Raw genomic sequence first — 56978 nt, 5'->3', positions numbered from 1 at the left:
CTGGTCGACGCCTCACGCGAGCGTGCGCGTCAACTAGGGCAGAAATCGGACATTTCTAATGAGCCAGAACCGGACATTTCAAAAAAGCCGTAACAGCCATAAGTTCGATAATGTTAATTATGTTAAATAACGACCGAATCAAGAGCCAACCATCAAGCCCCACGCCGCCCATCTTTCGTGATAACGCTTCTCATTTACTTTTATCTCAATGACGTGTACCCTGCGAAGCTTGCTGTAAGAAAGCCATTCTTGTCCGAACCAGACTCGCGTATGTCGCGTATGACAGCCCTCCCGTCCGCCATCCACCTCGAAGTCGAAGCGCTTTATCGGGCGCACCACGGGTGGCTGCACGGCTGGTTGCGTCGCAAGCTCGGTTGTGCGCATTACGCGAGTGATCTTGCACACGATACGTTTGCGCGGTTGCTCGATCGCGAAGAACCGATCGAGGCGCGCGAGCCGCGAGCGTTCCTCACGACGGTCGCGCAGCGCGTGCTCTACAACCACTGGCGTCGCGAAGAGGTCGAGCGCGCGTATCTCGAAGCGCTGGCTCAGGTGCCCGAAGCGCTCGCGCCGTCGCCGGAAGAACAGACGGTGCTGCTCGAAACGCTCTGCGAAATCGACAAGCGGCTCGACGGTCTGCCCGTCATCGTCAAACGCGCGTTTCTGCTCGCGCAACTCGATGGCGCCACGCATGCCGAAATTGCGGCGACGCTCGATATTTCACTGGCCACCACGAAACGCTATCTGGTGAAAGCCGCGGCGCAGTGCTTTTTCGCGCTCTGAGCGGGGGCGCCGTGAATTTCGTTCCGCCCAACGTGGCACCCGAAGTCGCCCATCGCGCCGTGGAATGGTGGTTCGATCTGAGTAGCGGCAGCGTGACGCCCACGCAGCGCGCAGCCTTCGAGGCGTGGCGCGCCGCGCACGCCGATCACGAGCGCGCCTGGCAGCATATCCAGGACGTCTCGGGCCGCTTTCAGTCGATTGGCGATAGCGCCTCCGCGAACGCCGCGCGCTCGGCCCTCACGCGGTCGGGACGCGGCGTGTCACGCAGTCGCCGCGCCGGCATCAAGGCGTTTGCGCTGCTGCTTTTCGCAGGCGGCGCGACATGGAGCACGCGCCATCGCTCGGCATGGCCGGGCTGGGTCTCGGATCTGCACACGGCAACGGGCGAAGTCCGAATGGTCACGCTCGCCGACGACACCACGCTGACACTCGATACCGCCACTGCCGTCGACGTGCGCTTCACGCAGGAAGAGCGCCGCATCGTGCTTCGCCGCGGCGCGATCATGGTCGCCACGGGGCATCGCGACGGCCTCGCGCCGCGGCCCTTCGTGGTGCAAACCGCGCAAGGCACGGCGACCCCCATCGGCACGCGTTTTTCGGTGCGTCAGGCGCAAGACGACACGCACATCGCCGTGTTCGAAGGCGCCGTGCGCGTCGTGCCGGGCGCCGCGCCCTCCGCCACGCAGACGCTGCACGCGGGCGAACGCGCGCAATTCACGGAGAACGCGGTACTCGAAAAAGCGCCAGTCTCGAACGACGCCTCCGCGTGGACCAAAGGCATGCTGGTTGCAAACAATATGCGTCTCGCCGATCTGCTCGACGAACTCTCGCGCTATCGCGAAGGTCTGCTGCGGTGCGATCCGCGCGTGGCCTCGCTGCGAGTTTCCGGCACCTATCTGCTCGCCGATACCGATCTCGTGCTCGAAACGCTCACGCGCGCCCTGCCACTACGTGTGGACTATCTCACGCGATTCTGGGTCACTGTCGGGCCCGCTCGCACGTGATGGCGTGAGCGTTGAGACCTGCGTTTAACCGCCGCCTGGTAGCCCCGCCCGGTAGCCCCTTTACGGCTCGATAAAAAAATTCAGAAAAAAGTGAGCTGTTTTCGATTCTCGCGGGACAAGCCAGATGAGAGCAGCACTTCATCCGACTTTTTCCTGCCTTTTCGAACATGCATTCACCTGCCCACGGCGAGGCGTCGCGCGCGTCGCACCCTGCCGCTCCCTCTTTGCGCCAACGCCACTGGATCAGCATCGTGGCGCTCGCCCTCTTCGCCATCAGTGCGACGACGCCCGCCTTCGCCGGCCCGGATGCGGGCGCGACGCGGGAATTGGCATCGGCGCGCCAGCAATACGACATCGCCGCCGGGCCGCTCGAATCCGCGTTGAACCAGTTCGGCCAGCAGGCCGGCGTCATGATTTCATTTCCGGGCGAACTCGCAGCGAGGCGCACGAGCGCGGGATTGCACGGCGAATATGGCGTAACGGACGGCCTCGCGCACATTCTGCGCAACACAGGACTCGCGGCGAATGCGCAGGCGAACGGCAGCTACACGCTGATCGAAGACCCGGCCAACGTCGAACCCGATAATCGCGCCGTATTGCCCGCCGTGAAAGTCGGTGCATCGTCGATCAAGGCGGGCAGCTATCGCGCCCCCGCCGAAGCGAACGTCACGCGCTCCGACACGCCCGTGCTCGACACGCCGCAGGCCGTCAACGTGGTGCCCGCCCAGGTGCTGCGCGATCAGCGGCCCCGCAATCTCGACGACGCGCTCGCGAACGTGAGCGGCATCGTGCAAGGCAATACGCTCGCGGGCACGCAGGACACGCTGCTCAAGCGCGGCTTCGGCGGCAACCGCGACGGCTCCATCATGGAAAACGGCATGCCGCTCGTGCAGGGTCGCGCGCTCAACGACGCCGTCGATAGCGTGGAAGTGCTCAAGGGCCCCACGTCGCTGCTCTACGGCATCATGGACCCCGGCGGCGTGGTCAACGTGGTCAGCAAGCAGCCCATGCTTACGCCCTATCACGCGATTTCGGTGCTCGGCTCCACCTATGGCCACGGCCGCAACGGGGGCGGCGTAGCGCTCGACACCACGGGCCCGATCGGCGACACGGGGCTCGCTTACCGGCTCGTGCTCGATCAGGTGAACGAGCAGTATTGGCGCAATTATGGCGAACATCGCGAGACCCTGGTCGCGCCTTCCGTCGCATGGTACGGGAGCGACACGCAGGTCGTGCTCTCGTATCAGTACCGCAAATTTCTCTATCCGTTTGATCGCGGTACGGCACTCGATCCCAAGACGAACGAGCCGCTGGCCATTCCCGCGCGCGAACGTCTCGATGAGCCGTTCAACAACATGACTGGCGAGTCGCATCTCGTGCAGTTGCTCGTCGATCATCAGATCAACGCGAACTGGAAGGCGCATTTCGGCTATAGCTATAACCGCGAGACCTACGATGCGAACCAGTTGCGCGTGCAAGGCGTCAATAGCACGACGGGCGTGCTCTCGCGCAGCAACGACGCGACGCACGGCGCGGTGAGCACGGACAGCTACGCAATTGCCTATGTCGATGGCCACTTCGATATCGCGGGCCTGCGCAACGATCTCCAGATCGGCGTGGACGATGAATACCGTCGCATCTATCGCGCCGACCTCCTGCGCCAGGCCACGCAATATACGTTCAATTATTTCAATCCGGTGTATGGGCGAGAAAGTCCGTCGAGTACGGTGTCGGCGAGCGACAGCGATCAGACCGACACGCTGCACGACACGTCCGTGTTTCTCCAGGACAGCCTGCATCTGACCGACAAATGGATTCTCGTGGGCGGTGCGCGCTTCATTTCATATAACCAGATTGCTGGAAAAGGCCGGCCTTTTGTGGCAAACACCGACCTGAGCGGCAATAAATGGCTGCCGCGTGCGGGTGTGGTTTACAAATGGAACGATCGCGTCTCGCTCTACGGCAGCTACACCCAGTCGCTCAAGCCCACTTCGTCAATCGCGCCACTCAGCACGGGCGTCGTGATCGACTCTTCGGTTCGACCGGAAGAAGCCACGTCGTGGGAGCTCGGTGCGAAGATCGCGATGCCGGCGGGTCTCACGGGCACGCTCGCGCTTTTCAACATCGACAAGTCAAATGTGCTCGTTTCTCAGTACAACGACACGACCAAGGAAACCGACTGGCGCACCTCGGGCAAGGCTCGATCGCGCGGCGTGGAGCTTGACGTTTCCGGCCAGATCGGCCAGCACGTGAGTGTCATTGCGAGCTACGCGTATATCGACGCCAAAACGACCGAGGACCCGGAATATGCGGGCAACCGGCTCTGGAACGTCGCGCAGAATACGGCGTCGCTTGCGGCCGTGTACGACTTCGGCACCGTATTCGGCGGTGACCAGTTGCGCGTGGGTGCGGGTGCGCATTACGTGGGCTCGCGTCCGGGCGACTCGGCCAACAGTTTCACGCTGCCTGCCTACACCGTCGCCGACGCGTTCGCGACCTACGAAACGAAATGGGGCGAGCGCCGCGTCTCGTTCCAGTTGAACGTCAAGAACCTCTTCAACAAGACCTATTACCCGTCGAGCGCGAACCGCTACTTCGTCGCGGTAGGCGACGCGCGCCAGGTCTCGCTGCTCTCCACTTTCGAATTCTGATGCGCACACGCACTCTCATGAAACAGCGTCCCTCGTCTTCGGCTCCCAGCACCCTTTCGCGCCGCAATGCGCTATTCGCGCTCGGCGCCATTGCCGCGTCCTTCGCCGCACGCGGCGCGCGCGCACAGGGGCCTGACACATCGGGCACCGTCCTGATGGTGGTCCAGCTCAATGGACCGAATTTCGCCGTCGACCAGAAGATTGCGGCGCATCTGCAAGCGCGCGGCTACACCGTGCGGCTCGTCAATCAGGATGTCGACCCCGCGCTCGCGCACGATGCGCGGCTCGTTGTCATTTCATCGACCGTCTCCGCGAAGGACGTGCCCGCCGGCTGGCGCAACGCGCCGGTGCCGCTGCTCACGTGGGAGAACGACCTGCTCGACGACCTCGCCATGAGCGGCAAGCGGCACGATACCGACTTCGGCGAAGTGGAAAAGGAGCGCTATCTGTGGCTCACGAACGCGCCGCATGCCGCGTCGGGGGGATTGCCGGCGGGCGTGTCCAACGTATTTCGCAAGCAGGCGCCCATGAGTTGGGGCAAGCCCGGACTCGGCGCGTCGATCATCGCCACGATCTACGGCCAGCCGGAGAAGGCCGCGATTTTCACCTACGAAAAAGGCGCGACGATGGACTACGAGGCGCTCGCGCCGGCGCGTCGCACCATGTTCTTCATGGACAACGATTCGTTTCCCAATCTCTCGGAGGCGGGAATCCGGCTGTTTGACGCGGCGGTGGATTGGACCGCGGCGCGCGCGGCTGGCTAACCTGAGCACGGGCGGGTCTGGGTTCGCTCCCGCCACACCGCGTTCACTTCGCACGCCCCTGAAAAGCTGATGGCGGTCAGTTCGGGATCGCGGCCGCTTGAAAAGCCGATGCCGGGATCACCAATTCGAAGGTGGATCCGCCTTGACTGTTTTCCCGGTAGCTCGCTGTCCCGCCGTGCGCCAGTGCAATCGCCCGCACAACCGAAAGCCCGAGGCCGGAGCCGCCGAACTTGCGCGAGCGGGACGCGTCCGCGCGCGCGAACGGCTCGAACATCTGCGCCTCGAATCCAGGCGTAACCCCCGGCCCTTCGTCTTCCACAGACAGCCGCACGTTGTCGGCGTCACCGTCGGCACGAACCACGAGTGTGCCCGGCACGGCGTATCGTCGCGCGTTGTCGAGCAGCGCCAGCAAGGCCTGACGAATTCGCGTGCCGTCGCAATGCACCACGACCGGTGCCAGCGTGAGTTCGACCATGATCCCCGCCTCGGACAGTTCCTCGACGATCGAGTCGACGGCGCGGCGGATTTCCACGTCGATGCGCGTGGGCTCCATGCGCATTTCCAGCCGCCCGATGTCCTGAAGCGTCACGATATGCAGGTCGTCCACGAGACGCGTGAGGCCTTCCACCTGAAACAGCAGCCCGCGAATCTGCGCTTCGTCCGACTTGAATACGCCGTCCTTCATGCCCTGCAACCGGCCACGCAGGATCGTGAGCGGCGTGCGCAGTTCATGCGCGATAGCCGCATTCCAGGCGCTCATGTCGGCCGTCATGCGTTGCAGGCGAACAGCCATGGCGTTGAAGTCGTCCACCAGCAGAGCCGTCTCGCCGAGTGAGCGGTCGCCCGGCAGCGCACGCGCCGCGAGGTCGCCCGCCGCGATGCTGCGGGCGCTTTCCGCGAGCGAATTGAGCGGCGCGAGAATGCGCCGCGCGAGCCGCGACGCCATGATCACCGCGACCACGAGCCCGAACAGCAGGAGAATCGCGAAGATCAGATAGTCGCGCGGGTCGGGAATGAAAAGCTCTTTGCCAGTGGGTGGATACGGCGGCGGAGAGAACAGAAAGAGCAGCCCGTAGATGACGATCGACCCGACAAACGCAATGAGCATGGTGATGCAGGACACGAGCCCCATCGACAGGACGATCTGGCGGACGAGCCGCCCGCGATGCTCCACGGGCCCGTTCATTCGGCGTCACCCAGGCGGTAGCCCACGCCGCGCACGACCGCGATCACTTCGGATGCGCCCGCCTTGTCGAGCTTCTTGCGCAGATTGCTCACGTGACTGTCGACGGTGCGCTCGAGCGCGTCGCCGCCCGGAAGGCACGCGTCAACGAGTTCGCCACGCGTGAAAACGCGATTGGGTGACTTCGCCATGTGCGCGAGCATGCGGAATTCGGTGAGGGTCAGCGCAAGCTGCACGCCGCCCTTTTCCGCGCCGCCGACGCCGGGAGCCGAACGCACGCTCGCCATATAGCTTTGCGTGTCGATTTCGAGGCGTCCCACGCGCAACACCGGCTCCGTGCGTGCCCCCCCCGTGCGCCGTAACACGGCGCCGACGCGCGCCACCACCTCCACGGGATTGAACGGCTTCGCCACGTAGTCGTCCGCGCCGATGCGCAAGCCTTGCAAGCGGTCGATGTCCTGATCGAGCGCCGTCACGATCACCACGGGCGTATCGCCGCGCCGGCGTAATTCGGAGAGCACTTCCCAGCCGTCCTTGCCGGGCATCTTGATGTCGAGCAGCACGAGATCGGGTTTCAGGACCGGCTGCACATCGAGCGCCGACTGGCCGTTAGCGACCTGGTAGGTCCGATAGCCTTCCCGGGTGAGATAGGCGTCGAGTATTTCGGCAATTTCAGGTTCGTCTTCGGCGATCAGGATCAGCGCGTTCATGGTTCATCGCGTGCGTCTGGGCGGGCGTGTCGTCAAGCGGGAGCTCCATCGTGACCGCTTGCGCGTTGCGCCGCAATTTGCTCCATCGAGTCTCCATCATATCTCAACAATTCGCCACGTCCGCCGCGCATTCCATTGCGCATTTCCTCGCGATTCGCGCAGCCTGCGCGGCTCGCTCGACACAATCTCCACACGATCTCCATCCTCCCCGAACGGCCGCATGCCAGCATCCAGCCTCCGCCATCGCGCCGCACGCATGCACCGCACACCATGAATACCCACTCGATGAGAACAACCACGCGAACGGCCACGGCCGTGGTTGCCCTGCTGCTCGCGCTCGCAGCGTGCCGCGGCGAACACGACGCCGCCGCGTCGCAGAGCATGCCCAAACCGCAGGTCAGTGTGGTCACGCTCCACCCGCAGACCGTGCAGGTCAGCACGGAGCTACCGGGCCGCGTTGTCGCGTTTCTCGAAGCCGAAGTGCGCCCGCAGGTCGGCGGCATCATCCAGCAGCGTCTTTTCGTGGAAGGCGCGCAAGTGAAGGCCGGCCAGCCGCTTTACCAGATCGATCCGGCAAGCTACAAAGCTGCGCGCGACAGCGCCGAAGCCGCGCTGCAACGCGCGCTGGCAGCCGTCCCCGCCGCGCAGGCCAGGGCCGATCGCAACAAGGATCTCATCAAGCAGAATGCGATCAGCCGGCAGGACTATGAAGAATCGATGGACACGCTCGCGCAGGCGCGCGCCAACGTATCGGCCGCCAGGGCCGCACTGGAAGCCGCGCGTATCGATCTCGAGCGCACCACGATACGCGCGCCCATCTCGGGGCGTATCGACCGCTCGACGCTCACGCCCGGCGCGCTCGTGAGCGCGAGCCAGAGCGTGGCGCTCACGACGATCCATCAAATCGACCGTGTGAATGTCGATATCACGCAGTCGAGCGCGAGCCTGCTCGACCTGCACGAGGCCATCGACGCGGGCCGCGTGATCACTGCGGGCGGCGCGGTGCCAGTGAAGCTCAAGCTCGAGAACGGCTCGCTCTATCCGCTCGAAGGCAGGCTCGAATTCGGCGAATCGAGCGTCGCCACGGCAACGGGCACCTATACGCTGCGCGCGAGCGTGCCCAATCCGCGCCGCCTGCTGTTGCCCGGCATGTACGTGCGCGCGATCGTCGCGGAAGGCACGACGCCCGGCGCCTATCTGCTGCCGCAGCGCGCCGTGAGCCGCAACGCGCGTGGCGAGGCGACCGCACTGTTCGTGCGCGGCGGCAAGCTCGAGGAAGTCGTGCTCGGCCACGCGCGCGAGCACGGCAACGACTGGCTCGTCACCCACGGCGTGCGTGACGGCGACGCGCTCGTCGTGGAGGGCAGCCAGCAGGCGCGCGCGGGCGACGCCGTCGCAAGCACCGAGGTCACGATAGACGCCGCGACGGGCACCGTGCGCAAGTTGCCTGAGCGCGCCGCCGCGCCGTCCGCGAATTCGGCCCAGGCCGCCGCGCCCGGCAACCGCACCTGAGGAACGACATGTCGGCATTTTTCATCAGACGCCCCGTCTTCGCGTGGGTGCTCGCCATCGTCGTGATGCTCGCCGGGCTGCTCGCGCTCAAGCGCCTGCCGGTCGCGCAGTATCCCGAGATCGCGCCCACCACGATCTCGATCTCGGCGAACTACGCCGGCGCCGATGCGCAGACCATCGAGAACTCGGTCACGCGCGTGATCGAGCAAGGGCTCACGGGCCTCGACAATCTGCTCTACATGGCGGCCAGTTCGGACGCCTCGGGCGAGGTCGAGATCCGCCTCACCTTCAGCAACGCCGCCAATCCCGACGTCGCCCAGATGCAGGTGCAGAACAAGCTCCAGCTCGTCACCGCGCAGCTTCCCTCGGTCGTGCAGAGCACCGGGCTCACGGTGACGAAGTCGTCGGCGAGCTTTTTGATGGTGGTGGGCTTCGTCTCCACGGACGGCAAGCTCAGCTCCGTCGATCTCGACGATTACGTGGGCAGCACGTTGCAGGACCAGATTCGCCGCGTGCCGGGCGTCGGCAACACGCAGCTTTTCGGTTCGAGCTACGCGATGCGCGTTTGGCTCGATCCCAACCGGCTCGCCAAGTACGCGCTCATGCCCGGCGATGTGGAAGCCGCGCTGCGCGCGCAGAATGCGCAAGTGTCGGCGGGCCAGTTGGGCGCGCAGCCCGCGCGCGCCGGCCAGCAACTCAATGCGACCGTGACCGCGCAAAGCCGCCTGCAAACGGCTGCGCAATTCGCCGACGTCATCGTCAAGAGCGGCTCGGACGGTGCCATCGTGCGGTTGAAGGACGTGGCGCGCGTGGAAATCGGCGCGGAGAACTACACCTACGCGTCCACCTACAACGGCATGCCCGCTTCCTCGCTGGGCGTGAATCTCGCGACCGGCGCCAACGCGATAGACACCGCGAAGCGCATCAAGGGACTCATCGCTTCGCTCAAGGGCACACTGCCCGCGGGCGTGGAGGTGGTCTATCCGTACGACACCACGCCGTTCGTCACGCTCTCCATTCATGAGGTCGTGAAAACGCTGGTCGAAGCCATCGTGCTCGTGTTCATCGTGATGCTGGTGTTCTTGCAGAACATGCGCGCCACACTGATTCCCACGCTGGCGATTCCCGTCGTGCTGCTTGGCACGTTCGGCGTGCTCGCCGTGTTCGGCTATTCGATCAACACGCTGACCATGTTTGCGATGGTGCTCGCGATCGGCCTGCTGGTGGACGACGCCATCGTGGTGGTGGAGAACGTCGAGCGCGTGATGGCCGAGGAAGGACTCTCCCCGCGCGAAGCCACGCTCAAGTCGATGCGAGAGATTACCGGCGCGCTGATCGGCATTGCCACGGTGCTTTCGGCCGTTTTCGTGCCGATGGCGTTTTCATCGGGCTCCACAGGCACGATTTACCGGCAGTTTTCGGTGACGATCGTCACGGCGATGCTGCTCTCCGTGGCGGTGGCGTTGATCCTCACGCCCGCGCTGTGCGCGACGATCCTGCGCAAGCCTGCCGCGCACGGCGCGCAGCGTGGCTTCGCCGCGTGGTTCAACCGTGGCTTCGATCGCGGCTCACTCGCCTATCGTGCGGGCGTGGAAGGCATCCTCACGCGCGGCAAGCGCTTTCTCGCGATCTTTCTGGCGATCGTGGTGGCGATGGGCTGGATGTTCATGCGTCTGCCCAGTTCGTTTCTGCCCGTCGAGGATCAGGGCATTTTGCTGACCGCCGTGCAGTTGCCCGCCGGCGCCATGAATGCGCGCACGCGCGACGTGCTCAAGACCGTTACGGACTACTACCTGACCAAAGAGAAGGATGCCGTGGAAGGCGTCATGGCCATCGAGGGCTACGGCTTCGGCGGCTCGGGCCAGAACGCAGGCATGGTGTTCGTGCGCCTGAAGGACTTCGAGGCGCGCAAGTCCGCCAATCTCTCCGCGCAGGAAGTCGCGCAGCGCGCGAGCGCCGCGTTCGCCGCCATCGGCGACGCGCAGGTCTACGCGCTCCTGCCGCCGGCAATCGACGGCATGGGCACGTCCAACGGCTTCGACTTCTACCTGGAGGACACCAATGGCGCAGGACGTGAACAGCTCACGCAGGTCCGAGACGCGTTGCTCGGCTCGGCGGCGCGCAGCGCCCGGCTCGCCAATACGCGCCCCACGGGGCAAGAGCCGACGCCGCAGTTCGCCGTGGACATCGACCAGGCCAAGGCGAGCGCGCTAGGCCTGAATCTCGCCGACATCAACAACACGCTGTCGGTGGCCTGGGGCAGCAATTACGTGAACGACTTCGTGGACCGTGGCCGCGTGAAGCGCGTCTATGTGCAGTCCGACGCCGACTTCCGCATGCAGCCAAGCGACCTCGACGGCTGGCATGTGCGCAACGCAAGTGCGGAAATGGTGCCGTTCGCCTCGTTCGCGCATGGCCGCTGGACCTTCGGCCCGACACGGCTCGAACGCTATAACGGTGTCCCTGCACTCGAAATCCAGGGCGAGGCCGCGCCGGGCGTCAGCTCCGGGGCGGCGATGAGCGAGATCGACAAGCTGGTGGCCCGACTGCCGCCGGGATTCCGGCATGAATGGACCGGCCTCTCCTACGAGGAACGTCTCGCGGGTGACCAGGCGGCAGCGCTCTACGCGATCTCGGTGCTCGTGGTGTTTCTGTGCCTCGCCGCACTCTATGAAAGCTGGTCCGTTCCGCTCGCCGTCATGCTCACCGTGCCGCTGGGCATGGCGGGCGCGCTGCTGGCCGCGATGCTGTGCGCTCAGACCAACGACGTCTACTTCAAGGTGGGCTTGCTGACGACGATCGGTCTCGCGGCGAAAAACGCGATCCTCATCGTCGAGTTCGCGCTGGAGCGCGAGGCACGTGGCGCGACGCTGCTCGAAGCGACGCTCGACGCCGCGCGCCAGCGCCTGCGGCCGATTCTCATGACCTCGTTCGCCTTCATTCTCGGCGTCGCGCCGCTCGCGGTCGCGACCGGCGCGGGCTCGGGGGCACAGAACGCCATCGGTATCGGCGTGATGGGCGGCATGGTCGCGGCCACCGTGCTCGGCATTTTCTTCGCGCCGCTCCTCTACGTGGCGGTACGGCAAACCTTCGGCCGGGGCAAGCGCGAACGCACATGAACGCACTTCAACGCACCAACATGAAACGGCAGCTCAATCGCACATCGCTCTCGAATCGCAAGGCCGGCGTTGCGGCCGTGGTCGTGCCCCTGGTCGCGGCCCTGCTGCTCTCAGGCTGTGCCGTGGGGCCCGACTACCGTGCGCCGCACGCGGACGTGCCCGCTCAATGGAGCGGCGGAAAATCGGCGCCCGAGGCGAACGGCGCGCAGGCCGCCGAGCGTCCCGACCTGCGCCAGTGGTGGGTACACCTGAGCGATCCGCTCCTCGACACGCTGATCGAAGAGGCTGTCAGCGGCAACCTCGACGTGGCGACCGCCGCCGCTCGCGTGCGCGAGGCGCGCGCAGTGGTGCGTCAGGCCGGCGGCGCGCTTTATCCGTCGCTCAACGGCACGGCTGCGTTCACGCGCTCGGGTGCGGGCTCGCACGCCGTCACCACAACGTCTTCCAGCGCGGGCGCCAGCACGTCCGTACTCGGCGTGGGCAGCCCCGCCAACCTCTTCCAGGCGGGCTTCGACGCCAGTTGGGAGATCGACATCTTCGGCGGAAACCGGCGCTCGCTGGAAGCCGCGCAAGGCGGACTCGACGCTGCGCAGTGGGATCTGCGTTCAACACTGCTTACGCTGGTGGGCGACGTGGCCACGCACTATGTCGAAGCGCGCGGCTACCAGGCGCGCCTTGCGCTGGCGCGCGCGACGGCCGACTCACAGCAGGAAACCGCGCGTCTCACGCGCATACGCTTCGTGGCTGGCTCGAACTCGGGCCTCGACGCGGCGAACGCATCGGGCGAAGCGCAGTCGACGCTCGCCACCATCCCCGCGCTGGAGGCCGCTTATGCGCAAAGCGTGCACAGCCTGGCCGTGCTGCTGGGCCGGGCTCCGGGCGCGCTGCTCGCGAGTATGGAGCGCGCGCAGGATGTGCCTGTTCCGCCGCTGCCCGTCATGCTCGGCGTGCCCGCCGACGTGCTGCTCGCCCGCCCCGATGTTCGCGCTGCGGAGCGGCGCTACGCACAGAGCACGGCGCGCGTAGGCCAGGCCGAGGCCGCACGTTATCCGCGCGTCACGCTCACCGGCACGCTCAGCACGTCGGGCACGCAGTTCGGCGACCTTGCGCGGCATTCGTCCATCGGCTGGTCGATCGGACCCGCGGTCACGATTCCCCTTTTCGACGCAGGTCGCCTGAAGGCCGCGGTGGAGATTGCCGATGCGCAGCGCGACCAGTCTTTCATCGCGTATCGTTCGGCGGTGTTGACTGCACTGCAAGACGTGGAAAACGCCAGCGTATCGCTCTCGCGCGAAACCGAGCGCGTGCAGAACCTGAAGCGTTCCGCCGATGCCTATGGCGACGCGGCGGCGATGGCGCAATCGCTCTATCGCTCGGGATCGACGGGTTTTCTCGAAGTGCTGACGGCCGAGCGTTCGTTGTATGCGGCGCAAGACACGCTGATTCAGAGCCGCGTGCTCATTGCTACGGATTTCATTGCGCTGAACAAGGCGCTGGGAGGTGGATGGGACGGCGCGGAAGCCGACTAGATCCCGGCTTTCCGCGCTTACCTCACCACATGGCGCTGCTCACCCAGGCCGGTTATCGCCATATCGATGACATCACCGGCAGCGAGGTACACAGGCGGCTTCATACCCAGTCCCACGCCAGCGGGCGTGCCGGTGATGATCAGATCACCGGGCCGCAGCGTCATGAACTGGCTACAGTAGCTCACGATCTGCGCCACACTGAAAATCATGTCCTGCGTGTGACCTCGTTGCCTTGCCTGGCCATTGACGGACAGAGTCAACGCCAGGCCCTGCGGATTCGTGAGTTCGTCCGGCGTCACGATCCACGGGCCGATGGGCGTGTAGGTGTCAAAGCTCTTGCCTTTTCCCCACTGCCCGTTACGCTGCAATTGCCAGTGACGCTCCGAAACGTCATTCACGACGCAATAACCGGCCACGCTTGCCATTGCGTCGTCCTGTCCGAGTTGCGACGCCACGCTGCCGATCACGATACCCAGTTCGATCTCCCAGTCCGTATGGGCCGATTCCGGCGCGAGCACGATGTCGTCGTTCGGACCGCTTATCGACGAAGTCGATTTGCTGAACACGAGTGGCTCGGCGGGAATCGGCAAATCGGCTTCCAGCGCGTGATCGCGATAGTTGAGCCCAATTGCAATGATTTCGCGTACACGGCGCAAAGGCGGACCGAGCCGTGGCGCGCCGGGCACGACCGGCAGTTGCGTCACGTCGACGGCCGCAAGGAAGCGGCGGCCCTCGGGCGACAGCACGTCTTCGTCGATGTCGCTCACTATCGGGCGCAGCGCCCGGATGCGGCCTTCACGATCAAGCATGCCAGGCAACTCTTCGCCAGCCGGGCCGTATCGCAGCAGTTTCACAACGCAGTCTCCCTGTTGATGGATTCACGCGCTCGAATGCCATCCAGCATTCGAGCGCCATTGCCTTATCAGGCTTGATGACACGGCGACTACAAGCGCCCTGTCACTGGCCAGCCGACGCGCCCGCCGCCTTCCTTTCGGCTCCCTGCGCGCTTTCCGGATAGTTCGGATCGTATCCACCCGGTTTGTAGCCCGCGCTCTCGAGCTTCTTCAACTCCGCATTCTTCTTCGCGCGGGCCTCCTTGCGAGCGGCCTTGCGCGCGGCTTTCTTCTGCGCTTTCGTCATCGAAGCGGGATTGGCCTGACCCTGCGCCACTGCGTTTGCGGCGTCGCTGGCTTGCTGTCCTTGCGCGAATACGCCTGGTACTCCGAACATCACCGTCATGAGCACTGCCGCCAGAGCGACCTTGAGTGTTTTCACCTGTATTCTCCGTTCTTGTTCGTTGGCAAATTGATTCGCTTGTGATTCGCTTGTGATTCGCTTGTGATTCGCTTGTGATTCGCTCGAGCGCCCCGCTCGCGAGGCGCGTGAGAAAAACCGTGGTTAAGCCGCCTCGGCGCGGCGTCCCGCGAAATCGCGCTTCGGGTCGCGCATGCCGAACGCCGAGATCAGCAGTCCGAGCACAGCGGAGCCCAGCGCGATCTGCACGATCACGGCAATACCGACGTGCTGCGCGATGCCGCCCGTGACGGCGGGAGCCACGGCGCCGCCGATGATTTCACCCAGCCCGACGATCATGCCCGTTGCGGTCGCGCCCAACTCCGGCGGCACCGATTCATTCGCGAACGGCCCGACCGTAATGCCGATGACCCCCGCGATGAGAAACGTCACGATAGCGAGCAAAACGAAGAGCCTGACCGGGTCAGCGCCCGTTTGCGTGAGAAACCAGAGGCCGACCACCTCGCACGCGAGCGCAGCCACGATCACGCGCTTGCAGCCGAACCGGTCCGACAACGCGGGCAGCACGACAACGCCAACGCAGCACCCCACGCCGAGTGCGGAAAGCACGAGCCCCATCGAATCCATGCCCAGGTGCAGGTGGTCGGTGAGATAACTGGGCAGGAACGCCGACAGCACCACGAGGCCCGAAAGCGCGCAGAGCATCAGCAGCGTGCCCGACACCACGTTGCGGTAGCGCAGCACCTCGAACCACGACGAGTTTTCCCGCACCTGGGCGTGCGCGGCGGGCGCATCGGCACGCAACGATTTCGCGAGCAGCACTGCGATCACGAAGCCGGGTACGGCGACGATGGCGAAGATCCAGTGCCACGACGGCACGAACTTGAGCATGCCCACGGCGAGCAAGGGCCCGAGGCCTAGCCCCACCAGCGGCGCCGACATTTGTTGAAGCCCCACGTTCAGGCCGATACGGCTCGGCTTCGACGCCTCGACCGTCGCCACGATGCTCGCGGGCACATAAGCGCCTTCCGCGACGCCCATGAGCGCGCGCAACAGCACCATGCTCATCATGCCGGCAGCGAGGCCGCTGCCGCCCACCAGCAGCGAGAACGCAATCACCGCGGGCACGATCACGCGCTTGCAGCCAACGCGGTCGGTGAGGCGGCCCGTGAGTATCGAGGCGAGGCCCCAACACAGCGAAAGCACGGCGGAAATCAGGCCAAGATCCTGATAATTCATGCCGAGTTCTTTCGCGATCACGGGAAAGAGCGGATAGATGATGTTGCGGTCCAGCCCCACAAGTCCGTAACCCAATGCGAGCAGGAATACCGCCTTGACCTCGTAGCGCAGGTTCCAGTCAGCGCGCCCGCTTGAGGCGGCAGCCGTCGTTTCCATGATGGATGTCTCCAATGTTCTGTAGTGTCCGGGCATTGGCGCGCGGCGTTCGCGAGCCGCGCGCGGGTCTTACCAGGTGTGCATCATCCCGACGCGCACCATGGTCTGGTTGCCCGAAGTCGAGAATGCGCCGGCGCCCGGAATGAGCGCGGGTGCGCCGTCCGAAGCATGCTGGTACACGGCAAACGCATAGACGCTCGTGCGCTTGGACAGGTAGTACGCGAGATTCAGTCCGACCTGGTGCATCTTCACGTCATTGACAACGTGATTGCCGTCGTTGAACTGATACGCGAAGCCGACGATTGCAGCCGGCGTGAGCGGATACGTGGCGGCGAAGTCGTACACCATCACGCGCGCGTTGTTATAGGTGTTGGTGGCCTGCGCCACCATGGCGGCAACGAAGCCGTTGCCAACCGGTATGCGCCCGCCCACGCCCCAGTCGCGCAGACCGCTGTTGCCTTCATTGATGGTGGGAAACTTCGTGTACGTGTATGCGGCATCCACCGCGACCGGGCCGGTGTTATAGCTCAGGCCAAAGCTCTGCGTGCTGTTCTGGCTGAATGCGCCGGCCACGCCGCCGAAGCCGTACATCGCGCCGAACTTGAAGCCGCCCATGCGCGGGCTTTCATAGGTCACGGCGTTGGGTGTGGAATAGAGGTCGGCTGTGCGCAGAAAGTCCATCGAGCCGAACGCGGGCGCGCCAAGCTGCGGAAACGGTCCGCCCTGGGTGAACGTGGGTTCGAGCGAGGCGAGCATCGGCCCCCAGCGATCGACTGTCATGTAATTGAACATGAAGTCGGTTTGCAGGCCCATCGTCAGGCGTCCCAGGGAATCGTTGTCGAGCCCCACGTATGAGTACCGGAACATCTGGCCGGTGCTATAGAGCGAACCCGTGCCGATGTCGAAGGTGTTGAGCAGCTTTGCGATGGCCCGGGTGCCGCCTCCCAGGTCTTCGATGGCGGAAATGCCGAACCCCGTGTTGTTCGAAATGCCGCCCTGCATGAAGGTATTCGAGTGGCCACCCGCATTCGATACCCAGGTCAGGCCCGCGTCGATGGCGCCGAACAGCGTGACGCTTGTCTGGGCGTGGGCCGTGCCGGCCAGCAACGTGGCCGCCGCGCATGTCATGATTTTCGCTTTCACCGTGTCTCCAAACTATTTTTTCGTATTTGTGATGCGTGTCTCGCAACCAGAAGCGATTCCGGTTGTGGTCTTTCGGTGATGCCGGCGCGCGGGGGCGGCGCAAGACAACGTGACTGCGCCGCCCTTGCGACGCCTTAGTGCTTCAGAAAATCGATGACGAGACGGTTGAACGCTTGCGCGTGCTCCCACTGCGCCCAGTGGCCGCAGCGGTTGAACACGTGGAATTGCGCGTCACGCAGGCCCCAGATCATGCGCAGGCCGTTGTCGAGCGGCACGAAGCGGTCGTCGCGGCCCCAGGTCACGAGGGTCGGCGCGCTGATTTCCGGGAGCCGGCCGCTCAGGTCCGGAAACTGGTTCGGATTCACTTCGAGGCTCTTGACGAAGTTTTCGAGGTGATCGCGGCGCGCCATCATGTTTGCGAAACGGCCTTGAATCAACTCTTCGGTAATCGTCGAAGGATCGAAGACGAACACGTCCAGCATGCGGCGCAGGCTTTCCATCGTCGGGTTCTTGTACGCACCGAACAGCAGCTTGATCCCTTCGAGCGGCATCGGCTGGAAGAGGCTCGGACCTACGCCGCCGCCGCCCATGATGACCATCCTGGCCAGGCGCTCGGGATAGTTCAGCGCAAACGACAGCGCGTTGACGCCGCCCATCGAGTTGCCGAGAATGTGCACGCGGTCGATGTCGAGCACGTCGAGCAGGCCCTTGAGCGCGCGCGCGTTGATTTCAGATCGCGCGCCGCGCGTGACCACAATGGGATCGCTCTTGTTCCAGCCCGGCGAGTCCAGCAGGATCACGCGATAGCCGGCTTCCACGAACGTGTCGATGTTGCGATGAAAGTTGCTCCACCCGGAAGCGCCGGGACCGGAGCCGTGCATCATCACGACGGTTTCGCCCGTACCCGCGTCGTTGTAATGGACCTGCGCGTCGAGGTCACCTTCCTTGATCCGCGCGAATTTGCTCGTTCCTGCTTCGGTCAATGCAGCCATTGCACTCCTCCTTGATCGGATCACTATCCAATGTCACTGTGTTTTCGGCTATCGCGTGATGCCGATAGCCATATGATTAGTATTGCGAATGGTATCGCGTGCGCTATTGCCGAAAAAAGACAGCAAATCCGAACGCTTCATTCGCAAATACCGAAAGCCGTTTCAGGCGGCTTACTCCCATCGACAAAGTCAAACAAAACGGGCCGAGCAATTGCCGATGCCGCCAATCGACACATGAAGGTTGTCGCCCGCCTTCACCGGCACCATCGTTCCAAGCGATCCCGAAAGAATGACTTCACCGGCCTTGAGCGGCACGCCGAGCCTGCCAAGCGTATTGGCCAGCCAGGCAACGGCATTGGCCGGGGAATTGAGCGCCGCGGCGCCCGCCCCCGTTGCGACCACCGCGCCGTTCTTCTCCAGCACCATGCCGCAGGTGCGCAGATCGAGCGAGCGGGGATCGACAAACTGGCTGCCCAGCACGAACAGGCCACAGGAGGCGTTGTCGGCCACCGTGTCCTGAATGCGGATCTTCCAGTCGCGGATGCGTGAATCCACGATCTCGAAGCACACGAGTACGCCTTCCGTGGCGCGCAGCACGTCGGCCACCGAAATGCCCGGCCCCATCAGGTCATGCTTGAGCACGAACGCAATCTCGCCTTCGGCCTTCGGTTGAATGAGCTTCGTGGTATCGATCGGCGCGCCTTCTTCGCGCAACATCGTGTCGAGCAGGTAGCCGAAATCCGGCTGATGCACGTTGAGCAATTGCATGACGGCGTCGCTCGTCACACCGATCTTCTTGCCGACGATGCGCGCACCCGCGCTCACCTGGCGTTCGATCAGTCGCTGCTGGATCCGGTAAGCGTCTTCGACGCTCAGCGTCTCGTGGCGCGAGGTCAGCGGCTCGACGGTGGTCTGGTTGTCGAGCGCGCGCCAGAGTTCGTCGCCGAGGTCCGCAATCAATGAAGGGTCCATTCCGTGGTTCCCGTGTTCTGCATGGGTGATTCAAACCGGCGCGGCTGCAAGCGTGCCGCAGACCGCGCCGTGGATTCGCGCCTTTGCCGGGTTGTGCCCGGATTACGCGGCGGCCTGCCCAGGCAGCGGGTCGCGTGAGTAAAAGAGCGGCGGCAGCGGTTGGCCGAGCAGGTACCCGCCAAGCGTGCCCGCCGTGTCGTCCGCGTTCTGGGTGATGTGATTGGCCGCCGCGATCACGTCGCGCAGAATGCGCTGCAACGGGTTGTCCAGGTAGATGCCGCGCGCGGAAAGCGCCTTGAACAGCAACATCACGGCCTCTTCGCTTTCGCGGCCCACGCGCGCGATGTCGAGCATGGCGGGTACACGGTCGTCGAGCGGCACCAGTTCGCGGCGCTCGGCGTACTGGGTCGTTTCATGCATCATGTGCAGGATGCGGGCGCGTGAAGAACGCACGCGCGCCACCGCATTGCCGAGACGATCCTTCACATACGGGCTGAGCGACGTTTTTGCGCCGCCCGTCGTGTCGCGGCGCGTTTGCATCTGTTCGATGAAGAGGTCGACCGCGCCCTGCGCCATGCCGTTGATCGCCGACGATACCGCCGCGTAAAAGATCTGCGAGAACGGATAGAGATACATGTTGCCGCGATCGCTCATGGTGTAGTCGGCCAGGCTGTGCGTGCGGTAGTCGGGCACGAAGGCGTCCTTGACCACGACGCTCTTGCTGCCCGTTCCGGCGAGACCGAACACATGCCAGTCGTCGAGAATGGTGTAGTCGGTGCGCGGCACGAGAATCGAGAGACGATCCACGGGCTTGCCTTCTTCGTCGAGCAGCATCTGGCCGAGAAACGCCCACTGGCCGTGGTCGGTGCCGCTCGAAGTCGGCCAGCGGCCGTTGATGATGTAGCCGCCTTCCACACGCTTGTACGTGCCGAACGGCGCATACGAGGACGCGATGATCACCGAGTCGTCCTGGCCCCAGACGTCTTCGCAGGCGCGCGGGTCGAGATGGCCGAATTCCCACGTGTGAATGCCGAGGATCATCATGTTCCAGGCACTGCTACAACAGCCGCGGCCCAGTTCCATGAGGACCTTGAAGAACACGGCGGGGTTCATCTCGTAGCCGCCCCAACGGCGCGGCTGGAGAATGCGGAAGAATCCCGCCTCCTTGAACTGCGCGATGATGTCGGCCGGAACCGAGCGGTTCTTTTCGACTTCCGCCGCGCGCTCGCGCAGCATCGGGATCATCGCCCTCGCCCGCTCGACGAGTTCCGCTTCGGTGGGAATGACGCGTTCGACCGACTGTTTCAATACCGTGCTCATGCTGCTCCTCCGTTTGAATTTTCCGAGTCCGCCTGCTCCAGACGGGCGAATTTCCCGCCGAAATACACGAGCGGCGGCGTCTCCTCTCTCTCACAACTCACTTCGATCACATCGCAAAGAAAAACCGTGTGCGAACCGCCGGGAATTTCCTCGATGACCTGACACCCGAACGACACGATGCTTTGTTCGAGCAGCGGGATGCCGAGCCTGCCCTCACGCCAGTTGCCTGCGCCGAGAAAACGGTCTTCGCCCACCACGTTGATGACCATGCCCGCGAATCGCCGCGCGATGTCTTCCTGATGCTCGCTCAAGACGTTGACGCTCAGGAGTCCCGATTCGCTGATCACCTGGTGGGCGCGCACCGAGCGATTCACGCAAACGAGCAGCCGCGCGGGCTCCGCGCTGACCGAGCAAACGGCGGTCGCGGTCAATCCCGCACGCAGGTCGCCGCTGCGCGAAGCGATGATCGAGCACGCGCCCGCGAGACGCCGCATGCCCGCGCGAAAGAGCGAAGGGTCTACGCCGTTGATCGGGCATCGGGCCGAAGCGGCCTCGCCCGCGTTGCTTGTGAAAATGGCTACCATCAGGTTTTCCCCGTCGAAAGAAACGCATGCATGACGGTGTGGAACGCGTCAGGCTGTTTGTACTGCGGCCAATGCGCCGCTGCGATACCGTGAATCAGGTTATTCGTAGTCCAGATCACCAGCGCCTCGTTATGTTCGTGCCCGGCTTCGATCGCCGAATCCATCATTCCAGATCCTCACTTGCCCCTGGAAAAAGGGCAAAACAACTCCCCGCCGGCAACGCGAGCCGGTTCACATCGTCCTGGCGGGGATGCGGCGTGGCGGCGTTTCGCGCCGCTACGCTCAGGCGGGCACGGGCGGCGTGCGCTTGTGGCCCCAGTCGCTCATCTTCGAATAGTTGACGACCTTCCACGTCGCGTCGTCGATCACGATGCCGCCGTAGCCGTATTCGAGTGCGAAGCCCGAGGGCGTTTGCACGTAGAACGAGAACATCTGGTCGTTCGGGTGATGGCCGAGATGCAGGAACATCGGCACGCCGGCCGCGGTGCACCGGTCATAGGCGAGACCGACGTCGTCCATCTCCTTGACCTGCACCATGAGGTGATTGAGGCGCTTGGGACCGGGAATGGCCGCGGTGGCGAGGGAATGGTGGCGGCCCGTTTTCGTGTGCATGAACGTCGCGTCCACGACGATGCCGGGGGCGCGCTCCTCGCGAATGTAGTCGCTCACGCGCAGCCCCATTATCGAGCGGTAGAAGTCGACGGACTCGCCGTAGTTGTTCGCGGTCGTGAGAATGTGGCCGATGCCGAGCGACCCGGTTTCGAAGCCCGCGCCGCGCATGACGTTCGAGCGGAACGGATTCGTCATCTGCGCAATTTCGGGGCCGAAATAGAAGGCGTGGCGATAGCCGTTCGGGTCTTCGCAGTAGTAGAGCTTTTCGACCCGGCGGCGCGCGCGATAATCGCGGTCACCTTGTGTCACCGTGATGCCGCGCTCGCGCAGTTGCGCTGCGTAGCGGTTGAGTTCGTCTTCGGTCTCGAACTCCCAACCGGCTTCCTGAATGTCGTCGGCCTCATTCTTTTCGAGCACGATGCGCTGCATGTACTCGTCCATGCGCAGCACCAGCGCATTGCCGTCATCGCGAGACGCGATCTGAAACCCCATCAGGTTGTGAGCGAAATCCGCCCATGCACCGAGATCCTTCACCCCCAGCACGACATAGCCAAGGTTAGAAATTGCGGCAGCCGTTTCGGCCATATCTCCTCCGTCCAGCACGTTTTCCGTTAAGAACTTGTCGATTGCGCGAAAGCCAGAAGACTTTCGTGAAGCGCGAGCCCTAATAAGCAAAGGGTATGCCATGCACCTTGGCCATGTGCCCCGTATTCGCGCGCTGCCCTGTCCAGTAAGGCCCCGGCGTGTTTTCAAGCGCGCCCGTCGCACGCGGGCCGTGTGCGCTCGCCCACATTGAAATCCAGAAAATCATGAAATGTCCGTCGCGACGCGAGCCGCCAGTGCGGGATTTCATGAATTTACGGACGGAATGCGCCGCCCGTATCGTTGCGCCTGCATCGATCGTGGCTGGGCAACGAAGGACGAATATGAACACGACCCCCGAACGAAAACAGGCGGAGTGCAATTTGCCCCCTGAATTCGTTTTGCTTGACTCAATGGACTTCAGCGATATCGCTGAGCAACTGCATTTCAATCCGGTTGAGGGACGCATCTGGCTACAGGACCGGCGCATGGCGCTGCTGCCGGTTGAAGTGCTCGGCGCGATGCGGCGCGAAATGATCGATTCGCTCGGGCTCGAAGGCACGCGCCGCCTCATTACGCGTTTGGGCTATACAGCGGGTTCGCGCGACGCCGAACTCGCCTGGAAAGTGCGTGCTCATCGCTCGCAGCTCGACATCATCGTGGCGGGCGCACAGCTTCATGCGCTGGAAGGCTTCGTGAAAGCCGAACCCGTGCATATCGAAATCGACAATCACCGCGGCTATTGTTATTCGGAATTCTTCTGGAACGACAACTGCGAAGACGAGATCCATATCGCCAACTATGGCGTCGGGCACGAGAGCGCCTGCTGGATGGGGATTGGCTACACGTCCGGTTTTCTCAGCAAGATCATGGGCAAGCGCATCATCGCGCGCGAGGTGGAGTGCCGCGCGATGGGGCAAGCCAAGTGCCGTGTGATCGCGCAGCCCGTGGAAAGCTGGGACGACCCCGAGGAAGACCTGCACTACCTGCATGTCGCCCCGCCGCCCGCGCGCGCGATGGTAGGTGCTTCGGGCTTGAAGGCAAGCGTTGCGGCGCCAGAAGCGGCGCCCTCGCCGGCGGCGCAGCCGGAACCCGCCATGCCGATGCTCATCGGCTCGTCGGTCAGCTTCACGGCCATGCTGCACAAGGTGCGGCGCGTGGCGACCACGCGCGCGACGGTGCTGCTGTCGGGCGAGAGCGGCGTGGGCAAGAGCGCGGTCGCGCGCGAAGTGCATCGCTGGAGCAGCCGCGCCGACAAGCCCTTCGTGGAAGTCAACTGCGCGGCCATTCCCGAACAACTGCTCGAATCGGAACTCTTCGGCGTGGAGCGCGGCGCGTTCTCGGGCGCGAACGAGTCGCGCGCCGGGCGCTTCGAAACCGCCAACGGCGGCACGCTCTTTCTCGACGAAATCGGCATTCTCAGCTTCAGCGCGCAGGGCAAGCTGTTGCGCGTGCTTCAGAACGGCGAGTTCGAGCGGCTCGGCTCCACCCGCACGATCAAGCTCGATGTGCGCGTCGTCGCCGCCACCAACGAGGATCTGCCCAAGGCCGTGACGGAGGGCCGCTTTCGCGAGGACCTGTTCTACCGCATCAACGTTTTTCCCATCCATATTCCGCCGCTGCGCGACCGTCGCGACGATCTGCCTTTGCTGATCGAGTATTTCACCAAGCGTCTCTCGGCGCTGCATGGCCGCCACGTACCCGGCATCATGCCGCGCGCGTTGCAGGCCGTGCTCAACCATAAGTGGCCCGGCAATATCCGCGAGTTCGAGAACGTGATCGAGCGCGGCATTATTCTTGCCGATGATGGGGAATCGCTCGACCTGCGTCACCTCTTCAGCGTCGATTCGAATTTCGCGCATTCGAGTCTCATGCGCCTCACGGAAGCCGGCACACTCGAAAAGCGCGACGCACTCGCGAGCGCCGCCGCCGAGGCGAATATAGGCGCAAGCGATTCCGGCGGCACGCCGCCCGCTTCGCTGGAAGACTGGGCGCGCGCAGCGGTGCGCCAGCAAGGCGCGAATCTGGGCGATGTGGAAGACGCGCTGGTCAACGCGGCGCTCGCGGAGGCGAACGGCAATGTGTCGAAGGCCGCCGCGCTGCTCGGTCTCACGCGCGCGCAACTCGACTATCGCGTGAAGCGTAATGGCAACGCGAACGGCAACGGCGGCGGCCGAAGCCAGACAGTTCACACCGATTAGGGAGTGCATGCGGCGCATCTTTCGTCTTTATCGAAAGGCGAATTCGCCGCCAGGCGCTTTGCCCCGTTGCTCGCGCCCACTATTCTGCGTTCGTGTCTTCACCAGTGAGAGCGAGACGATGGACGAGAATTTTGACGTAGTGGTAGTGGGTTGCGGCGTAGCGGGCCTTTCGGCTGCCGTGAGCGCCGCACAGCGCGGCCTGAACGTGTGTGTGCTCGAACGCGCCACGCGCGCCGAGCGTGGCGGGCAAAGCCGCTTCACGGAAGCTTATTTGCGCATGAAGTCGCTTGACGAAGTCTCCGACGATTTCGAGGAGCATCTCGGGGAAAACGCAAGCTGCTATCCCGACCCGGACCTGATGGCGGAAATGGCGCTCGACCGCTCGTCGTGGTCGCAGACCACGGCATCGCTCGCGCTCGCCGACGCGGACGTGCTCTCCACCTTCGCCGAGCATGTGCCCGGCTCGGTGCAGTGGCTGCGCGACATGGGCGTGCGCTTCGACTTCCTGCCCACGCAGTTCCTCACAAGCTCGCAGCCGCGCCTGTTGCCCGTGGGCGGGGGCGAGGCCATGGTCGAAGCGCTCGCGGCGCAGGCCGAGGCGCTTGGCGTCACCTTCCATTACGAGTGCACGGCGCGCGAGCTGATCATCGACACGCAAGGGTCGGTGGCGGGGCTCGCCGCGTGGAAACGCGGTGCGGGCCGCCGCCGCTACGCGGGCGCCGTCGTGCTCGCGAGCGGCGGCTTCGAGGGCAATCCGGAAATGCTCGCCCAGTATCTCGGGCCGCGCTCGGTCTATCTGCGCCCCGTGTGCAAGGGCGGCTATTACAACAAGGGCGAAGGCATCGCCATGGCGCTGCGTGCGGGGGCCGCGCCGTGCGGCGAGTTCGGCAGCTACCACGCGGAGCCTGTGGACCCGCGCTCCGGCGTTTCGGAACCGTCGATCTTCGTATTTCCGTACGGCATCCTGATCAACAAGCGCGGGCAGCGCTTTACCGACGAGGCGCCCGGTACGGTCGATGCCTGGTACGAACGCGTGACACGCCGCATCTACGAGCAGGATGAAGGCATCGCCTACGTGATCCTCGATCAGCGCGTGAAGGACATTCCGAACTACCGCCTCGCGATCCGCACCGACCAGCCCGCAATCGAAGCGCCGACGCTCGAAGTGCTCGCGGCGAAACTCGGTGTTCCGGCTGATACGCTGGCCAGCACCGTTGCCGCATACAACGCGGCCTGCCGCGAAGGCCGCTACGATCCGCTCGCCGCCGACGGGCTCGGCACGCACGGGCTCGAACCGCGCAAGTCGAACTGGGCATTGCCGATGGACCGCGCGCCGTTCTTCGCCTATCCGATCATCTCCGCGAACGTGTTCACGTTCGGCGGTCTGAAGGTGGACGCCGCCGCGCGCGTGCTCAACACGGACGGCGCCCCCATTCCGGGCCTCTATGCCGCGGGCGAAACGATCGGCATGTATTACGGCAACTATACGGGTGCGACTTCGGTGCTCAAGGGTCTCGTGTTCGGCAAACTGGCGGGCGAGACAATCGCCAGCCGTTGCTGAGGGAGGCGCGATGACCACACCCGACCTTCTGGTAATCGGCGGCGGCATGGCGGGCTTTTGCGCCGCGCTTGAGGCGGCGAATGCGGGCCTCACCGTCACGCTGCTCGAAAAGCAGCCCGAAACGGGCGGCTCCTCCGCGATGAGCGGGGGGTGCCTCGCCTTCGCGGGCACGGAACTCCAGCGCGAGCACGGCGTGGAGGACAGCGACGCCCTGCTCTTTTCCGACCTGCGCGAAGTCGGCAACTTCGACAACGACGAATCGCTCGTACGCGCCTACGTCGATAACCAGCTCGGCACGTATCACTGGATGCGAGAGCATGGCGTGGTGTTCGGCGCTTCCATCGAGACATCGTCGGGACAGTCGGTGCCGCGCGTGCATTCGGTCGATCCGGCGGACGCCGTGCGACAGCTCGCGCGCGCCTGCGCGGCAACGGGCCGCGTGAGCGTGACGATGAACGCGGCGGCACGCCGCCTCGTTCGCGCGGCCGATGGCCGCTTCACGGGCGTGCACGCCTTGATTGACGGCGAGCCCGTCACCCTGGAGGCACGGCTTGGCGTGATTCTCGCGAGCGGCGGATTTTGCCGCAACGCGCAGATGGTGCATCACTACGCGCCGCAATACGACGAAGCGGTGTTCATCGGCGGCGACGGCAACGTGGGCGACGGCCTGAAGATGGCGCTGGAATTCGGCGCCGACCTGCGCGACATGGCCTATATCAAGGGCACTTACGGCAAGCACCCGCTCGACGAAACGAATCACCATAGCTGTCTCGCCGTGTACAAGGGCGCGATTGCCGTGAATCAGGACGGCAAGCGCTTTGTCGACGAATCGGTTTCATACAAGCTGCTTGGCGACGCCGCGATTCGCCAGCCCTATGGCGCGACATTCCAGATTCTCGATCAACGCATCATGGAGAGCGGCGACGATCGCGTGCGCATTCTCGACTTCGAGCGACGCCGCGAGGAAGGCCTTTTCATCGAGGCAAACAGTCTTGCCGAACTTGCGCGTCTGATCGAGGTGCCGGAGGAGACCTTGCTCGACACGGTCGCGCGCTATAACGCCGCCGTGGATGCCGGGCATGACGACGCGTTCGGCCGCGCGCATCTCGTCCATCGCCACGGCGAGTTGTGCCGCATCGAGCACGCGCCTTTCTATGCCTACCCTTCCACAGCGGCCGTGTTCGGCACCTATTGCGGCTTGCGCGTGGACGCAAGCATGCGCGTGGTGAATGTATTCGACGAGACGCTCGAAGGGCTCTATGCGGCCGGTGAGATCGTGGGTGGGTTTCACGGCGGCGCGTACATGACGGGCACGGCGCTCGGCAAGGCTGCGATCTTCGGGCGCCTTGCCGCCCGCAGCGCGGCCGGGACGGAGCAATAGCATGCAGATCTGCGTACTGCTCGCGGGCGTGCTCGACCCGAAGTGGCCGCTGCCCAAAGGCGACTGGCTGCATGACGCCGCGTTGCTCGACGGCATCGCGCGCAAGCTCAGTCCGTTCGATGAAGCCGCGCTCGAAGTGGCGCTGCGCCTGCGCGAATCGCTGCCTGACGCCACGCTTGCCGTCTACATGCCCGAGGGCCCCGGCGCGCTCGGCTTGCTGCGCGCGGTCGCGGCGCACAAGCCCGAACACGTCGCGCTGCTTGCGGTGGACGACGCGGCGCGCTGGGACCCCGCCGCCTTCGCGCGCGAAGTGGCGGCGGGTGTGCGAGCGGCGAGTGCGGGCACATTGTGGCTCACCGGCCGCGAATTCGGCGATCTCGACGACGGCGCTTTCAGCGCGTGGCTGGCGCGTGAAGCGGGCGCAGCGCTCGTGACGATGGCGGAGGAACTGCGCGCGGAGAGCGACGGCGCGCTGCGGGCCGTGCGCACGCGCAGTCATGTGACCGAACACGTTCGCGTGCCCGCGCACTGCGTTGTGACGCTGACGAACGCGCGCAGCAACCGCTTGCGCCATCCACTCATGAAGAACGTCATGCTCGCAAAGAAGCTGACGATCGACACCATCGCCCGTCAAGGCGGCGGCGAGGCGCGCATTGTGCCGATGCAGTTTGTCGCCGCGACGGGCGTGGAGCGCGCGCGGCGCGCGCCGCTCGACGCCGCCGCCGGACTCGAAGCCCAACTCGACGCCGTTCTCGAACTTCTTGATAGCGCAGGCCCGACGTGACCACGACTTCTCCTTTCCGCCTCGTAGCGTTGCTGCTCGACGAACTCGACGACGTCCAGCAACTCGTGCGCCAAGCCACCGACGTGCTGGAAATGGCCCGGCCGCAGGGCCTGGACGTGCACGCCCTATGCGTGACGCGCACGCATCAGCCCGATCTCGCGGAGCGTCTGCAACGGTTGCCGCTCGGCAAGATCGTCTGCATCGCCGTCGCGGACTTGCGCGACCCGGTTCTGGCCGCCGATTTCACCGGTGTGCTCATGCGCGCGCTCGAAGCGCAAGCGCTGGGTTCCGGTGATTGCGTCTGCACACCCGCTGGCGCGCTCGGCGAAGAAGTTGCCGCGAGGCTTGCCGCCGCGTTCAACGGCTGCGCGCTCGGGCGCGTGCAAGGCGTGTCGTTCGACGCCAACGGCGTGCACGCCGATCGCGCGGTTTTCGGCGGCCGCAGCACGGTGCGCGTTCGCTCGGAACGCGGCCCCTGGTTTGCGGCGTTGCGCACTTCGGGCGCGGGTTGCGCGCCGGACGCTCCCGCTACGCCTCGTTTGCTGGAATGGCAGGAGGCGTCGAGCGGGCCGCACGACGCCGATGAGATCGTGCTGGTTGCGGGCGACGCCGCGCGCCTGCCCGTCGAAACGGCGCGCGTCGTGGTGAGCGGCGGGCGCGGCATGCAGCGGCCGGAGGGCTTCGAGCTGCTCGCACAACTCGCCTCGCGTCTCGACGCGGCGCTCGGCGGGAGCCTGCCCGCCGTCGACGCCGGGTGGGTGCCCGTTACGCATCAGGTCGGCCAGTCCGGAAAATTCGTGAGTCCTGCTATCTATCTCGCGGTGGGCATCTCCGGCACGCCGCAGCATCTGGCGGGCGTGAGCGCGACGACGCGCATTGTCGCGATCAACAGCGACGAGGAAGCGGACATCTTCCGGGTGGCGGACGTGGGCATCGTGGCCGACTGGGGTGAATTTCTTCCGGCGCTCATCGCGCGCGTGGACGCGAGCCGTAACGCACGTGCCGACGCGCGCAAGGCAAGCCGGTAAGCGGACAACTTCAACGAGGAAGCATGGACAGACTTTGGGCAATGGAAGTATTCGTGCGCGTGACCGAGTGCGGCAGCTTTTCGCGCGCGGCGGAGTCGCTGAATCTAGCGAACGCGACGGTCACGTCGTGCGTGCGCAATCTGGAGAAACATCTGGGCGTCACGCTCTTGCAGCGCAATACGCGGCACCTGCGCCTCACCGACGCCGGCGAGCGCTTTCATTCGCGCTGCCGGGTGCTGCTGGAAGGCGTGCACGCCGCCGAGCAGGAGGCGGCGCAGGCGCAGGCCGAAGTGCGCGGCACGCTCAATGTCGAAGCGCCCATTGCGATCGGTCATGCGCTGCTGTTGCCGGCGCTGCCGTCGTTTCTCGCGCAGTATCCCGGTCTCTCGGTCAATATCAATCTGACCAATCAGCCGCACGCGCTCATCGAGCGCGGACTCGATCTGGCCATCCGTATGGACGCCGTGGAAGATTCGGAACTGGTCGCACGTCCGCTCTACAGCGCAAGCTATATCGTGTGCGGACGCGCCGACGTCGTGGACGCCGTGCGCGAGCGCTCGCCCGCCGATCTCGATCCGTCACTGTGCCTCGGCCTCCTTCCCGAGGGGCGGCCCGAGCCGCAGCCGTGGCTTTTCGCGCGCGACGGCGAGGAAACCGTTGTCTCGCCGGAAGGCAGGCTCTCGTTCAATAGCTCCGATGCGCTGGTGAGCGCGGCTTGCCGGGGTCTTGGCCTCGTTTGCGTGCTCGATATCTTCGTGCGGCAGGAGCTTGCCGATGGCCGCCTCGTTGCCGCCTTCGATGCGTGGGATCACGGCGGCCGCGCGTTTCACCTCGTCTCGGCGAAGGCCAGTTTCGTTTCGCCGAAACTCAAGGCGTTCAGCGATTTCATGCTAGAGGTGATCGGCCCGCAAAGCCGCCCCGATCATCGCGAGCGCATTCCGGTACAGCGCGGGCGGTAGCGTAAGCGCATCAATTACGCCACTCAAAGCACGCCGGCCCATGCTTCGATGCACGGGCGGCGTATTTTTCATTTTGCGTGCAGCTTGTCGAGGCCGTAAAACGCGAGTATTTCCTGTACGCGCGTCGTGTCCGGCTTGCCCGAGAAGTATCCGCGGCGGCAGGTTCCATGCGCGCCCGCCCGGCGCAGATCGACGAGCGTTTCAGCGTCCTTGACCCAGGCGGCCAGCGAATCGACCACGGGCACACCGTCGACTTCGCGCACGCCGTTGCGCGCGAGCAGCACGTTCAAAGGCGCTTCGCCCGGGATGATGACTTCGGCGCCCTGGGCAATGAGGCGGCGCGCGCTTTCCTGAAACGTTGCGATGAGCCGCGAAGGCTCGCTGAATGCTTCGAGCACGTCGCCGAACTGAAAGCCGACATGACGTGCACCGGCGAAGCGCCCGCCAAGTCCGTGGCGCACCGCATTGTCGGCCACGAGTTCCGCGAGTTCGTCGATGAACACGAGCACGCCGAAGCGCCGCCCCAACTGACACGCGCGCAGCATTGCCGATTCGCCATAGCCGACCACCGGAATGTCGAGCAACGCCCGCGTTTCGCGCAACGCGGGCTCCGGCAGCGTGCTGATCGCGTAGGCGTCGAAACCCTCCTCCTGCGCGCGCACGCCGGCCGAGAGAAACTGCAAGCCGTGCAGATACTGGAGCGAGGCATACTTGATGTCGTCGCCGGGATAGTTCGTGCGATACGTCCCCGGCGCCATGCCGTGCATGACGATTTCCGTGCCGGGGCGCGCAATCGCGCGAAAGTGCGCGTCGAGCGCGTCGCTGTACGCGCCGAGGTCGGAGAGGACGGTGAAGCTTTGATGCCAGATACGAAGGCTCATGTTGGCGTTTTCCGTAGGGTGGATCGAAGCCAGCCGGGCGTCCGCTCCCGACCGGCCCGTGGCGCGTTACGCGAACGTCACGCTCTCCGATGTCTCGACGCGGCAAAAGCGCCGGATGCTGTCGATCGAATTCGCGTGCTCCTGCGCGGAATGCGCGGCGCAGCAGTCGTCGAGCACCACCACTTCGTAGTCGCGGTCGTGCGCGTCGCGCACGGCGGCCTGCACGACGGCCTGCGTGGAGACGCCCGAGCACACGATGCGCGTGACGCCTTGCGCACGAAGCTGGGCTTCGAGCGTGGTCGAATAGAACGGGCTCACGCGATGCTTGACGATCTGCAAGTCGGTCTCACGCACTTCGATATCCTGATGAATGGCCGTGCCCCACTCCCCGAGCTTGAAAAGGCCCGCGGCGGGCGCGCCGGAAAAGACCGGCGAATTCGGCGGGCATTCCTGGTAGTGCGCACTGAAGCCCACTCGCACGAACCCCACCAGAGCGCCGGCGGCACGCGCCTTTTGCAGCGCGAGCGAGGTCCGCGCGATGATCCCGCGTTCGCGCACCTGCTCGCCGAGCGGCCCTTTGCCGCTTGGGCCTTCCGCGTGAATGAGATCGTTCTGCATGTCCAGCACCAGATAAATGGTCTTGCTCACTTCGTATTCCTCTTGGTTAGTCACAGTACATTCCGCCGTTGACGTCGAGTATTTCGCCCGTCACGAAGCCATTGTCCGGCGCGCACAGGAACAGTACGGCGCGCGCCACGTCTGCGGGCGTTCCCATCCGGCCGGCCGGAATCAGCGCACGCAGCGCGTCGGGAAACCCGCTTGTCATCGAGGTCGCGATCGGGCCCGGTGCGACCGCATTCACGCTCACGCCGTGCGCCGCGAGTTCCTTCGCGAGAAAGAGCGTCAACATGTGCACGCCCGCCTTCGATACGCCATAGGCGACATTGCCCGCCCGCGCCTGTTCGGCCGCGTCGAGCCAGGGCCGCGCGTTGCCCGCGTTCTTGCCCACCACCGAACCGATATTGACGATGCGGCCGAAGCCGTTTGCCTTCATCGGCGCCATCGCCGCCTGGCAGGCGAGAAAAACGCCCTTGAGATTGATGTCGAGCACGCGGTCCCATTCGCTTTCCGCAAGCGTTGCCGCGCTGCCGAACGACACCACGCCCGCCGCGTTCACGAGTATGTCGAGTGCGCCGTGACGCGCGACGATATCGGCGACGAGACGCACACTATCCTCTTGCGAGGTGACGTCCAACTGCGCCGGGTGAACGCTCGCCTGCTCCGCGTGCGCGGACGGCATTACCTTGTCCGCGCATATGACGGTGGCTCCCGCGCGTGCGAGCGCCTCGGTCACCGCCGCGCCGATTGCGCCCGCGCCGCCCGTCACGAGTGCGACCTTGCCTTCCAGTTCACGCAACATCTTCTCTCCCCATCGGTTCGTTATGCGTCATGCTCCGGCGGGCCGCATGAGCGCCCGCCGCGCGGCCCACCACCGAGCCTGCCGTGAGTCCGATGCCGCCCGCGTATTTCACGTAGTAGAGTCCCCCGACCATCTCGCCTGCCGCATACAGTGCAGGCAACGGTTCGCCGCTTTCGTCGAGCACTTGCCCGTTCACATTCACTTTCACGCCGCCATAGGTGAAGGTGATGCCGCAGGTCACGGCATAGGCGAAGTACGGCCCCGTATCGAGCGCGAGCGCCCAGTTCGACTTGGGCGGGTCGATGCCTTGCGTACCACGACCGTCACGATCGGCGGGATTGAACGGCACGCAGTCGTTCACGGCCGCGTTGAACGCGCGCACCGTGTCGAGGAATGCGGGCGCATCCATGCCGTCCATCTTCGCGGCGAGCGCTTCGAGCGAGTCGGCCGTGACGCGTGTGGCGTGTTTCACGCGATATTCGTCGGGCAGCAGGTCGTGAGTCCTGGCGTCGAACACCTGCCACGCCACTGCGCCGGGTTGCGCCAGCACGTGCGCGCCCATGCCGGAATAGGTGTAGTTGCGAAAATCGCGGCCTTCGTCGACAAAGCGGCGCCCTTGCGCATTCACCACGATGCCCAGCGTGAAATAGTTTTTTTGTTGATTGAGCAACGAGATGTCACCGAACGCGGGCGCGTTCAGGTCGTAGAACACGGCATGACAGCCGCTCCAGTTGCCATGGGCGACAGCGCCCGCGCGCAGCGCCATGTCGATGCCGTCGCCGGTGTTGTAGCGCGAGCCGCGCACGCGCGCCAGGTCCCAGTTGTGCCCCAGATATTGCGCACGCCACGCGAGATTCGCGTGGAATCCGCCGGTGGCGAGCACCACCGCGCCCGCACGCAGTTGCCCTTCGCCTTCGCGCGTGCGCACGCCCACCACCCAGGCATCGTGCTCGCGCGTGAGGCTCGTTGCACGGGTGGCGTAGCGCACTTCCACGCCGGCCGCTTTGGCGCGCGCGAAAAGCGTCTCGACGAGCGCGTAGCCGCCGCCCGACACCTCCACGGTCAGGCCGCCCCAGAAACGATGCTTGCCGCCCACGCGAAACGACTGGCGGCCGTAGATCGGCGCGAAACGCACGCCTTGCTCGCGCAGCCACTTCATGGTCGGCAAGCTTTGGTCGACCACCTGCTCCAGCACGTCGGCGTCGGCGCGATAGCCGCTCATGGTCACCGCTTCTTCGAAGAATTGCGTCGCCGGGTATTCGCCGAAGTCCGCGCTTTCCCGTTCGGCGTCCTGCAAGTCTGGTATGAGTTGTTGTAGATCCTCCACGCCGTCGTAGGCGATGCGAAATGCGCCGCCCGTGAAGGCGGAATTGCCGCCGCGCTGTTCCAATGGCGCGCGTTCGAGCAGCAGCACGCGTGCGCCCTGCTCGCGCGCCGACAAGGCCGCGCACAGCGCCGCGTTGCCGCCGCCCACAACGATCACGTCACAATCATTCACGTCAACGCCCTCCAGGTTGGTGACGATGATCGCGCACGCTCGTTCAGGTCGTACAGGCAGGCAAAGCGAAAGGGATTTTTGAAAATCCTGGTGCGTGTTCGTGGCGTGCGAGTGGCGTGTTTGCCCGCTTTGCATGATTGGCGCGGTTTATTCGGCTTTTTCGAATGCGCCGTTCAATGCTGGCGTATCGCGGGCGGCCGTGGCCGCGCATAGAGTGGCATAGCCACACCCGATCAGAACAAGGAGGAGAGACGATGCACGACCCTGCGAAAACAAAACCGGCGGTCAAAGTGGCGCTGGCCACGATGATCGGCACCGCGACCGAGTGGTACGACTATTTCCTTTACGGCACGGCTTCGGCGCTCGTGTTCGAAAAGCTTTTCTTCCCCAACTTCTCGCAGGTAGCGGGATCGATGGCCGTGTTTGCGGTGTTCGGCATCACGCTCGTCGTGCGGCCCGTAGGTGCGGCCATATTCGGCCATTTCGGCGACCGCTTCGGGCGCAAGAGCATGCTTGCGGTATCGATACTCGTGATGGGCGTGGGCACGTTCCTGATCGGACTGTTGCCCACTTACGCGTCGATCGGCATCGCGGCGCCGCTCGCACTGGTGTTCCTGCGCGTGCTCCAGGGCTTCGCCGTGGGCGGCGAATACGGGGGCGCAACCACGATGGCCATCGAATACGCCCCGGAAAACCGGCGCGGCCTGTATGCCGCCATTCCGCAGATGGGCAACCCGCTCGGCATGCTGCTCGGCACGATATCGCTCTATCTCTTCGCGAAGCTTCCGCAAGAGCAGTTTCTCGCGTGGGGATGGCGTTTGCCGTTTCTTCTCAGCGCCGTGATGGTCGCCGTCGGCTTGTATATTCGCCTCAACATTGCGGAAACACCGGCGTTTGAGCGCGCCCAGAAGGCGCAGCACGCCACGCGCGCGCCGCTCGTGACGCTATGGCGCCACTACCGCCGGCCGCTCGTGCTCGTGATCCTCGCGCAGGCGGCGCTCAATGTCGGCTTTTATATTTATTCGACGTGGTCGCTTTCGTATCTCACCCACGAAGTCGGCACGCCGATTCATGTGGCGCTCATTGCCGTGATGGTGGCCGCCGCGATCAATGTGTTCGCCCAGCCGTTCTTCGGCATGTTGTCCGACCGTTTTGGCAGAAAGCCGGTGTATGCGGCGGGCGCCGTGTGGCTCGGCGTCGTTTCATTTCCGTTTTTCTGGCTGCTGCAAACCGGCTCGCCGCTGCTTATCACGCTCGCGATGATCCTCGCCATCACCATCGGGCACGGTGCGACGTACAGCGTGCAAGCAAGCTTTTTCTCGGAAGCGTTCGATACGACGGTGCGCTATAGCGGCTTGTCGATTGCCTACCACTTCTCTGCGGCATTGTTTTCCGGCCCCGCCACGTTTCTGGCCGCCGCGCTCGTCGCGTGGACGCATAGCACGCTGGCCATTTCGGCGGCGATTTCGTGCGCAACGCTGGTATCGCTCGCGGCGATTGCGGGCCTGAAAGAAACCCGCAATGCGCCGATGGCCGACTCGCCTGAACGCTCCGGAGACGACGCGCAACGTTATGCCGGAGAACGCGGACATTCTCCGGCCGCCATCGATGTGAAACTCGATGCCAAGTGAGCCGCACGCTTCGTGAGACGAAGCCCGGCAAATCAATAGCGCATTACTTCGTCGTATACCCGCCGTTGATGAGGATGGTCTGACCCGTCACCCACCATCCGTCGCTCACGAGGTGACGGATGAACGGCACCACGTCTTCGATATCGGTCAGGCCCGTTTTCGAGAACTTCGACAAGGCCGCGGCAGTCTTGTGATAGGCCACCGCGTCCGCGCCCTCGGCCGGATAGAAGAACGGCGTGTCCATCGGGCCCGGTCCCACCGCCGTCACCGAAATGCCCCGCGCGCCGAACTCCTGCGCCGCTGCGCGCGTGAAATGCTCGACGGGCGCCTTGGTGCCCGCATAGGCCGCATAGAACGGTGTGAACGCACCGAGCAGCGACGTCACGAGCGTCAGGATCTTGCCGTTGTCGTTCACATGGCGGCCGGCTTCACGCAGAAAGAAGAACGCGGACTTCGCATTGACGGCGGCCATCTCGTCGTATTCCGCTTCCGTGATCTCGGTGAACGGCTTTTTCAGCACCTTGCCGACCGTGTTGATCGCGATATCGGGTCGCCCCACCGCGTCTATCGTGTCGGCAAACAGTTTCTCAACGGCCGCCGCGCCGGTCAGATCGGCCTGAAACGCGACCGCTTGCGCGCCCGCCACCTTGACGGCCGCCACGGTTTCTTCCGCATCGGCGCGCGTGCCGGCGCTGTTGTAGTGAATGGCAACCGCGCGCGCGCCGTGGTTCGCCAGATCCCGGGCGATCAGCCCGCCGAGATTCTTCGCCCCACCGGCGATCAGAACGGTCTTGCCTTTGATGCTATGGTCAGACATGGTGCGCTCCAAATGTGCCGCGGTCCGGTACGGCCGCAACCCCAGCAATGCTATATTCCGCCCATTGGCGATAGAACCCCTGTTTTCTGACCGCACCTGTCAGCCACGCCGAACAATGACAACGCGCTCGCACGCCACGCATGCGCGATGCGAGCGCCGCACCACCGCTGCACCACCACCGATTGACGCCATGGATCGTATCGATTTGCTGCGCGTATTCGTACGCGTCGTTGAGTGCACGAACTTCACCCGCGCCGCCGACACGATGGGCATGCCACGCTCATCCGTTTCGGCGGCTGTCCAGGAACTGGAGAAGCGGGTCGGCACGCGCCTGCTGAACCGCACGACGCGCACGGTCACGACGACACCGGACGGCGCGGTGTTTTATGAGCGATCCCTGCGGCTGATCGCGGACATGGACGAGACGGAAAACCTCTTCCGCGACTCCGCAACGGCGCCCGGCGGCACCCTGCGCGTTGACGTGCCGGCCCGCATCGGACGCCTGATCGTGGCCCCCGCGCTGCCCGGATTCCTCGAACGCTACCCGCAGATCGACATCGAACTGGGCATGACCGACCGCGCGGTCAACCTGATCGAGGAGCGCGTGGATTGCGCATTGCGCGTGGGTCCGTTGAGCGATTCGCAACTCATCGCGCGCCCGATGTTCGAGTTGCCGCTCATCAATGTCGCGAGTCCCGCTTACCTCGGCGCCCACGGTATCCCGCGCAGCCCAGTCGACCTTGCGCATCATCGGCAGATTGACTATGCGTCGCCGTCCAACGGCCGCGTGGCGCCGTGGGAGTGGTTGCAGGACGGCGAGCTGCGGACCCTCGCCGTCGAGGGCCGCGTGACGGTCAACAGCGCCGAAGCGTACATTGCGTGCTGTCTGGCGGGGCTCGGCCTCATCCAGATTCCCGCTTACGATGTTCAGGCGCACCTGAGCGCGGGCGAGCTCGTCGAGGTCATGCCCGCGTACCGTGCGCCGCCCATGCCGATGACCTTGCTCTACCCGCATCGCCAGCATGTGTCGCGCCGCATTCTGGTGTTTGCCGACTGGCTCGAACACTTGCTGGCAAGCCACGTTCGGCCAGAAGGTTCACACGCGAAGCGCGGAACGCCGCGCGCCGCCACGCGCAAGCGATGAGCGGCATCGGCTTGCGCGAGCCGCTCAGAACTTGTGGCGAATGCCAACGGACACCGCGACCTGCGAAGGGCTCGACGAGGGGCCGCCCGAAGACTGGATATAGGCGAACTTCTGGAGCGTGCTGCCCACGGCGATCGACGCGTCCCCCGCAGCAAGCTGATACTCGGCCGATGCATAGAACTCCGTACGTTTGCTCATCGCATAGTCCACGCCGAGCGTCAATTGATGCCAGCGCGGTTTCAGATGCTCGCTCGATCCCGCCACGTGGTCGGCGGTGCCGAACGTGAACGTGTAGTCGGCGATCAGGGAAAGCGGCGCGCTCACGCGGTAGCGCAGGTTCGCGTCAAGATTGTTGAGCTTGCGCTGCGCGCCGTCGTTGTAGTCGAGCTGCACGTTGCTGTAGCCAAGGCCGAACTGCGCCGCGCCCACGACATAGCCCACCCCGGTCCCCACCACCTGCTGCCGCGCCACGCCGCCGTCCAGGCCATAGAAAAAGGCGGTGCCGTAGTCGTCGCCGTTCGATGACGACGCGCCGCCCAGCGCGCCGCTCGTGTTCGACGTCGAATTCGGGTGATTCATCAGCATGTAGCCCGCGCCGAACGAGAGCGGCCCGTTTGCATAGCTCGCGGCCGCCGACCATTCGCGGTTGTTGGCGAACGCGCCGGCCTGGTTGCTGAAGCCGTAGATGCTGGAGAACTTGAAACCGGAAATCGTCTCGGTCGTGAGCTTCACCGAGTTATTGACGCGGAAATACCAGTTCATGTCGTCGTTGTCGCCGATATGCGTCGCCGGGGTCCAGTAGCCCGAGCCGAAGAACGGCGCGACGATATCCGCGAGCGAGTCGGTCTGGCGGCCGAATGTCACCGTGCCCATGCCCTTCTGGCTCAAGCCGACAATGGCGGTGCGCGCGAACATGCGTCCCGCGCTATTGGTGCCGTTGGTCGCGTTGAAGCCGTTTTCCAGATTGAATAGGGCGCTCAGCCCGTTGCCCAGCGCTTCCTCGCCCTTCACACCCCAACGGCTTCCGCCCAGCTTGCCGGATTGAAGCTGAACCGCCGACGAGCCCTTCTGGTTGCTCGTGTACGTCAAGCCCTCGTCGATGATGCCGTACAGGATCATGGAGCCTTGTGCGTGTGCCGACTGCGTGCCGAGTACCGACATGGCGACGCCGCCTGCCAATGCAAACTTCTTCAACATTCTTTTACCCCTTCTTCAGTAGTGGTCTGATTGAAAATATTGGTTGTACTAATCAATGAATCTGCTTTTCAAACATGGCGTTGCTCTGCGGCGGCGACGTTACGCGATGCAAGGGACGAGCGCCACCCGCGCGGTGCCCGTCGCCCCGCGCATGGATCAGAACCGATGCGTTGGCCGCCGCTCAGGCGCCTTTTTCAGCGTGACCGATGCCGCCGGATTTTCAACGCCTGCAATGGACGTTCACAGAAGCTTCCCCGTTGTGTGGTTCCGTATTTTGGAACCGTGTTCCAGATTGAAATTTATTCTAAGCGCTAGTTGGCATCGCAAAAAAACGTTTTGATGCAGCTGCCGGGGTCGTGTGGTTTGGAGCACAAATTATTTTTGAAACGCTTTCCGGGCTGCCTTTCCTTCGTTACGATATTCGATAAATTGGAACTCGGTTCCGTAAAATGGAACCGACGTAAAGAGGCAACGATAGTGCAGCAGCAAGCGACGAACGAGTGAGACACGCATGAGCATTCTCGAAACAGCAACGAGCGTTTTGCGCCTGATGGCGCGCGAGCAGCGCGAGATGTCGATGATCGACCTCGTCGATCAGTTAGGCATGCCAAAAAGTTCCGCCTCGCGGGTGCTCAAGCAGATGAGCGAAGCCGGGCTGCTGGAGCGGGACAAGAAGTCGCTCGCCTACCGGCCCTCGATGCTCCTGCTCGAACTGAGCCATCTCGTGCGCTCGTCCAGCGCGCTGATCGACATGTGCGCGCAGGCGCTCGAAACACTCGGCGAGCGTTTTGGGCATACGGGCTACGTTTCGGTGCTCGAAGGCAACGACGTGGTGGTGCTGCGCGTGCGGCCGGGCTCCCTCGCCTTTCGCGCGATGACGAACCCCGGCCACCGCTCGGCCTCGTGGGCGACCTCCACGGGCCGCGCGCTGCTTGCGCGCGAAACGGATGGGCAGATCCGCGCGCGTTTCCCGCAAGGCTTGCGCCCGGAGGGCGCGCAGACGGTGAACGCCAACGCCGCGGATATCGGCGCCGATGCGCCTTTCAGCGACTCGCGCGCCCCGGCGCGCGGACCCGCCACGCTCGACGCCCTGCTCGACGAAGTCGCGCTCACACGCTCGCGCGGCTATGCGCTGGCGCAGAACGAAGCGCTCTACGGCGTGTGTTCCGTGGGCTGCTCGATCGCCGACCCGTCGAGCGGCGAATGCCTGTCGTTCTGCCTGAGCTTCCCCGCGGGCGCGCAGGACGATGGCGCGATCGTGGCGCTCGGCGAAGCGGTTCGGGAGCAGGCGCGCACGATCGGCCGCTCGCTGGGCGACCCGTACTGGAGCGCCTTTCCCACGAATTCCACGCCGTAAAACCGGCGCTGAATGCAGTCAATCAAGCGGCGCCCCGCGCGCCCGCTCATTCCAATCCGCAGCATCCGCCACCCGCGTCGAGACATCGGCGTGTTTTTGACGAGACCACTCATGCATGCTTCGCACTCGCCTGACCATCAGCCACCCGGCGCGGGAGCGCCCGCGAGCGGCGGCGCCCAGCGCGCGCCGCAGGCGCATCCCATGGCGCTGTCGCCCGCCAATCTGCTGCTGCTCGCCGTGCTTAGCGTGCTTGGCGCGATCATCGGCATTGAACTGCTGGTCAAAGTGGGCGTGACGCCCAACACGGCGATCGTCGGCGCGCTGGCCGCGATGATCTGCGCGCGCGTGCCCTTGCGCTTTTTCCGCGCCTATCGCTCCGTGCACGTGCAGAACCTCGCGCAAAGCGCCATCTCCGCCGCGACGTTCGGCGCGGCCAACAGTCTTTTGCTGCCGATTGCCATTCCCTTCCTGTTCGGCCGCGAAGACCTCGTGCTGCCGATGTTCGCGGGCGTCGCGCTCGGCATGCTGCTCGACGGCTACATGCTGTACCGCATGTTCGGCACCAGCGTGTTCCCGGCAACCGGCACGTGGCCGCAAGGCGTCGCGGCGGCGGAGGCGATCAAGGCCGGCGACGAGGGCGGCAAGCAGGCGCGCCTGCTCGGCGTGGGCGTGGGCGTCGGTCTGATCGGCTCGTGGCTCGGCATTCCGATGTCGGCGTTCGGCACGGCCTTCATCGGCAATATCTGGGCGCTCGGCATGCTGGGCCTCGGCTTTCTGATTCGCGGCTATTCCGTGCCGCTCTTTCACTTCGCCATCGACAAGGCCTACATTCCGCACGGCATGATGATCGGCGCGGGACTCGTCGCGCTCATTCAGGTCGGCATCCTCGTGCTGCGTGACCAGAAGGGCAACAAGGCGGCGCGTGGCGGTTCGCAACTTGCGGCCGTGCCCACCGTGGCGAGTTCGCTGCGCTTCGGGGCGATCGCCTACATCGGTCTCGCCGCGCTGGTCGCGTTCCTGAGCGGCATCTGGGGCGACATGTCGCCGGGCATGCTGGTCGGCTTCATCTTCTACGCGGCGCTCGCGGCCTTCGTGCACGAGTTGATCGTCGGCATCGCGGCCATGCACTCGGGCTGGTTCCCGGCCTTCGCGGTGGCCCTGATCACGCTGCTGATCGGCATGCTGATCGGCTTTCCGACCGTTTCGCTCGTCATGCTGTGCGGCTTTTCCGCCGCCACCGGCCCCGCTTTTGCCGACATGGGCTACGACCTGAAGGCGGGCTTCATTCTGCGCGGGCACGGTGAAGACCCCGAGTTCGAGCTGGCCGGCCGCCGTCAGCAGTTGATCGCGGCGATGCTCGCGTTCGTCGTCGCCATTCCGGTCGTGCTGCTCGCGCACCACGCATTCTTTGCGAACGGCCAGATTCCGCCCGTGGCGAAAGTCTACGTCTCGACGATTCAGGCGGGCGTGGCCCCCGGCATCCTGCATTCCCTGCTGATCTGGGCCGTGGTGGGCGCCGTGTTGCAGTTCGCGGGCGGCCCGAAGCGCCAGCTCGGCGTGCTGTTCGCCACCGGCCTGCTGATCGCGAGCCCGCTCGCCGGCTGGGCCGTGGTGACGGGTATCGCCATCCGGCTCGTGATCGAACGCCGCAACCCCGCCGCGAAAAGCAGCATGGAGGTGTTCGCCGCGGGCGTGATCGCCGCCGACGCGCTCTACAGCTTCTTCGGATCGCTAATCAAATCGCGCTGAACATTCCGCCCTCCTGCCCCTGCGCGGCGCGCTGCGTTCACTCGCGGCGCATGCGCCTTCGGGCAGTGGGCTTCCTCACCCGGCATCCTCTTTGCAATCCGAGTTCCATCCTATGAGTCTTGCACAAACCCTACAGGTCTTCGAAGCCTTCGACAGCCGCTACGCCAGCGGCCAAACCGTGGTCGATCTGCTCGCCCCGTTCGCCGACGAAGGCGTGAGCGTCGACGTGACCGAGATCGGGGGCCCGAAGGGCACGACGGATTTCGTCAAGATTGCCATTCCCGGCGACGACGGCAAGCGCCGCGGCGGCACGGCCAAAACGCTCGGCATCGTCGGGCGGCTCGGCGGCATTGGTGCGCGGCCTTCGCGCATCGGTCTCGTGTCGGATGCCGACGGCGCCATCGCCGCCGTCGCAGCCGCGCTCAAGCTCGCGCAAATGCGCCGCAACGGCGACCCGCTACCCGGCGACGTGTTCCTCACCACGCACGTTTGCCCCACCGCGCCCACGCGCCCGCACGACCCCGTCGATTTCATGGACTCGCCCATCGACACGGAGGACGTCAACGCCCACGAAGTCTGGGACGAGATGGACGCCGTGCTCTCGATCGACACGACCAAGGGCAACCGCATCATCAACCACAGCGGCTACGCGATCTCCCCGACCGTGAAGGACGGCTATATCCTGCGTGTGTCCGAGGATCTCATCCGGATCATGGAGATGACGAGCGGCAAGCCCGCGGTCACCTTCCCCGTGACGACGCAGGACATCACGCCCTACGGCAACGGCGTGCATCACCTGAACAGCATCATGCAGCCGTCCATCGCGACGAGCGCCCCCGTGGTGGGCGTGGCGATCACGACCCAAAGCGTGGTGCCGGGCTGCGGCACGGGCGCGAGCCACGAGGGCGACATCGCGCTCGCGGTCAAGTTCGCGGTGGAGGTCGCCAAGGAATTCGGGCGTGGCACCTGCGCGTTCCACGACGAGAAGGACTACGCGCGCCTGCTCGAACTTTATGGCTCGCTCGCGCATCTGAAGGTGCGTCATCCCGGTCGATGAGGAGGCCCACATGACAACACGAAAGCTCGGCACGTTGACGATTGGCCAGGCGCCGCGCGCCGACATCACGCCCATTCTCGACGCCCACCTGCCCGCCGCGCTGCCGCGCGTGCACATGGGCGTGCTCGACGGCCTCACGCGCGAAGTCATTGAAACGCGCTACGCGCCGCAACCGGGCAACGCCACGCTCGTTTCGCGCCTGCTCGACGGCTCGTCCGTCGTCATCGACAAGCCGGCCGTGCGCGCGGTGTTGCAGGAGAAGATCGATGCGCTCGCCGCGCAAGGCTGCGACGTGGTGCTCGTGCTCTGCACCGGCGAGTTCCACGGTCTCGAAGGCCGCGCCGCGTGGCTCATCGAGCCCGACCGGATCGTGCCGCCCGCGGCCGCCGCGCTCGCGGGCGAGCGGCAGGTGGGCATCGTCGTGCCGCTCGCGAGCCAGATCGACAGCGAGTTCCGCAAGTGGGCGGGGCTGCACCGCGCGCCGATCTGCGCCGCCGCCTCGCCGTACCGGAGCGCCGACGAGACCGGCGAGCTGATCGCCGCCGCGCGCCAGTTGCGCGACGAAGGCGCCGACCTGCTGATTCTCGATTGCATGGGTTTCGTCGAGCGCCATCGCCAGATCGTGCAGGAAGCGAGCGGCTTGCCCGTGATCCTTTCCAACGCGCTCATCGCGCGACTGACTGCGGAGGTCCTTCAATGAACGCCCTGCTTCTGAGCAACTCGCGCGGCCCCGACGGCGCCTACCTCGTTCACGCGCTCGACGCGATTCGCGCGCTCACGCCCGGCGGCGGCCGGCAGACCACCGAAGCCCTGTTCGTGCCCTTCGCGGGCGTGACGATGAGCTGGGACGAGTACGCGGCCAAGGTCGCCGCCGCGCTTGCGCCTGCAAACGTGTCGCTGCGCTCGGTGCATACGTTCGCGAGCGCCGCCGAAGCGCAGGCGGCGCTTGCGCAGACGCAACTCATCGTCGTGGGCGGCGGCAACACGTTCCAGTTGCTCGCGCAATGCCGCACGCGCGGCCTGCTCGATCCGATCCGCGAAGCCGTGAAAGGCGGCGCGCGCTACCTCGGCTGGAGCGCGGGCGCGAATCTCGCCTGCCCGACCATCTGCACGACTAACGATATGCCGATCGTCGACCCGAACGGCTTCGCGGCGCTCGATCTGATCGGCTTCCAGATCAATCCGCATTACACGAACGCGCTGCCCGCCGGGCATCAGGGTGAAACGCGCAATCAGCGGATCGAGGAATATCTCGTGGCCAATCCGCATGCGAGCGTGATCGGGCTGCCCGAGGGCGACTGGCTTCACGTGGAGCAGGACGCCGTCACGCTGCACGGCCCGCACGACGCGGTGCGCTTCGTGCACGGCGCGGCGCCGCAACCGCTTGCGCCCGGCGCGAGCCTTGCGCGAGTGCAACGATGACGCTCGGCATTATTCGCGTGCTGACGACGCAGGACGAGGCGGTGTTGCTGGAGCACGGCCGCCTCATCAAGGCGCAGTACGGCATCGACTCGTTCACGCGCTGTATCGCCGATCAGCCCACCGGCATCTTCGACGCGCACACGGAAGCGCTCGCCGTGCCGAAGATCGTCGCGCTCGGCCGGCAGATGGAAGCCGATGGCGCGCGTGCGCTCTTTCTGAGCTGCGCGGCCGACCCCGGGCTTGCGCTGTTGCGCGAGGCGGTCGGCATTCCGGTGGTGAGCGCGGGCAGCGCGTCGGCGCGCGTCGCGGCGCTCACCGGGCTGCCGGTCGCGGTGCTCGGCATCGGCGCGCAGGCGCCGCTGCCCTTTCGACGGCTGCTCGGCGAGGATGTCGCGTACGCGCGCCCCGAGGGCGTCACGAAAACCAACGACCTGCTCACGCCCGAGGGCCAGGCGGCAGCGCTGCACGCCGTGCGCCGGTTGCACGAGGCGGGTGCGCGGGTGATCGCGTTCTCCTGCACGGGCCTTTCGACGATCGGCTTCGCCGCGACGATCCGCGAGCACATCGGCTGCTTCGCCGTGGACGCCGTGTCGGCGGCGGGCATGTTCGCCGCCGAATTGCTCGGGCCCGCCAGGCTCGCCGATTAGCTTCGCGGGTCGTCGAGGTAGCGCCATTCGAAGCCGTGCACCCCCTTGCGCACCGTACCGGCCGAGGTTTCGGGAAAGTGCGCGGGGAACACGATCGCACCGGTGTTCGCGGCGTGGTCGAGCAACCACTGCCGCGAGGCGCGCGCCTGCGGTTGATCGCGGCAGAAAGTCGAATTCCACTCGGGACGATAGACCTGCAACGGGCTATGCATGACGTCCCCGGAGAACAGCGCCGCCTGCCCTGCCGAGAGAATCTCGATCGCCATGTGCGCAATGCTGTGGCCCGGCGTGGGCAGAAAGCGCACGCCATCCACGAGTTGCGCGCCCGCATCGGGCACGACGCGCGCCTGTCCCGCTTCGATGATGGGCAAGACGCTGTCTTCGAACACCATGCGGCGCGGCTCCCCGGCGGGCGTCGCGAAAAAGTCGCGCTCGCCCTGGCTGAATACATAAGTCGCGTTCGGAAAGACGGGCGTCCAGCGGTCATCTTGCCAGTGCGTGTTCCATCCCACGTGATCGACGTGCAAATGCGTGAGCAGCACGAAGTCCACCTCTTCGCGCCGGAAGCCCGCCGCGTCGAAGCGCGCCAGCACCGGGTTGTCGAGCCGGTCGAACAAGGCGCTGAACGGCCGCGCCTTCGCATTGCCGATGCCCGTATCGACCACGATGGTCAGGCCGTGGACCTGCACGACCCACCAGTGCGTTCGCATCGGCACGCGCTGGCCCGGGAGGTCGAGGCTGGCCGCCGCGAGGCGTTGTTCCAGCGCGCGGCCGGCGTCGGCGTTCCAGTCGGGGAACAGGACGTCGGGCGCCAGCGCGAAGGCGGTTTCGTCGACACGGGTAACGATCGCGTCACCCACGGTCAGGCTAAGGAAAGCGTCTTTCATAACGATGTTCGTGTATTGAAGGTCTTGGAGCGTCTCACTCCGTAGCGAGAGTATGCCGAACCGGCACGCGGCGCATGGCCAGTGCATAGAGTGCGGCGCCGATGAGCGCGGACACGCCACCGGTCACGGCCAGCGCCACGCCCAGGCTGTTGCCGGTGTGACCCAGGCGCTCGTTCAGGTAGCCGACCGCAAGCGGGCCCACGCCGCCGCTGATCGCGTTGGTCATGAACACGAGCAAGGCAAGCGAGCGCCCGCGCATGCGGTTGGGCACGGCGATCTGCAACGGCACGGGGGCGAGGCCCATGGCGATGCTCGCGGTGAACGCGCAAGCGCCATAGAGCGTGATCGCCACGGTGCTGCTGCCGACGAGCGGCATCGCAATCGCGGCCGGCACCAGCACGGCAACCGCGCCGGCGGAGAAACCGAGCACCTTGCGCAAGGCGCTTTCGTCCGTGACGCGGGTGGCGAGCATGCCCGCGCACGCCACGCCGAGCGTTCCGCCGATCATGTACGCGGGCGCGGCCAACTGGCCCACGGCCTTCGGCGTGAGATGGAAATGCCGCATCAACAAGCTGGGGAACCACGCCGCGTGCGAGTAGAACAACGTGATCAACGCCACATAGGCCGCGAAATACGGCAGGCAAAAGCGATTGCGCACGAACAGTTCGGTCACGACATCGCGCAGCGACGGCATGACATCGTTCGCTTGTGCCGCATGCGCATGGGTTTCCCGCCGGGCGGGCTCGCGCACCGTGCAGGCCACGAGCGCCGCCAACAGGAGTCCGGGCAGGCCCACGGCGATGAACACCGCCTGCCAGGGCTCGACGCCATGTGCCGCGAGCCACGCGCCGCGCTCGCCGTGCGCGGCGGACAACAGCAGGCCGCCGCCGAACAACGCCACCCCGCCCCCCACGTAGGGCCCGAGCATGAAGACACTGTTCGCGCGCGTCACGCGGCGTGGCGTGAAGATGTCGCTGAAGATCGATAACGCTGCGGGGCTTAGCGCCGCTTCCGCGATCGCGGTGCCCGCGCGGGCGGCGAGCAGTTCGGGAAAGTTCGAAGCGAAGCCGCATGCCGTGGTCGAGATCGCCCAGATGGCGATGCAGACGGCGATCAGCTTCACGCGGTTGCTCCGGTCCACGAGCCGCGCGACGAAAACGCCCGCCGTCGCGTAGCACAGCGTGAACGAGAGACCCTGCAACAGGCCGATCTGCGTATCGGTGAGCGCGAGCGACTGCTTGATCGGCTGCACGAGAATGCTGACGATCTGCCGGTCCAGATACGAAAACGCGAAGCACAGGAAGAACAGCAGCACGACGTAGACCGGATGGCGCACTTCGCCGGAGAGCGGCCGGGAGGCGTGCGCGGGCGGTTCGGCCAACGCGGTCGTGGGCGTCGATGGCGTCGAGGGAGGATAAGGGCTCAAGCGGGGTCTCCTGATGATGAGGCGGCGAGCGGGCAACCTGGGCGGTTGTCTTGTCCGGCGCTCAGTCGACGACGGCGTCGGCGGCGAGCAACGCGATGCAATCGCCCGGCTCCACGCGTGCGAACGTGCGCAGGCACATGACCTTGGCGTGCGCCTGGAAGCGGAGTTCGCGCGGCGCTTGCCAGGGCTGGTGCGGATCGAACAGGCGTCCGGCCAGTTGACCTTCGCGAACGCGATCGCCCAGTGCGAAAGCCGGTTCGAACACGCCCGCAAGCGGCGCATACACATAGTGGGCCGTGCCTTCCACGCGCAGGAAGCGGGTGTCGCCCGCGGGCGGCGCATCGGGCTCCCGCGTCACGCCGAGCCGGTGCAGCACGCGGCTCAGGCCGTTTTCGACAATCGCGAGATTGGCCGCGTCGCAGCCCGCGTGACCGCCGAACTCGCCGCACAGGAACAGCTTGCCGTGGCGTTCGGCCGCCGCCGCGAACGTGCGGTCTTCGCCGAGCAGATCCATGATCATCGTGTCCGGTGCGCCGAACGCGCGCACGAGGTCGAGATAGAGCGCGCGCTTTTCGGTGGTATTCGCGTCGGTATTCGCGCCCCGCTCCGGCGGCGAAGCGAGCAGCGTGGGGAGATGGTCGAACGACGCGCCTCCGGCGTGAAGATCGATCACGACGTCGGCGCGCGGCAGCAGTTCCGTTTCGACGTAGTGCGCGATCATTTCAGTCGGCTGGCCGTTGCGCGCGCCGGGGAACAAGCGGTTCAGGTTGCCCCGGTCGATCGGCGACGTGCGCGAGCCATTGGCAAAGGCGGGGAAGTTCAAGGCGGGAATCACGATGATGCGCCCGCGGATCTTCATCGACGGCAACCGCTGCAACAGCTTGAACAGGGCGACGGGCCCCTCGTATTCGTCGCCGTGATTGCCGCCCGTGAGCAGAACCGTCGGCCCCGTGTCCGTGCCGGCGTTGAGCACCGCGAGAGGAATGGGAATGTGCCCGTAGGCGGAGCGGTCGTGCGACCAGGGCAGACGGAGGGCGCCGGTCTGGAAACCGGTGCGTTCGAAATCCACATCGGTGGCGATAAGCGAAGCGGGCTGGGTCATGGCGCGATCGGAGAGCAGTGAAAGGCGGGGCGGCGCCCCGGTTGCCTTCACTATCGCCGACGATAAAACGCCTGGCCAATGCCGTTTTCTGCGGCGGGCGATGCCTTGAAGGCATCACCGCGTACGGTTCTTTTCCCCCCGGTGAGCGCGCGACTCTACCGCAGTTGCTCGACGAATCGCTCCAGCGCCACGTTGGCGCCGTTCGCCACGAAGCAGAATTCGAGCGGCAGCGGCACCGAAAGGTCTTGCAGCTCGACGAAACGTACGCGCGCGGGCGGCCGGTCGCGATTCGCGGCATTCACGATCGCGGCGCCCATGCCCGCTGAGACGAGCGACAGAATGGCCGTTTCGGTGCTGGCCTCCTGGCGGATATCGAGCGTGAGTCCGCGTTCGGCGCAGGCGGACAGCAGCCGGTCGTAATACGCCGGGTAGACGCGGCGCGGGAACGCGATAAACGGCGTTTGCCGCAGCGTGGCGGCCGCCACGGGCCCCGCCTGCCCGAGCGGCCACGCTTCGGGCACGGCCAGCACGACATTCTGTTCGAGCACGGGCACCCCGGCGATGCCTTCGGGCTGGACGCCCACGCGATAGCAAAAGCCGCCGTCGAGCCGCCCTGCCGCGATGGCTTCGAGTTGCTCGGGCGTATTCATCGGTTGCAGTTCGAGCGAGACTTGCGGGACGACCCGCTCGAACTCGCGCAGCGCTCGGGAGACCACGCCGCTCCAGGCGGCGTTTTCGACGAAGCCGATGCGCAGATGCCCGTGCAAGCCGGAGGCGATTTGCCGGGCGAGGCGATTGGCGGCATCGACGCGCGCGAGGATGTCGCGCGCCTCGGCGAGGTAGGCTTCGCCCGCGGCTGTGAGCGTGAGGCCGCGCGGCGTACGCTCGAACAGCGCCGCGCCGATGGCCTGTTCGAGGTCCTGGATCTGCCTCGATATCGCGGGCTGGGTCACGTGCAGTTGCTCGGAAGCTGCGCGTACGCCGCGCAGTTCGGCGACGGCGATGAAATAGCGGAGATGCCGGAGTTCCATGGGCGATGCGGGACCGGGACGTGGGAGCCTAATGGTAAATCAACGCGTGCGTATCATTCGACCCGCCTGCTTCCTGCCCGCTTTCCGCCCATATCCCGCCCACATCGCGACAGCAACCCTCGACAGCCCGCCGCCCCGCTCACGCCGGGAAAATCAGCGACCGGTGCGCGGCCACGCCCGCCATGACGCCCGAGGCGGAGGCGAACGTGGCGTTCGTCATCGCGGACGACATATCGCCTGCGGCGTAGACGCCCGGCACGCTCGTTTCCTTCCAGTCGTTCACGCGAATCACGGGACCGATCGGCCCTTCGTCAATGGCGCAATCGAGTTGAACGGCCAGATCGCTGGTTAGCTCGGTGCGCGGGCCCACGAACAGCGCGTCGACTGGAACGATGCGCCCGTCGACCAGACGCAGCGCCTCGATGCCGGGCGCTTGGCCCAATACCTCGGCCACCGGCGTGCGCTCGATGCTCACGCCGCGCGCCTGCAAGTGCGCGGCCTCAATCGCGCCGGGTTCGACCACGCCCTGCGTGAACCACGTCGTCGGGCCCCAGTCGGGAATCAGCATGGCCTGATGGAGCGAGTGCGCATGCGTGGCCAGCACGCCCAGCCGCCGGCCGCCCACCTCATAGCCGTGACAGTAAGGACAGTGCAGCACGCTCACGCCCCAGCGCTCGGCCAGGCCCGGTATGGCGGGCAGTTGGTCCTTGATGCCCGTGGCGAGAATGAGGCGCGCCGCCGTGCTGCGCGAACCGTCGGCGAGTTCGATCTGAAACGCGCCCTGTTCGCCGGACGCCCGGCGCGCCTCGCCCTTGATCCACGTCACCGTGGGATAGGCGAGCAACTGCTTCGTTGCGGTGGCGGCGATTTCGGCCGGCGGCACGCCGTCCTGACCGAGGAAACCGTGCGCATGCGCCGCAAAACGGTTGCGCGGCAAGCCGGCGTCGATCAACAGGACGCGCCGCCGCGCCCGCGCGAGTTGCATGGCGGCCGAGAGGCCCGCGAAGCTGCCGCCGACGATCGCGACATCGTAGTGTTCTTGCATGAGTGCTTTTCCGGTTGGGTGGGAGGCACACGTCGCGCGACATGACACCATCATGAAACATCAGGAGTTACATGATAGGTCGAATGGTATCATTCATGCAACTTCAAATGTTTCGAGAGAGAGTGCGTCGATGAGAACGGATAGCCGACTGTCCCGCGTGCTGCACGCGCTGCTGCATATGGAACACGCCGACCACCCCCTGACTTCCGAGGCGATCGCCGAGATGCTGTGCACGAACCCCGTTGTCGTGCGCCGCTTGCTGGCGGGCCTGCGCGAGAGCGGCTACGTCCAGTCGGAAAAGGGGCACGGCGGCGGTTGGGCGCTCAGTGTGGCGCTCGACGACATCACGTTGCTCGACGTGTATCGCAGCGCGGGCGAGCCCGCCCTCTTCTCCGACCTCGTGAGCGAGGACGATCCGCAATGTCTCGTCGAGCAGGCGGTGAATGCGCATCTTTCGGCCACCGTGCGCGAAGCCGAAGAAGCCTTGCTCAAGAAGTTCGCCAATGTCACGCTGGGCGACCTGTCACGCGAGATCAGGAAAAAGGGCCGACGCATGCATGCCCCGCGTTGACGCGGCCCGGCGCTCGCTGGTCGCTCATTAGTCGCTCATTGACCGCTCACACGGCGTCAGCAAAATCCGTTGCCACGCCCGCCTCCTTCCAGGCCGCGAGATCCTGCTTCACCGCCGCGATCTTTTGATCGGCCAGGTCCACGGCGATCCTGCCCGCGAATAAGTGCAACGGCGGCGATGCTTCATTGGCGCAATCGACGATCAACGCGGCCAGTTTGTCCGGATCGCCCGGCTGGCGACCATGCAGCGTGTCGAGGTGCAAATCGAGCGAGGCCTTTGCTTCGGAATATTCATCGATCTGGCGCCTGGCCACCGCGAGCGCACCGTCCGCCAGAAAGTCCGTGCGCACGGGGCCCGGATACACCACGGTCACCTTGATGCCGAGTTCCGCCACGTCGGCCGCGAGCGATTCGCTCAGGCCCGCGAGCGCGAACTTGGTCGCCACATAGCTGCCCCAGCCCGCGTAGCCGCCCTGATAGCCGACGATCGACGCGATATTGATGACGTGCCCGCTGCGCCGGGCTCGCAGGCGCGCGAGCGCATGCCGCAGCACCGTGACCGGCGCGAAGAAGTTCACGTCGAAATTGCGCCGGATTTCATCGTCCGACAGGGCTTCCACCGTGCCTTGCTGCGCGTAGCCCGCGTTGTTGACGATCACGTCGAGCCGGCCAAACGTGGCGAACGCCTGTTCGAGCGCCGCGCGCACGCTGTCGTCCTGGGTCAGATCGACTTCGAGCGGCAAAAATTGCGCCGACGCCTCGCCAAACGACTCGACCAGCGATTCGAGCGTTCGCGACGTGGCGGCGACACGATCGCCACGTTTGAGAAGTTGCGTCACGAGGTGTTTTCCCACGCCCTTCGACGCGCCGGTGACGAACCAGATTTTCGATGTGCTGCCCATGTTCAAGCTCCTGTGCGGGTTTTTCAAGGTGGATACCGAAGCAGACCGTCTGCTTCCCGCAAAATATAGGCAAGCGACCCGCAACGAACTAGCCCTTGATCGGCGGATTTATAATCAAGAAAATCTTGCCAATCGTTTGCGCATCGTTCGTGAGTCGTTTGTGAGTCACACGCTGCCGGACGGGAATCGGGAATCGGAAAAGTGAACGAGATCAGGGCAATCACGGTGTTTCTGCGCGCGGCCACGCTCGGCAGCCTGCGCAAGGCGGCGGCTGATCTGGGCATTGCGCCGCAGGCCGCGAGTCTCGCGCTCGCGCAGCTCGAACAGCATCTGGACCTACGGCTCTTTCATCGCACCACGCGCAGCCTCAGCCTGACCGAAGCGGGCGAACGGTTTCGGGGCGAGGTGCAGCCGACCCACGAGGGCTTGCTGAAGGCGCTCGCCGACGCCCGGCGCGGCAAGGAAACCATGGCCGGGCCGTTGCGCGTGAGCGCCCCGCAAAGCCTGGGAAAAGCCGTGCTGTGGCCATTCATCCTGCGGTTTCGCGAGCGCTATCCCGAAGTCGCGCTCGACTTGCAGTTCGACGACCGGTTTTCCGACTGGATCGCCGATCGCATCGACGTGGGATTCCGGGGCGGCCTGCCCGCGGACGGCCGGCTCATCGCCCGAAGGCTGACGCCCGTGCAGCTCATTGTGTGCGCGTCGCCGGACTACGTGGCGCAACGTGGCGCGCCGCAGCATATCGACGAGTTGGCGAACCACGCGTGCACGGGCTACCGGCAGCCGAACACGGGGCGCGTGGCGCCGTGGGTGTTCCGCGTCGGCAAGGAGACGGTGTACCGCGACGTCCCCACCGTGCTCTGCACCAACGAGCCCGAACTCGAAACGGACGCCGTTGCGAGCGGCGTCGGCATCGGGCAACTGGGGAGTTTCAGCGCGGTTCCCCTGATTCGCACCGGTCGTTTGCTGCCCTTGCTGACCCACAACCTGAGCGACGATCTGGGGCTCTACATCTGCTACGCAAGGCGCGCGCAAATGCCCCTGAGGTCGCGCACCTTCATCGATTTCATGGTCGATGCGCTGGCGGGCAACACGGGCTGGGTGCTGACTCGCGAGGAACTTGCGGCGGCTTCGGCAAGTGCAGCAAATGCGGCGAAACGTCGGCCTGCCCCCAGGAAAAGCGCCTCGGGAGCGCGCCGTTCGGCGTAGCGGGAACCAGGCGTGATGGCTTTTTGACGGCTACGCGTGCGCGGAATATGCGGGCTGTCGTGCCACACTCTCGCGCGCCATCATGCGCGCATGCCAGTCTTGAAGTGCTTCGCATTCCGAAGGAACAGGAAGCTTCACGATCGAGGCAAAGAGCAAACCCGCGATGACCGTGATGTCGGCCATCGAGAATGCCTCTCCGGCGACAAACGGCTGCTGCCTGAGCACACCGTCGAAATAGTGCATGCCCCGCATCGCCTTGTCGCGTTGACGCAAGCCCCACTCGGCGTTCTGGTAAAGCTCCACGTCTGGCCCGAGCCCCGGCGTCGCGTGATGAAAGTACACGCTCACGGCGTCGAGCAACTCCAGCTCGGCGCGCTTGTTCATCATGTGGATCACGCCCCTTTCGCGCGCCGTGCCGCCCGTGAGCACAGGCGCGCCGTCGAGCGCATCGAGGTACTCGGTAATCGCCGTGCATTCGGCGATGAGCGTGCCGTCGTCGAGTTCGAGCACCGGCAGCGTGCCCGAATAATTCTTGCGCGCAATGAATTCGGGCCGTTTGTGCTCCCCCTTGTACAAATCGACCATCACGAACCGGACGTGCGATGCCAGGCCCTTCTCGGCCAGCGCAATGCGCACGCGGGTGGGATACGGGCCGCGCGGGAAATCGTAAATCGTCATGGCGGGGTGCCTGACCGCTGCGCGGTGGGCGGTGCTGGATGTCATTGCCGGCCTCTCTTCGTATGAGCAATGGGTTAGGCGCGGCGATGCGGGAGCCCGCCGCGCTTGCGTAAATTCACCTACCTAACGATCGTTAGATTAACCATAAAGGCTATAATCGGAGGCGTCAACCACAAATTCGTGTAGGCGGAGGCGAAGGCAGTGAAGAACGACGCGGGCTCAAGTTCCCGGGAGAAGATCCTGCTGGCCGCGACCCGGATCGCGCAGGCGCATGGCTACAACGGGTTGAATGTCCGCGAGCTGGCGGACGAGGTGGGCATCAAGGCCGCGAGCCTCTACCATCACTTCGCGAGCAAGGCCGACCTTGGCGCGGCGGTCGCGCGGCGTTACTGGGAGAACACCGCGGCGGCGCTGGAGGCGGAACTCGCGGGGGCCGCGGATGCGCGCGAGTGCCTGCGGCGCTACCCGGCCACGTTTCGCAAGGCGCTTGAGAGCGGCAATCGCATGTGCCTGTGCAGTTTCATGGCCGCCGAATCCGACGACCTGCCCGACGAGGTGATGCAGGAAGTCCGCACCTTCGCCGACGTGAACGTGGCGTGGCTGGCCAAGGTGCTGCGCGCGGCGAACGTGGTCGACGCCGCGCAGAGCGAACAACGGGCGCGCGCCATCTTCGCGGCCATAGCGGGCGCGCAGTTGCTTGCAAGGAGCCGCGCGGACCTATCGCTCTACGATGCGTTGATCGACGGCTATCGCGCGGCTGGCCTGCTGCCGGCCTAGCCGTCGTGCCGTTGCACGCTCACTCGACGGGCGGAACCGCGCCTTCCGACAAGGTCTTGATGAGCCGCGAACGCCGCTTTTCGAGGTCGGCGATCTGGCGATCGATGGCTTCGAGGCGTTGCCGCTGGACATCGGTGATCTGGTCGCAGGAACGCGCGCCGTCGATCAGCAGCATGCAATCGGGAAAGCCACGAATATCGTCGATGGTGAAGCCGCTCGCGATCATGCGCTGGATCTGCCTGACCTGCGTAAGCGCCTTGGCGGGGAATATGCGGTAGCCATTGCTCGCGCGCACCGAGGCGAGCAAACCGTGCTCGTCGTAGTGGCGGATCGATCGCACGCTGGCACCGGTGCGCTGTGAAAGCTCGCCAATGGAGAGCATCTCGTTCGAGGGCATCGTGTTCATGAAACGAGACTAGCACAAAGACGCTTGACTCTCACACCAGTGTGAGGGTTGAGACTGGGCGCACTGTCCACTCTTGAGGAACGCACCATGCGCGCCCGAATGCTCACCTCATTGCCGTTTGCCGCGATCACGGCGGCCATGCTGTTCGCCACGCCGCCCGACGCGGCCGCCGCCCCTGCCCCTGCCAGCTACATGGTCACGTCGAACGACGGGGTGAAACTGGCAGTGCAGGAAAGCGGTAACCCTGACGGTCCTCCGGTTATTCTGATTCACGGTCTGCTCGGCAGCCGTCTGAACTGGCAGGCGCAGGTACAAAGCCCCGCATTGCGCCAATACCGCATCATTACGTACGATTTGCGCGGCCACGGGCTATCGGACAAACCATCTGGCGCCGAGCCGTACCGCGACGGCCGCCGTTGGGGCGACGACCTCGCGGCGGTCATCAAGGGCTCGCACGCGCGCAAGCCCGTGCTGGTGGGCTGGTCGCTTGGCGGCGTGGTGATATCGAACTACCTGGCGGCATACGGCGATCGTGAGATTGCCGGGGCCGTGTATGTCGATGGCGTGGTCGAACTCACGCCCGAGCAACTCGTGAGTCACCCGCAGGTCTACGAAGACATGAATTCGCCCGACCTGAAAACGCATCTCGACGGCGAGCGCACGTTCGTCGGCCTGTGCTTCAACCGTCAGCCGGAGCCGGACACGTTCGACCGCCTGGTGGCGAACGCGGCGATGGCGTCGTGGGACATGCAGCGAGAAATTCCGACGATGACGGTGTTCGCCGCCGAAGGCGTCGGCCAGGCGCGCGTGCCGCTGCTCTTTCTCTACGGCGGCCGCGATGCACTGGTCAATACGCGCGCGACGCTGGCGCGGGCGAGCGCGCTGAATCCGCGCATCGCCACCAAGGTGTACGCCGAGTCGGGGCATGCGCCATTCATTGAGGAATCCGATCGTTTCAATCGCGATCTGGCCGAATTCGTCAGGACGGCGTCCGCGCAATGACGCACGGCGCGACAAGGAGATATTGATGACACCCGAAGCCGAACGCACCACGGTGAAGGTCTTCTTTCCAGGCTTCGCCGATCTCGAAGTCGAGACGGACGATGTCTCGTTTCGCGGCAAGATTGGCGGAAGCGGATCGCCGGTGCTGCTGTTGCACGGCTATCCGCAAACCCACGTTGCCTGGCGCCTGATCGCGCCCGCGCTCGCCAGGTCGCACACCGTCGTCGTGCCCGACCTGCCGGGATACGGCGCGAGCCGCACCCGCAACGACTCGCCGCGTTGGAGCAAACGCCGCGTGGCGGCGGCGCTCGCGGCGTTGATGGACACGCTCGGGCACGAGCGCTTCGCGGTGGTCGGGCATGACCGGGGCGCACGCGCGGGGTATCGGCTTGCCCTGGATCACCCCCGGCGCGTCGCCGCGTATGCCTCGATGACCGTCATCCCGACGATGGATGCGCTCGCCGGCGTGGACAAGGCTTTCGCGCTCAACGCCTGGCACTGGTTCTTTCTGGCTCAACCGGCCGATCTGCCCGAGCGGATGCTGGCGGCCGACCCCGACGCCTATATCGACGCCGCGCTGGCGAAGATGGCGGGAGGGCTCGACCGGATCGATCCGTTGGCGCTTGACGCGTATCGAACCGCGTTCAGGAACCCGGATGTGCGTCATGCGATATGCGAGGACTATCGCGCCGCCGTCGCCGAGGATCTCGAACACGACACGAGCGACTTCGCCGCCGGACGCAAGCTCGCCTGCCCGGTGCTCGCGCTATGGAGCGAGCGGGAGCAGACGGCGCGCAAAACATCGCCGGTCGAAACGTGGTCCAGGTGGGCCGACAACGTGCGGGGCGAGGCCTTGCCTGGCGGTCATCTGCTGCCCGAGGACGCGCCCGGTGAGGTGCTCGCCGCCCTCGGCCGTTTCCTCAGCGACTAACGCGCGGCATCAGACGCTCAAGTCCACTCGATCGGCGCATCGTGCCGCGCGACGAGTTCCATCCCGCTCGCCGGCAACGGCAGCGCCGTCTTGTAGCGGACCTGCTTGAGCGCGAAGCTCGACCGGATATTCGACACGCCGGGAATTTTCGTGAGCCAGTGCACGATGA

The 56978-nt window shown here is 65.2% G+C and carries 54 protein-coding genes (1 of these 54 cut by a window edge); 27 read left to right on the top strand and 27 right to left on the bottom strand.

Features of this window, described 5'->3' with window-relative positions:
• Nucleotides 1-279 precede the first annotated feature (279 nt).
• The 4 genes from C7401_RS35035 to C7401_RS35020 all read left to right on the top strand — a co-directional run bounded on the left by C7401_RS35035 (nt 280) and on the right by C7401_RS35020 (nt 5202).
• Nucleotides 280-783, top strand: coding sequence for a sigma-70 family RNA polymerase sigma factor (locus C7401_RS35035; RefSeq protein WP_112176614.1), 504 nt, complete (start codon nt 280-282; stop codon nt 781-783).
• Between the two features lie 11 nt (nt 784-794).
• On the top strand, nt 795-1787 hold the full coding sequence (locus tag C7401_RS35030) for a FecR domain-containing protein (protein WP_258397349.1): 993 nt from the start codon (nt 795-797) through the stop codon (nt 1785-1787).
• Between the two features lie 167 nt (nt 1788-1954).
• Nucleotides 1955-4438, top strand: a complete 2484-nt coding sequence (locus C7401_RS35025; protein ID WP_112176612.1) for a TonB-dependent siderophore receptor — start codon at nt 1955-1957, stop codon at nt 4436-4438.
• A 17-nt stretch (nt 4439-4455) separates the two neighbouring features.
• Complete coding sequence (locus C7401_RS35020; RefSeq protein ID WP_112176633.1) at nt 4456-5202, top strand: hypothetical protein; 747 nt, start codon at nt 4456-4458, stop codon at nt 5200-5202.
• A 76-nt stretch (nt 5203-5278) separates the two neighbouring features.
• Here the strand turns inward: C7401_RS35020 and C7401_RS35015 are convergent, their stop codons facing one another.
• Together C7401_RS35015 and C7401_RS35010 are read right to left on the bottom strand one after the other, a co-directional pair.
• Nucleotides 5279-6388 (bottom strand): ATP-binding protein, encoded by a 1110-nt coding sequence (locus C7401_RS35015; RefSeq protein WP_112176610.1) that lies wholly within the window; start codon nt 6386-6388, stop codon nt 5279-5281.
• Nucleotides 6385-7095 (bottom strand): response regulator, encoded by a 711-nt coding sequence (locus C7401_RS35010; protein ID WP_112176608.1) that lies wholly within the window; start codon nt 7093-7095, stop codon nt 6385-6387. The genes C7401_RS35015 and C7401_RS35010 overlap by 4 nt, the downstream gene beginning before the upstream one ends.
• Nucleotides 7096-7380: 285 nt before the next feature.
• On the opposite strand from C7401_RS35010, the gene C7401_RS35005 reads away from it, so the two are divergent.
• From C7401_RS35005 to C7401_RS34995, 3 genes are read left to right on the top strand one after another with little or no spacing between them, the layout of a single operon-like run.
• Nucleotides 7381-8607, top strand: coding sequence for an efflux RND transporter periplasmic adaptor subunit (locus tag C7401_RS35005; protein WP_258397348.1), 1227 nt, complete (start codon nt 7381-7383; stop codon nt 8605-8607).
• Between the two features lie 8 nt (nt 8608-8615).
• A complete protein-coding gene (locus C7401_RS35000; RefSeq protein ID WP_112176604.1) occupies nt 8616-11726 on the top strand; it encodes an efflux RND transporter permease subunit in 3111 nt (1036 codons plus the stop codon).
• Complete coding sequence (locus C7401_RS34995) at nt 11723-13255, top strand: efflux transporter outer membrane subunit (RefSeq protein WP_258397347.1); 1533 nt, start codon at nt 11723-11725, stop codon at nt 13253-13255. Before C7401_RS35000 ends, C7401_RS34995 begins: the two co-directional genes overlap by 4 nt.
• Before the next feature lie 17 nt (nt 13256-13272).
• Here C7401_RS34995 and C7401_RS34990 read toward each other — a convergent pair whose 3' ends face one another.
• The 10 genes from C7401_RS34990 to C7401_RS34950 form a co-directional block, all read right to left on the bottom strand.
• The gene (locus C7401_RS34990; protein WP_112176602.1) at nt 13273-14109 is read right to left on the bottom strand and encodes a fumarylacetoacetate hydrolase family protein; all 837 of its coding nucleotides are present in this window, start codon (nt 14107-14109) and stop codon (nt 13273-13275) included.
• Nucleotides 14110-14212: 103 nt separating this feature from the next.
• Nucleotides 14213-14530, bottom strand: a complete 318-nt coding sequence (locus C7401_RS34985) for a hypothetical protein (protein WP_224041659.1) — start codon at nt 14528-14530, stop codon at nt 14213-14215.
• Nucleotides 14531-14653: 123 nt separating this feature from the next.
• On the bottom strand, nt 14654-15904 hold the full coding sequence (locus tag C7401_RS34980) for an MFS transporter (protein ID WP_112176600.1): 1251 nt from the start codon (nt 15902-15904) through the stop codon (nt 14654-14656).
• Between the two features lie 69 nt (nt 15905-15973).
• A complete protein-coding gene (locus C7401_RS34975; protein ID WP_112176599.1) occupies nt 15974-17047 on the bottom strand; it encodes a porin in 1074 nt (357 codons plus the stop codon).
• Nucleotides 17048-17181: 134 nt separating this feature from the next.
• A complete protein-coding gene (locus tag C7401_RS34970) occupies nt 17182-18039 on the bottom strand; it encodes an alpha/beta fold hydrolase (RefSeq protein WP_112176597.1) in 858 nt (285 codons plus the stop codon).
• Between the two features lie 189 nt (nt 18040-18228).
• On the bottom strand, nt 18229-19011 hold the full coding sequence (gene dmpE / locus C7401_RS34965; protein ID WP_112176595.1) for a 2-oxopent-4-enoate hydratase: 783 nt from the start codon (nt 19009-19011) through the stop codon (nt 18229-18231).
• 102 nt (nt 19012-19113) lie between these two features.
• On the bottom strand, nt 19114-20331 hold the full coding sequence (locus C7401_RS34960) for an acyl-CoA dehydrogenase family protein (RefSeq protein ID WP_112176593.1): 1218 nt from the start codon (nt 20329-20331) through the stop codon (nt 19114-19116).
• Entirely contained in the window at nt 20328-20915 is a 588-nt protein-coding gene (locus tag C7401_RS34955) for a flavin reductase family protein (RefSeq protein WP_112176591.1), read from the bottom strand. The genes C7401_RS34960 and C7401_RS34955 overlap by 4 nt, the downstream gene beginning before the upstream one ends.
• Nucleotides 20915-21082, bottom strand: a complete 168-nt coding sequence (locus C7401_RS45175) for a hypothetical protein (protein WP_181565774.1) — start codon at nt 21080-21082, stop codon at nt 20915-20917. Before C7401_RS45175 ends, C7401_RS34955 begins: the two co-directional genes overlap by 1 nt.
• Nucleotides 21083-21197: 115 nt before the next feature.
• Nucleotides 21198-22112, bottom strand: coding sequence for a VOC family protein (locus C7401_RS34950; protein ID WP_112176590.1), 915 nt, complete (start codon nt 22110-22112; stop codon nt 21198-21200).
• Nucleotides 22113-22522: 410 nt separating this feature from the next.
• Between C7401_RS34950 and C7401_RS34945 the strand changes: the two genes are divergently transcribed.
• The 6 genes from C7401_RS34945 to C7401_RS34920 all read left to right on the top strand — a co-directional run bounded on the left by C7401_RS34945 (nt 22523) and on the right by C7401_RS34920 (nt 30023).
• Nucleotides 22523-24310, top strand: a complete 1788-nt coding sequence (locus tag C7401_RS34945; RefSeq protein ID WP_112176588.1) for a sigma-54-dependent Fis family transcriptional regulator — start codon at nt 22523-22525, stop codon at nt 24308-24310.
• Nucleotides 24311-24428: 118 nt separating this feature from the next.
• Nucleotides 24429-25871, top strand: coding sequence for an FAD-dependent oxidoreductase (locus tag C7401_RS34940; protein ID WP_112176586.1), 1443 nt, complete (start codon nt 24429-24431; stop codon nt 25869-25871).
• 10 nt (nt 25872-25881) lie between these two features.
• The gene (locus C7401_RS34935) at nt 25882-27252 is read left to right on the top strand and encodes an FAD-dependent oxidoreductase (RefSeq protein ID WP_112176584.1); all 1371 of its coding nucleotides are present in this window, start codon (nt 25882-25884) and stop codon (nt 27250-27252) included.
• A gap of 1 nt (nt 27253) precedes the next feature.
• Nucleotides 27254-28036, top strand: coding sequence for a hypothetical protein (locus tag C7401_RS34930; RefSeq protein WP_112176582.1), 783 nt, complete (start codon nt 27254-27256; stop codon nt 28034-28036).
• Complete coding sequence (locus tag C7401_RS34925) at nt 28033-29064, top strand: electron transfer flavoprotein subunit alpha/FixB family protein (RefSeq protein ID WP_146758050.1); 1032 nt, start codon at nt 28033-28035, stop codon at nt 29062-29064. The genes C7401_RS34930 and C7401_RS34925 overlap by 4 nt, the downstream gene beginning before the upstream one ends.
• 23 nt (nt 29065-29087) lie before the next feature.
• Nucleotides 29088-30023, top strand: coding sequence for a LysR family transcriptional regulator (locus C7401_RS34920; RefSeq protein WP_112176578.1), 936 nt, complete (start codon nt 29088-29090; stop codon nt 30021-30023).
• A 68-nt stretch (nt 30024-30091) separates the two neighbouring features.
• Here C7401_RS34920 and C7401_RS34915 read toward each other — a convergent pair whose 3' ends face one another.
• From C7401_RS34915 to tcuA, 4 genes are all read right to left on the bottom strand, one after another.
• Nucleotides 30092-30904: an aspartate/glutamate racemase family protein gene (locus tag C7401_RS34915; RefSeq protein WP_112176576.1), complete on the bottom strand. Its 813-nt coding sequence runs from the start codon at nt 30902-30904 to the stop codon at nt 30092-30094.
• A 66-nt stretch (nt 30905-30970) separates the two neighbouring features.
• Nucleotides 30971-31552: a cysteine hydrolase family protein gene (locus C7401_RS34910; RefSeq protein ID WP_112176574.1), complete on the bottom strand. Its 582-nt coding sequence runs from the start codon at nt 31550-31552 to the stop codon at nt 30971-30973.
• A 16-nt stretch (nt 31553-31568) separates the two neighbouring features.
• Nucleotides 31569-32324 carry an SDR family NAD(P)-dependent oxidoreductase gene (locus tag C7401_RS34905; RefSeq protein WP_112176573.1) on the bottom strand — a complete coding sequence of 252 codons (756 nt, stop codon included), beginning with the start codon at nt 32322-32324 and terminating at the stop codon, nt 31569-31571.
• Nucleotides 32314-33822, bottom strand: coding sequence for an FAD-dependent tricarballylate dehydrogenase TcuA (tcuA, locus tag C7401_RS34900; RefSeq protein ID WP_181565773.1), 1509 nt, complete (start codon nt 33820-33822; stop codon nt 32314-32316). Before tcuA ends, C7401_RS34905 begins: the two co-directional genes overlap by 11 nt.
• A 254-nt stretch (nt 33823-34076) precedes the next feature.
• On the opposite strand from tcuA, the gene C7401_RS34895 reads away from it, so the two are divergent.
• Nucleotides 34077-35453, top strand: a complete 1377-nt coding sequence (locus tag C7401_RS34895) for an MFS transporter (protein ID WP_181565772.1) — start codon at nt 34077-34079, stop codon at nt 35451-35453.
• A 43-nt stretch (nt 35454-35496) separates the two neighbouring features.
• On the opposite strand, the gene C7401_RS34890 is transcribed toward C7401_RS34895, so the two are convergent.
• Entirely contained in the window at nt 35497-36270 is a 774-nt protein-coding gene (locus C7401_RS34890; protein ID WP_112176567.1) for an SDR family oxidoreductase, read from the bottom strand.
• 190 nt (nt 36271-36460) lie between these two features.
• Here C7401_RS34890 and C7401_RS34885 point away from each other — a divergent pair, with 190 nt between their 5' ends.
• The gene (locus tag C7401_RS34885; RefSeq protein WP_112176565.1) at nt 36461-37414 is read left to right on the top strand and encodes a LysR family transcriptional regulator; all 954 of its coding nucleotides are present in this window, start codon (nt 36461-36463) and stop codon (nt 37412-37414) included.
• 24 nt (nt 37415-37438) lie between these two features.
• On the opposite strand, the gene C7401_RS34880 is transcribed toward C7401_RS34885, so the two are convergent.
• Nucleotides 37439-38611 carry a porin gene (locus C7401_RS34880; RefSeq protein WP_112176563.1) on the bottom strand — a complete coding sequence of 391 codons (1173 nt, stop codon included), beginning with the start codon at nt 38609-38611 and terminating at the stop codon, nt 37439-37441.
• A gap of 511 nt (nt 38612-39122) precedes the next feature.
• On the opposite strand from C7401_RS34880, the gene C7401_RS34875 reads away from it, so the two are divergent.
• From C7401_RS34875 to C7401_RS34850, 6 genes are all read left to right on the top strand, one after another.
• Nucleotides 39123-39968 carry an IclR family transcriptional regulator gene (locus C7401_RS34875; RefSeq protein WP_112176561.1) on the top strand — a complete coding sequence of 282 codons (846 nt, stop codon included), beginning with the start codon at nt 39123-39125 and terminating at the stop codon, nt 39966-39968.
• Between the two features lie 111 nt (nt 39969-40079).
• Nucleotides 40080-41717 (top strand): OPT/YSL family transporter, encoded by a 1638-nt coding sequence (locus tag C7401_RS34870; RefSeq protein WP_220092887.1) that lies wholly within the window; start codon nt 40080-40082, stop codon nt 41715-41717.
• Nucleotides 41718-41829: 112 nt separating this feature from the next.
• On the top strand, nt 41830-42774 hold the full coding sequence (locus C7401_RS34865; RefSeq protein ID WP_112176559.1) for a DUF1177 domain-containing protein: 945 nt from the start codon (nt 41830-41832) through the stop codon (nt 42772-42774).
• A gap of 10 nt (nt 42775-42784) precedes the next feature.
• Nucleotides 42785-43474, top strand: a complete 690-nt coding sequence (locus tag C7401_RS34860) for an AroM family protein (RefSeq protein ID WP_112176557.1) — start codon at nt 42785-42787, stop codon at nt 43472-43474.
• On the top strand, nt 43471-44196 hold the full coding sequence (gene pepE, locus C7401_RS34855) for a dipeptidase PepE (protein ID WP_112176555.1): 726 nt from the start codon (nt 43471-43473) through the stop codon (nt 44194-44196). The genes C7401_RS34860 and pepE overlap by 4 nt, the downstream gene beginning before the upstream one ends.
• The gene (locus tag C7401_RS34850; protein ID WP_112176553.1) at nt 44193-44843 is read left to right on the top strand and encodes an aspartate/glutamate racemase family protein; all 651 of its coding nucleotides are present in this window, start codon (nt 44193-44195) and stop codon (nt 44841-44843) included. Before pepE ends, C7401_RS34850 begins: the two co-directional genes overlap by 4 nt.
• On the opposite strand, the gene C7401_RS34845 is transcribed toward C7401_RS34850, so the two are convergent.
• The 5 genes from C7401_RS34845 to C7401_RS34825 all read right to left on the bottom strand — a co-directional run bounded on the left by C7401_RS34845 (nt 44840) and on the right by C7401_RS34825 (nt 50334).
• Nucleotides 44840-45730 carry an MBL fold metallo-hydrolase gene (locus C7401_RS34845; RefSeq protein WP_112176551.1) on the bottom strand — a complete coding sequence of 297 codons (891 nt, stop codon included), beginning with the start codon at nt 45728-45730 and terminating at the stop codon, nt 44840-44842. The two genes, C7401_RS34850 and C7401_RS34845, sit on opposite strands and share 4 nt — an antisense overlap.
• A gap of 34 nt (nt 45731-45764) precedes the next feature.
• Complete coding sequence (locus C7401_RS34840) at nt 45765-47111, bottom strand: MFS transporter (RefSeq protein WP_112176626.1); 1347 nt, start codon at nt 47109-47111, stop codon at nt 45765-45767.
• Between the two features lie 106 nt (nt 47112-47217).
• Nucleotides 47218-48258 (bottom strand): succinylglutamate desuccinylase/aspartoacylase family protein, encoded by a 1041-nt coding sequence (locus tag C7401_RS34835; protein ID WP_112176549.1) that lies wholly within the window; start codon nt 48256-48258, stop codon nt 47218-47220.
• Nucleotides 48259-48413: 155 nt separating this feature from the next.
• Nucleotides 48414-49289 (bottom strand): LysR family transcriptional regulator, encoded by an 876-nt coding sequence (locus C7401_RS34830; RefSeq protein ID WP_112176547.1) that lies wholly within the window; start codon nt 49287-49289, stop codon nt 48414-48416.
• Nucleotides 49290-49428: 139 nt separating this feature from the next.
• Nucleotides 49429-50334, bottom strand: a complete 906-nt coding sequence (locus tag C7401_RS34825; RefSeq protein WP_112176545.1) for an NAD(P)/FAD-dependent oxidoreductase — start codon at nt 50332-50334, stop codon at nt 49429-49431.
• Nucleotides 50335-50464: 130 nt separating this feature from the next.
• On the opposite strand from C7401_RS34825, the gene C7401_RS34820 reads away from it, so the two are divergent.
• Nucleotides 50465-50905, top strand: coding sequence for an Rrf2 family transcriptional regulator (locus C7401_RS34820; protein WP_112176544.1), 441 nt, complete (start codon nt 50465-50467; stop codon nt 50903-50905).
• Nucleotides 50906-50951: 46 nt separating this feature from the next.
• On the opposite strand, the gene C7401_RS34815 is transcribed toward C7401_RS34820, so the two are convergent.
• Nucleotides 50952-51806 (bottom strand): SDR family oxidoreductase, encoded by an 855-nt coding sequence (locus C7401_RS34815; RefSeq protein ID WP_112176542.1) that lies wholly within the window; start codon nt 51804-51806, stop codon nt 50952-50954.
• Here C7401_RS34815 and C7401_RS44635 point away from each other — a divergent pair.
• Entirely contained in the window at nt 51805-52011 is a 207-nt protein-coding gene (locus C7401_RS44635) for a hypothetical protein (protein ID WP_146758049.1), read from the top strand. The two genes, C7401_RS34815 and C7401_RS44635, sit on opposite strands and share 2 nt — an antisense overlap.
• A complete protein-coding gene (locus C7401_RS34810; protein WP_112176540.1) occupies nt 52008-53015 on the top strand; it encodes a LysR family transcriptional regulator in 1008 nt (335 codons plus the stop codon). Before C7401_RS44635 ends, C7401_RS34810 begins: the two co-directional genes overlap by 4 nt.
• Before the next feature lie 30 nt (nt 53016-53045).
• Here C7401_RS34810 and C7401_RS34805 read toward each other — a convergent pair whose 3' ends face one another.
• Entirely contained in the window at nt 53046-53738 is a 693-nt protein-coding gene (locus tag C7401_RS34805; protein ID WP_112176538.1) for a glutathione S-transferase, read from the bottom strand.
• 156 nt (nt 53739-53894) lie between these two features.
• Here C7401_RS34805 and C7401_RS34800 point away from each other — a divergent pair, with 156 nt between their 5' ends.
• On the top strand, nt 53895-54470 hold the full coding sequence (locus tag C7401_RS34800; RefSeq protein WP_112176536.1) for a TetR/AcrR family transcriptional regulator: 576 nt from the start codon (nt 53895-53897) through the stop codon (nt 54468-54470).
• Between the two features lie 19 nt (nt 54471-54489).
• On the opposite strand, the gene C7401_RS34795 is transcribed toward C7401_RS34800, so the two are convergent.
• Nucleotides 54490-54876 carry a MerR family transcriptional regulator gene (locus tag C7401_RS34795; RefSeq protein ID WP_112176534.1) on the bottom strand — a complete coding sequence of 129 codons (387 nt, stop codon included), beginning with the start codon at nt 54874-54876 and terminating at the stop codon, nt 54490-54492.
• Nucleotides 54877-54963: 87 nt separating this feature from the next.
• Between C7401_RS34795 and C7401_RS34790 the strand changes: the two genes are divergently transcribed.
• Nucleotides 54964-55878: an alpha/beta fold hydrolase gene (locus C7401_RS34790; RefSeq protein ID WP_112176533.1), complete on the top strand. Its 915-nt coding sequence runs from the start codon at nt 54964-54966 to the stop codon at nt 55876-55878.
• Nucleotides 55879-55903: 25 nt separating this feature from the next.
• Complete coding sequence (locus C7401_RS34785; RefSeq protein ID WP_112176531.1) at nt 55904-56809, top strand: alpha/beta fold hydrolase; 906 nt, start codon at nt 55904-55906, stop codon at nt 56807-56809.
• A gap of 17 nt (nt 56810-56826) precedes the next feature.
• On the opposite strand, the gene C7401_RS34780 is transcribed toward C7401_RS34785, so the two are convergent.
• Nucleotides 56827-56978, bottom strand: partial view of an Lrp/AsnC family transcriptional regulator gene (locus C7401_RS34780; RefSeq protein ID WP_112176529.1) — the 3' end only. 388 nt of this gene lie beyond the right edge of the window; 152 of the gene's 540 nt are visible here — the last part of the coding sequence; the start codon falls outside the window, past its right edge; its stop codon occupies nt 56827-56829.

The organism is Paraburkholderia unamae (genome assembly GCF_003268775.1).
Taxonomy (GTDB): Bacteria; Pseudomonadota; Gammaproteobacteria; order Burkholderiales; family Burkholderiaceae; genus Paraburkholderia; species Paraburkholderia unamae.
The sequence above is the reverse complement of the archived record's forward strand: the minus strand, read 5'-3'. Positions and strand labels throughout refer to the sequence as shown.

Excerpts from the sequence above, each read along its gene's own strand:
- C7401_RS34790 (WP_112176533.1), top strand. The coding sequence starts at position 54,964 with ATGCGCGCCCGAATGCTCACCTCATTGCCGTTTGCCGCGATCACGGCG.
- C7401_RS34915 (WP_112176576.1), bottom strand. The coding sequence starts at position 30,904 with ATGAGCCTTCGTATCTGGCATCAAAGCTTCACCGTCCTCTCCGACCTC.
- C7401_RS35000 (WP_112176604.1), top strand. The coding sequence starts at position 8,616 with ATGTCGGCATTTTTCATCAGACGCCCCGTCTTCGCGTGGGTGCTCGCC.
- C7401_RS34870 (WP_220092887.1), top strand. The coding sequence starts at position 40,080 with ATGCATGCTTCGCACTCGCCTGACCATCAGCCACCCGGCGCGGGAGCG.
- C7401_RS35025 (WP_112176612.1), top strand. The coding sequence starts at position 1,955 with ATGCATTCACCTGCCCACGGCGAGGCGTCGCGCGCGTCGCACCCTGCC.
- C7401_RS34785 (WP_112176531.1), top strand. The coding sequence starts at position 55,904 with ATGACACCCGAAGCCGAACGCACCACGGTGAAGGTCTTCTTTCCAGGC.
- C7401_RS34995 (WP_258397347.1), top strand. The coding sequence starts at position 11,723 with ATGAACGCACTTCAACGCACCAACATGAAACGGCAGCTCAATCGCACA.
- C7401_RS34835 (WP_112176549.1), bottom strand. The coding sequence starts at position 48,258 with ATGACCCAGCCCGCTTCGCTTATCGCCACCGATGTGGATTTCGAACGC.
- C7401_RS45175 (WP_181565774.1), bottom strand. The coding sequence starts at position 21,082 with ATGATGGATTCGGCGATCGAAGCCGGGCACGAACATAACGAGGCGCTG.
- C7401_RS34960 (WP_112176593.1), bottom strand. The coding sequence starts at position 20,331 with ATGAGCACGGTATTGAAACAGTCGGTCGAACGCGTCATTCCCACCGAA.
- C7401_RS34980 (WP_112176600.1), bottom strand. The coding sequence starts at position 15,904 with ATGGAAACGACGGCTGCCGCCTCAAGCGGGCGCGCTGACTGGAACCTG.
- C7401_RS34865 (WP_112176559.1), top strand. The coding sequence starts at position 41,830 with ATGAGTCTTGCACAAACCCTACAGGTCTTCGAAGCCTTCGACAGCCGC.
- C7401_RS34820 (WP_112176544.1), top strand. The coding sequence starts at position 50,465 with ATGAGAACGGATAGCCGACTGTCCCGCGTGCTGCACGCGCTGCTGCAT.
- C7401_RS35010 (WP_112176608.1), bottom strand. The coding sequence starts at position 7,095 with ATGAACGCGCTGATCCTGATCGCCGAAGACGAACCTGAAATTGCCGAA.
- pepE (WP_112176555.1), top strand. The coding sequence starts at position 43,471 with ATGAACGCCCTGCTTCTGAGCAACTCGCGCGGCCCCGACGGCGCCTAC.
- C7401_RS34815 (WP_112176542.1), bottom strand. The coding sequence starts at position 51,806 with ATGGGCAGCACATCGAAAATCTGGTTCGTCACCGGCGCGTCGAAGGGC.
- C7401_RS34845 (WP_112176551.1), bottom strand. The coding sequence starts at position 45,730 with ATGAAAGACGCTTTCCTTAGCCTGACCGTGGGTGACGCGATCGTTACC.
- C7401_RS44635 (WP_146758049.1), top strand. The coding sequence starts at position 51,805 with ATGTTCAAGCTCCTGTGCGGGTTTTTCAAGGTGGATACCGAAGCAGAC.
- C7401_RS34830 (WP_112176547.1), bottom strand. The coding sequence starts at position 49,289 with ATGGAACTCCGGCATCTCCGCTATTTCATCGCCGTCGCCGAACTGCGC.
- C7401_RS34930 (WP_112176582.1), top strand. The coding sequence starts at position 27,254 with ATGCAGATCTGCGTACTGCTCGCGGGCGTGCTCGACCCGAAGTGGCCG.
- C7401_RS34825 (WP_112176545.1), bottom strand. The coding sequence starts at position 50,334 with ATGCAAGAACACTACGATGTCGCGATCGTCGGCGGCAGCTTCGCGGGC.
- C7401_RS34885 (WP_112176565.1), top strand. The coding sequence starts at position 36,461 with ATGGATCGTATCGATTTGCTGCGCGTATTCGTACGCGTCGTTGAGTGC.
- C7401_RS35020 (WP_112176633.1), top strand. The coding sequence starts at position 4,456 with ATGAAACAGCGTCCCTCGTCTTCGGCTCCCAGCACCCTTTCGCGCCGC.
- C7401_RS34905 (WP_112176573.1), bottom strand. The coding sequence starts at position 32,324 with ATGTTGCGTGAACTGGAAGGCAAGGTCGCACTCGTGACGGGCGGCGCG.
- C7401_RS34945 (WP_112176588.1), top strand. The coding sequence starts at position 22,523 with ATGGACTTCAGCGATATCGCTGAGCAACTGCATTTCAATCCGGTTGAG.
- dmpE (WP_112176595.1), bottom strand. The coding sequence starts at position 19,011 with ATGGACCCTTCATTGATTGCGGACCTCGGCGACGAACTCTGGCGCGCG.
- C7401_RS34805 (WP_112176538.1), bottom strand. The coding sequence starts at position 53,738 with ATGACATCCAGCACCGCCCACCGCGCAGCGGTCAGGCACCCCGCCATG.
- C7401_RS34875 (WP_112176561.1), top strand. The coding sequence starts at position 39,123 with ATGAGCATTCTCGAAACAGCAACGAGCGTTTTGCGCCTGATGGCGCGC.
- C7401_RS35015 (WP_112176610.1), bottom strand. The coding sequence starts at position 6,388 with ATGAACGGGCCCGTGGAGCATCGCGGGCGGCTCGTCCGCCAGATCGTC.
- C7401_RS34895 (WP_181565772.1), top strand. The coding sequence starts at position 34,077 with ATGCACGACCCTGCGAAAACAAAACCGGCGGTCAAAGTGGCGCTGGCC.
- C7401_RS34950 (WP_112176590.1), bottom strand. The coding sequence starts at position 22,112 with ATGGCCGAAACGGCTGCCGCAATTTCTAACCTTGGCTATGTCGTGCTG.
- C7401_RS34940 (WP_112176586.1), top strand. The coding sequence starts at position 24,429 with ATGGACGAGAATTTTGACGTAGTGGTAGTGGGTTGCGGCGTAGCGGGC.
- C7401_RS34795 (WP_112176534.1), bottom strand. The coding sequence starts at position 54,876 with ATGAACACGATGCCCTCGAACGAGATGCTCTCCATTGGCGAGCTTTCA.
- C7401_RS34970 (WP_112176597.1), bottom strand. The coding sequence starts at position 18,039 with ATGGCTGCATTGACCGAAGCAGGAACGAGCAAATTCGCGCGGATCAAG.
- C7401_RS34935 (WP_112176584.1), top strand. The coding sequence starts at position 25,882 with ATGACCACACCCGACCTTCTGGTAATCGGCGGCGGCATGGCGGGCTTT.
- C7401_RS34850 (WP_112176553.1), top strand. The coding sequence starts at position 44,193 with ATGACGCTCGGCATTATTCGCGTGCTGACGACGCAGGACGAGGCGGTG.
- C7401_RS34890 (WP_112176567.1), bottom strand. The coding sequence starts at position 36,270 with ATGTCTGACCATAGCATCAAAGGCAAGACCGTTCTGATCGCCGGTGGG.
- C7401_RS34955 (WP_112176591.1), bottom strand. The coding sequence starts at position 20,915 with ATGGTAGCCATTTTCACAAGCAACGCGGGCGAGGCCGCTTCGGCCCGA.
- C7401_RS34860 (WP_112176557.1), top strand. The coding sequence starts at position 42,785 with ATGACAACACGAAAGCTCGGCACGTTGACGATTGGCCAGGCGCCGCGC.
- C7401_RS35005 (WP_258397348.1), top strand. The coding sequence starts at position 7,381 with ATGAGAACAACCACGCGAACGGCCACGGCCGTGGTTGCCCTGCTGCTC.
- C7401_RS35035 (WP_112176614.1), top strand. The coding sequence starts at position 280 with ATGACAGCCCTCCCGTCCGCCATCCACCTCGAAGTCGAAGCGCTTTAT.
- C7401_RS34880 (WP_112176563.1), bottom strand. The coding sequence starts at position 38,611 with ATGTTGAAGAAGTTTGCATTGGCAGGCGGCGTCGCCATGTCGGTACTC.
- C7401_RS34920 (WP_112176578.1), top strand. The coding sequence starts at position 29,088 with ATGGACAGACTTTGGGCAATGGAAGTATTCGTGCGCGTGACCGAGTGC.